The organism is Actinospineispora spinosispora DSM 44797 (assembly GCF_000429025.1).
GTDB classification, from domain to species: Bacteria; Actinomycetota; Actinomycetes; order Mycobacteriales; family Pseudonocardiaceae; genus Pseudonocardia; species Pseudonocardia spinosispora.
The window spans coordinates 56,650-113,838 of record NZ_AUBB01000031.1 but is presented as its reverse complement, the minus strand read 5'-3'; the positions used below and the strand labels follow the sequence as shown (position 1 = coordinate 113,838).

Sequence of the window (57,189 nt, the reverse complement as noted above, 5' to 3'; positions counted from 1 at the left end):
CTCAGGCGGCTCCTTCGGCAACCTCGGCGGCGGGTCCGGCGGCGGATCCATGAGCAACCCCCGAGGAGGTTCCTACGGCAACGCCGGTCGTGCTCCGGCAGGCAACCCCGGCGGCGGGTCCTCGGGCGGCGGATACGGCACGCCAGGCACCGCCGGTTCCTACGGCGCCCCCGGAGCGTCGGGTTCGGCCGGCAGCCCGGGCCAAGCAGGCGGCGCCCCCGGTGGCGGTAGCCCGGGTGGCAGCCCCGGTGGGCGTGGCTCCTGGGGCGGCGGCGACTCCGGCGGTCGGGGATGGGGTGGCGGCAACCGGGGTGGCGGTGGCGGCTGGCACGACTCGCACAGCTCCTACCAGGGCGAATCGACCGCCACCGTGCGCCCGGTCAGCTTCCTGACCAGCGGCCCGTGCACCGCTGCGCGGCAGCAGGCCGACAACGACACCAACAACGCGAAGATGGCCGCCGAACGCGCGAAGGGCGATGCGACCAACGCGAAGACCGCCTACGAGCAGTCGAAGAAGCAGCGCGACGTCAACCTGGTCCAGGGCAAGCTGGCGGTCGACAACGCTCACCAGGCGGTCGTGCAGGCGGAGAACCTGGAACGCCAGTCGCATGCGGACCGGCCGTCCCGGATCGCGGGCCAGGCGGCGGCGGTGGGCTCGCAGCAGGCTCTGGTCGCCGAAGCACAGCGGAAGGTGGACGAGACGACGCTGACCGCCCCGGTCGCCGGGACGATCTCGGTGATCAACGGGGCGGTGGGTGAGTTCGTCAGCTCCGGATCCGGCGCGCAGACCGCATTGGCTCCGGGTACCAACGCGCAGATTCCTGGAGTGGGCGCGGCGGCCACCAGCGACCAGTCGGGTAACTCCTCAGCGGGTTCGCTGTCCGCGACCAGGCCGGGTGCTGGGGCGTTCATGGTGCTCACCGACATCAACTCCTTCCAGGCCGTGGTGCCCTTCGAGGAATCGGATGCGGCGAAGGTTCAGGCGGGTCAGCAGGTTCGGGTGACGTTCGACGCGATCCCCGGGCTCGTCGGGACCGGGACGGTACTCGCCGTGGCCCCCAGGGGCGTCAACGTGTCCGGCGTGACGAACTACCAGGCCACGATCCAGCTGGCCCAGTCCGACCCCCGGATGAAGGAGGGCATGACCGCGCAGACGGCGGTGCTGGCCAACGCCATCGAGAACGTGCTGGTCGTACCCAACGACATGGTGACCAAGCAGGACGGGAACTGGTACGTCACCGTCCCGACCCCGGACGGGAAGACCCAACTCAGGCAGTTCCAACCCGGCATGGTCGGCGATTCCACCACCCAGGTGCTCTCCGGCCTACCCTTCGGCCAGATCATCCTGCCGCCGCCCTCCTGACGTACACATAGCGCGGTGTGACCACAAGGTGCGGGGTGTTCCCCTACCTGCGGTTTTTGGTGAGCAGGTGTGCCTCGATCGCGGCCGCGATGAGTTCGCTGCGCGATTCGGCGCCCATCTCGGCCATCAGTTCGTCCAGCACCGCGAGTTCGTCGGCGGTGGCCTGGATCGACCACAGGACCCGGCGGGACTGCACCTTCGCCTTGCGTCGTGGGGTGCGTCTCGGCGGGAACAGGCTGTTCTCCGCGCGCTCTGTGGTGCGCTGGGCTCGCAGCAGTTCCTGCAGGTCGGTGAAGGTCGCGTCGATCGCGTCGAACGCCACCTCGGCGTTGGTGACACCGTCGCGGTCCCGGCGCTGCCGCGCCGCCAGCTTCGCTTCCGGCAGGACGTAGACCGTCACCTGGTAGCTCTGGCTCTGCGCGATCGCGGCGGGTGCGGGCCGCAGCCGCCGACCGGCGCCCGCGCCTCGGGACGGTGGCGGCGTCTTCGGTCGGGTCGGCGCCTTCTCGGCAGGTTCGACCTGGATGGTCGCCGCGGGGCGCTCGCCGGAGCGTGCCGTCGGCGTCTCCGGCCGGGGGCGGGGCGGCAGCAGCCCGTCCAGGCCGGCGCGGGACGCGGCGGAGGCTCCGAAAGCGCTCGACAGATCGCCGGTCACGAGGCATTCCTGCGCTGGGTACCGGCCGGTTCGGCCGCCGATTCCTCCATGCTGCGCAACACGGTGAGGACCTCGAACGCCAGCTCCCGGTAGTCCGAAGCCACGCTCGCCGCGGTCATCGAGACGCCCGCCTTCGCCCTGGCGCCCCGGCGCAGGAGCTCCCACCAGGCAGGCTGCGACATCGCCTCCACTTCCAGCTCGTGGGCGAGCTTGCCGAGCCGACGCGCGTCCTGCGCGGTGCGTTCGGCGTGCCGGACCATCGTGGTGAACAGCGGGCTGTTCCCGCCGAACGCCTTGGTGATCGAATCGCGGGCCTCGGTGTGGATGGCGGTGGACTTCGTCCCGGTACCGAACAGCACCGCTCCGAGCAGCCCCAGCAGCGGATTGATCTCTTTCGCCTTGGCGAACCGTTCCGCGACCAGGCGCATCCCGACCAGGCCGCCGAGGTCGGTCTTGGTCGGCATGATGACCCATCGGGCGGCGGCCAGCGCGAGGTCGGTGAGGATGAAGTTCTCCGGCGGGCAGTCGATCAGCACGACGTCGTAGTGCTGGGCGACCGGCACCAGCACGTCGGCGAGCGCCAGGAACGGGCTTGGTTCGTTCGAGCCGACGCCCGCACCCATGGTTTTGGAGACCATCAGCGGGGTGAGCGCTTCGAGCCGGGTGCCGCCGCAGACGACGTCGAGGTTCGGGCGGACCCCGCTTGCCACCGGAAGTTGATGTTTGCCGTCCAGCACGATCGCGGAGATCAGCCCGTCGCCCTGGTCGTCGACCGGGCTCTCCCGGATGCCGAGATCATCCGCTAGGTTCGCCTGGCGATTCAGGTCGACCAGCAGCACCCGGTAGTTGGCCGCCGCGAGCTGGCCACCGAGGTTCGCCACGATCGACGTCTTGCCGACGCCGCCTTTGTCATTGGTCACCGCAATGACGCGCCCGAGCGCGGTTTCCCGGTCGAGTGCGCTGGCATGCCTGCCCATCCGCAACTCCTCAATCATCGAGACGGGTCGGTCCGCGCGCGAGCAGCGTTATTCGCACTCGACATATACGACTACGGCAGAGCCGACCGGGGCAGCGTCCCTCATTGACCGGATATTGGCAATCCTCATGGCAGGGTGCCACCATCACTCGCGGTACTCCGATTGTTCGTCACCATGAACGGCTCCTCTGGCAGATACCGCAACTGGTGTGCGCTGACCTATTCGCCCTCGAAACGGCGCGCTGTCGCTCACTGAGGATGACAAACATGAACACGTACCCGTGCCATCGATCGGTCTATCGATCGGTCTATCGGTGATTATCGTATCTGACCTGCAATAACTGTGTTTCCAAATCGGCGGAACACGGCCTCGATCTGCATCGTGGAGTGGTCTCCCAGAGGCGGTGAGCCTCGCTTTCAACGCCGGCTTCGGGCACTCAGAAGGGCACCACCGGCCGGAGCGTGGCGCCGGACTGCACCTGTCCGCGATCTACTCAGCGGTAGCTTCTTCTGGTCCGCAGCCGGCGCCGGGTTCACGTCAGATGGCCACGCGCGGATAAATGAAGGTGAAGCCGGTGACCGCCGCCGACGGCCGTCACCGGTCTCGGGCGGGCGGCTGACCAGGTTGTCGTCGGCGTGGACAGAGCCAGAATCCTACATCTTTCAACCAACTTTATGGTTACTTTAACCAACAGTGCTAATGGTCGAACATGCCTTCTTCAAAAAATTCCTATTGCCCCATGGATGTTTCTCTGGTTGGTGCCCTGCCTCGCGTTCCAGTGCAGTAGAAAGTGACTCATGAACCCTGCCTGCTCACGTGGGAAGCGTGGTCCGAAGCCGCTCGACCCGACCCGAGTGGCGACCACGGTGACGCTCCCGGCCGCTGTCAAGGAGCATGCCTATGCGCTCGCCAAGAGAGACGGCGTTTCGATGACGAACATCATCGAACGAGTGCTCTGTGCGGCGTTCGGCATGCCGGTGCCGTCGTACTGCTTGCCCAAGCCGAATAGCGGCCAGCGAGAACTGCCGTTGGCGAAGGCCTCGTAGCGCACGACGAGACGGCCCCACGGGGCCGCCTCGTCTGATTCGCACCGACTCGGGTTGCCGCCCGAGCGCGGTGCTGATGGCACCGGTTACCAGCCGGGCCGATACCTCTTCCACTACCCGGAAGGAGGCGCGCCACCGGAAGGTGGCGAGTAACGCATGCCCATGGTACCGCCAACGGGCGCCTTGACGCGAGCAGCGACTTTCACTCCGTCCGTCCCGTTTTCCGCAAATCACCATTCCCCCGGCGATCCCGACTTGACGAACCTCGCCGGTTGGTGCCTCCGCTGCTATGCGGCAGGCCAATTCGTCCTGGCGGCGGTGCAGCCATCCGGCACGGTCTGCCGCATCCACGCCGCCGAGAGCCCAGGACCTCAGGCGGACCTGGACCGCGGCGGGGCCGGACCAGGTCCGCGCGGCCGAGCCGATGCCGCCACGGGAACTCGGCGCCGGGAGGCCGCCCGACGCAGGGGCAGGCGGCGCGCCGCCGCGCGCATCGAGGCAGGCCACTACCGGCCGAGCCCGCGACTGGAGCACTCCCTGCCCGTCATCGGCCGGCTCCGTGACCAGGCGACGGCGTTGAGAGTCGTCGAGTTGCTGGTCAAGGCTCAATGCTGGCGATCAGACCGCCGCGCGGCGTGGTCGACGATCCTGCGACACCTGGTGCACTGCATGGACTGGGCACGCGGAACCGGACTGGTGACCGCAGTCACCGCGCGGCGACTCGGCGACGCGGGCAGTCGCTCACCGCGCACGGTGTCGAGGGTCATCGCTTGGGCGGTGGAGGTCGGTCTGATCGTCGTCGCGGAGAAGGGCGCCTCGGCGACGTTCCTCGGTTCCAGCACAGGCCGTACCCCCACCTATGCCTTCTACCTACCGACCGAGCTGGAACTTCCGCCGGTTGCCGGGCTGGCCCACCCCGCGCAACCGGCTCCCTGCCATGATCCGGCCACCTCTGCCGAAGAACTTGGCGACCTCCCTACTGGGCAGCGCCTGGTCAAGCCCTTGACCAGGTGCCGCCCGGCGCGGGTGGCGTCCACACCTTGGCCGCTGTTCGGCGTGCCCCGGTGTGCGGCTGATCGTGGCCGAGCGACACTCCGTCTACTCGAACGGCTCGGCCTCGTCGGATCGAGCGGGGTGGTCCTCTGGCGGGCCAAGGCCATGCTCGCGGGCTGGTGGAATGCCGGCGCCTGTCCGGCGGGACTGCTGCACGCCGTCGATCACCATCCGGACCAGCCGGATCGGCACCGCGGCGACGCGTTTCGGGGCGCCCGCAACCCGCTGCGCGTGCTGGCCCACCGGCTCGAACCGTGGGCGGGGCGCCTCGCGGAGCTGCCCGCCCCCGTACGGGGCGTACCCGGCGACTACCTGATCGCCCGAGGTCACGCAGACTCGCGATCGGCCGTTGAGCCGCGCGCCTCGTGGACACAGTCGAGCAGTCCTTCGCTCCGGGCGACGCTGCGTGCCCGGTTCGCCGAGACCCGGAATACGAGCCCCGGCTGATGGCGGATGATCCTGAGTGGAGCCGAGCAGCAGCCTAGCGAGAGGTCCGGGCCCCCGCGGCTGGATACCTCGTCACCCGACGCCGGGGAACCTCCACAGTTCCTCGGCCGTGCCGGGCTCCCCGCCGTCCCAGCAGCAGGACACCACGAAGAACGGCCCGGTCCGATGAGGGACGCCCCGCGCGGTCAGCTCCTTGGTCCACTCCTCTCTGCCCGCGACGCCGGCCACCGTCCGGATGGTGAACGTCCGCTCGCCCAGCGGACCTCTCTGACAGGTGAAATCCCAATAGTCCTTGCCGGCGTCGTAGTCCTCGAAGCCTGCGCAATCGGCCTGGTCCGCCACCAGCTGCGCGAGCGCACGGCCGGTTCGTACGTCTTGAGGTCTGCTCTGCACCGAGACATCGGCCGAACAGGCGCCGATTCCGAGCATCAGCGTAATCGTCACCACCGCCGTCATGCCCGTGACAAGAGACCGCATGGTGCATCACCTTTCACAGTTGACTCCCCGGTACGACATGTGTCTCAATATCCGGCGGTCGGTTCGACCAGGCACAGGCCAGACTACTACTCGACTGAATATACGACTCGAACTGAATCAGCAGAGTGAACAACGAGGCGCACAGCCCGGCCGGAAACGCGGGTCATTGGTTTCGCTAATCGACCGTGGATCGTATAGTCTGCAGCCGGAATCGATCGCTCGACTGATCTGGGTGCTCGTGCCAATCGGTGTTTCTCAGGTTTCTGGTGGTGGAGGTGTGTTACACAATGGCGCAACGAGTCATGGTTTCCCTCGTTGATGACCTGGACGGCGGACGTGCCGATCGCACAGTCCAGTTCGCGCTGGACGGCAAGAGCTATGAGATCGACCTATCCGACGAGAACGCCGCCAAACTAGGTGAAGCGCTGGCCAGGTATCTGGCGGTCGCCAGGCGGCCCTACAGCGGGCACGGCGCCGACCGAGGCTCGACCACGATCACTGCCGTGGAGCGTGAGCAGAACCGAGCGATCCGAGACTGGGCCCGCAGACGAGGCATGAATATCTCCGCACGTGGACGTATTCCGTCCGGTGTGAGCATGGCCTACCACCGAGACCGCTGACCAACAGCGCTCGCCCCTTCTTCGCCCAGGAGTCAATACCCCGACAGGTGCCTGAACAAAATAACTCCGTGCAGTTTCCTCCTCATCTGTCCTGTTGGTACAAATGAACCACCCAATTCAGTTCCGCGTGTCCTCGTCGAGGAGCTGGGTGGAGGCCTAGTATTCCTGCGCCGTGACAGTTGCCGCTGCCAACGGAAAAGTCAGGGGGCCGATCGATGGGGTTCTTCTCCACGCCGCTTCCACCCTGTGACCTTCATTTCTGGCACTGGCGGCGGCGCTCCGAGCGGCTCGAGCCACTCTGCAAGCACTGGGCCGAGCACGGTCCCGGCATGCCCATCGCCTTCCTTGTGCTGTACGCACTCAAGATCGTCGGGTTCGTCGCGGGCGGTCTGGTGTTCGTCCGGTTGAGCTTCGACACCGCTGCCCTGGCCTCGATCGGCGACTGGTGGACCCAGCCCTCGGTCTTCCAGAAGGTGATCGTCTGGGCGCTGCTGTTCGAGATCCTCGGGCTCGGTAGTGGATTCGGCCCCACGTCGCTGCCCTTCCTGCCGCCGCTGGGTGGGCCGCTGTATTGGCTGCGGCCGGGCACGATCAGGCTTCCGCCATGGCCGGGCCGGGTGCCGTTCACCAGAGGGAGCACCCGGACGCTGGTCGACGTACTGCTCTACCTGGCGGTCCTGCTCGCCGCGGGATGGCTGTTGTGCTCGTCGGCCACCGAGACGGGCGCTCTGGACCCGGCGCGGGTCGGTCCGCTGGCGGTGCTCCTACCGCTGCTCGGACTGCGGGACAAGACCGCCTTCCTGGCCGCCCGCCCCGAGCACTACGGGCTCACCCTGCTGACCTTTCTGCTCCCGCCGACCGACATGATGATCGCGGCACAGTTGCTACTGGTGGTGATGTGGTGGGCCGCCGCGACCTCGAAACTGAGCCGGGCGTTCCCGTTCACCGTCTCGACCTTGCTCAGCAATGCTCCCGTCGTTCCGCGCGCGCTGAGCCGACGGCTGTTCCGCTCATTCCCCGAGGACATGCGCCCGTCGCGGTGGGCCGGTCTCGTCGCCTGGATCGCCAGGATGATCGAGTTCGGCGCGCCGCTGTCGCTGGTGTCCGGCAACCACACGGCTCTCCTGGCCGGGGTCGTCGTGCTGGTCGGCTATCATCTGACCGCGATGGCGCTGATGCCGTTCGGGGCGCCGCTGGAATGGAATCTGGTCATCGTGTTCTCGGTGCTACACCTGTTCTGGGGACATCCTCGGCTCGACCTGGGCAGCGCCGAACAGCCGCTGCTGATCGCGCTGCTGACCATTCCGCTGGTCGTCCTCTTCGGCTGGGGAAACGTGCGCCCTGATCAGGTCTCCTACCTGGCCGCGATGCGCTACTACGCCGGCAACTGGCCGGTTTCGATGTGGGCGCTGCGACCGTCCGCCATCGAGAAGATCGACACGTTCGTGGCCAAACCGACCACCATGCCACATCAACAGCTGCGCCGGCTATACGGTGAACAAATAGCTGAAGTCTTCTCGCACAAGGTGTATACCTTCCGTGCGATGCATCACCATGGCAGGGGAGCCTTCGGGTTGCTGCCGAGAGCCGTCGGTCCGACGCATGAGGATGCGATCGTGATCGACGGAGAACTGATGGCAGGCACGATGCTCGGCTGGAACTTCGGCGACGCGCATCTTGCGGGTGAGCAGTTGGTCGCCGCATTACAAGAACGGTGTGGATTCACCACGGGCGAGGTTCGGGTGGTGGTGCTGGAATCACATCCGATGGGTTCCGCACGCCAGGACTATCGTTTGGTCGATGCTGCGGAAGGGGTATTCGAGCGCGGCTTCATTTCGGTCGATGACATGGTCAACCGACAGCCGTGGGAGATTGAGGATCTACCCACATGGGTGCTCTCTCGGTCGTCCTCGATAAAGATGGACGAGAGTTCGACGTGTCCTGTCCCGCCTGCTGAGAATCTACTCACAAAGCTCGACCATGAATAATCCGGGTCAGCACTCGCGGACAGATTCCTCACGTTATGCTGTGCCATGTGCCACATATTCTGGTGATCGAAGACGACCCCGAACTTCGCCGACGAGTGCTCCGTTTCCTGACGGACGCAGATTTCGCCACCTCGTCCGCTTCCAGTGGTATGGACGGACTGAAGGCCGCTGTCGAGACGCGTCCCGATCTTGTTGTCCTGGACCTGGGACTACCCGATGTCACCGGCCGTGAGGTGTTGCGCATGATTCGCGCGATCAGCCATGTACCGATCATCGTGGCGACCGGAGCCGACGACGAGGGCAGCGTCATCTCGTTGCTCGACGCGGGTGCGGATGACTATCTGGTCAAACCCTACGGTTCCGGGCAACTCGTGGCGCGAATAAACGCTGTACTGCGCCGCGGCCATGAGATCAGCAGACAGGCAAGCGAGCCCAAGATTGTCATCGATCGATTAGAGCTGGACTTCTCGCGGCGCACGGCGCAGCTCGACGGCAAGGTCCTCACGCTGACCCCCAAGGAGTTCGAGCTGCTCTACTACCTCGCGCGGCGGGTCGGAGAAGTCGTCACCAAACGCCAGCTGCTCACCGAGGTGTGGCGGCTGCCCTACAGCCACGCTGACAAGACGGTCGACGTCCACATCTCCTGGTTGCGCCGCAAGCTGGGGGAGAGCGCTCAAACCCCTCGGTACCTGCACACGATTCGCGGGATCGGTCTGCGACTGGTCGACCCCGGCGCCTGAACCGTCATGTATAAGAACTTGATGCTCGCCGTCGTGGCGGCGATGTGTCTGGTCCTGGTCAGCTTCGTCACCCCGCTGATCATCCTGGTGCACCGGGACGCCGAGCGTGAGGCCATGGCCACCGCCACCGAGCGGGCTGCCGCCGTCGCGGCGCTGGCCTGGTCCCTGACCCCCCGATCACTGCCCGCCGAAGCGGTGAGCGGCTACGCGACGACGGTGTTCCGCTCCGACGGGCAGGTTCTCGGGTTCCCCGCCCCGCGTCCGGCGGCGTTGGCCGAGGCCAGCAGACACTGCCTGCTCCAGCTCGACGCGATGGACGACGGATTCGAGGTTCTGCTTCCGGTCGCGGGCCAGACCGGATGCCAGACCGTGGTCCGAGTGTTCGCCGACGAGGGCGCGTTGGCGGGCCAGTCCGGGAAGATCACCCTGCTGGTGGTGACGCTGGCCATGGCGTTCCTGCTCATGGGACTGCTCCTCGCCGAGCGGCTGGCGCGCAGACTGCTGTACTCGCTGAAGGACCTCACCTCGTCGGCGGAGACGATGGCGGCCGGCGATCTGAGCGCCAGGGCGAAGATGGACGGATCCACCGAGGTGCGCCGTGCCGCCGAGCGACTCAACCTGCTCGCCGTGCGGGTCGAGCAGATGCTCGACAAGCAGGCCCAGCACGTCGCCGATCTGGTTCATCGGGTTCGCACCCCACTGACCTCATTGCGGCTGGACATCGACAGCGTGCCGGATCCGGACATCGCGGAGCGGCTCGGCGAGGACCATGACGCGGTGAGCAGGGTGCTCAATGAAGTGATCCGCGCGGCGCGCAGGACGACCGCCGACGGTACGAGCCCCGAGTCGGACCTGGTCGCGGTGGTTGCGGAGCGTGCCGAGTTCTGGACCCCGCTCGCCGAGGAGACCGGCCGGATCATCGTCCGCGACCTGTGCCCGGGACCGGTGCGGGTACGAGCCGGTCAGGCCGCTCTGGCGGCGGCGCTCGATGCGTTGCTCGGCAACATCTTCGCGCATACCCCGCCTGGGGTATCGGTGCGGCTCACGGTCCGTACCCGAGGGCCGGACGGCGTTCTGATCGTGGATGACGCGGGGCCGGGGTTCAAGGACGAGGGCCTGATCCAGCGAGGCCGATCTCAAGGGGCGTCTACCGGTCTCGGCCTGGACATCGTGCGGCAGACGGCCGACGACTCGGGTGGCCGGATGCGGCTCGGGGTTCCGCCGGGCGGCGGCGCCAGGGTCGAACTGATCCTCGGTGGTGCCGCGACCGGGGGCAGTGTGGGGGGAACATCGACAATCGCAGGAACCCGCTCTCGGGCACGTTAGGATCGATTTAACCATCGGCTTAGCCGCCTTTAGTGCTATTTCACTTGTCTCTCTTCTTGATCACGGATACCGTGTGGTATCACTGGACTTCCGCTCGACTCGAGTGGAATATCCGTGATCAAGCGCAGGAAGGCTAATCAACATGATTCGCGATGACATCGGGAATAGGGTCGCGATCGAGGATTCTAGGGATTCGCTCCTCACGGTGGCTGAGATAGCCACCGCGCTGCGCCTGTCGAAGATGACAGTATATCGGATGATTCACAGCGGTGAGTTGCGCGCGATACTGGTCCGCGGCTCCTATCGGGTGCGGGAGAGCTCACTGCGAGAAATCCTCGATTCAGTGACACCGATGAAGGTCAACCAATACCGATGAGCGCTGGAGTTTGTTGAGGCGCTCGCGTTGCCGCATGTTCGTCGGTATTATGCCGCACCCTCGGTGACACCGAATTCTCCTGGTGCGGGCGGCGGCCAGATATCGGATCCCAGGGCGGCGGCTGTTGGCGAGTCCGCTGCGAAGCTGATTGATCTGGTCCAGCTGGGATCACCGACCTCCGGCCGAGACTCCGAACCACTGGCGGGCCAGATCGTTCGCAACCTTGTTGGCTGACTGGGCACCCGAGGCGCCCGCAGACGCACCTTTGGATGAGTGTGCTGATCCGGCGGAATGATCCTTCTTCTCGGGGTGCGCCACCCGCGCCGGTTCAGCTGCGGCCTGGGTGGTGGGAATCGGTGGTGGCGTGGGCGCCACCGCTGACGGAATGGGCCCAGTGGAATCGATGATCAGAGGCGGAGAGTCGTCCGCGCCGCTAACCAGGAAAATCAGGACGAGTGCCACTATGAAGAGCGCTGACAAGCCGATGAGAGCCGCGGGCTTATTTCGGTCCAGGGCCGACTCGGATGCCGCTGCATGCCGAGATGGGATAACGGTGGACCGCAGTCTCTGCTTCACGGTCGCCACCGTTGAGCGCGCCGAGGTCAACTTCTCGTGGACGAACGTCGCGAGATGAAATGGGTGAGCATTTGACTTGTCGCGAGGCCGCCTGGAGGCGGCGGCGAGGGCGTCTTCGGCTTCTTCCTTCAGCAGCTGCTGTATCGGGATGGCGCAGGACGCGCGTCGCCCACGACGTGCTTCAGGCGAAACCGGCGCCCTTTGCTCTGTCGGCATACTGAAACACTATAGAGGGTGCGGATTCAGTGTCCAGGCCGGTGTCGTGGAAACCCCGGGTAATGGGATTCGCCTGAAGTGAAAATAATTGACAATTATAAATGTCGATGAGTTACCGTTGAGTACGGTTTCGTTGCGAAGTTTCAGACCTTCGATCCCCCGCTCGCTACTGGCACGGACCCGAATCCGACCTGTCGACCGATCGTGGGCGATGAACCCGAAGCACGGGGGATTAGGAGCTTGTTAGCCCGCCGTTAGTCGGACTGATGGTGGAGTTCTGGTGCCGGCACGGGTGACCTGACTCGCCGGCTCCTGACCTGGTCTTTTGTCACTGCGGGGATGGTTCCGGACAGAGAGGGCGTACACGACGATGAGCTTGTCCAGCTCCGACCTGGACCGCCGCCACCGCGCGGATCGGCCAGAAGCCTGGGAAACCCCTGTCTGGCTGCTGACCGACAGTCCGGACAGTGCAGTGACCGCTGACGCCGCGCCCACTCGCGCTCCCCGGCCAGCCGAGCGGCAATGGCGCACGATTCCCAGGATCACACCGGAGCCCAGCCGGATCACGGTCCCGGCCGACGAACCGCTCGAGCGCGCCGACGACGGCTCACACTACGGTCGACACCGAGGACCGGAGTCTGCTCGGACCGAGCCGTCCGGTCCGACACCGACGGCGGTTCCCAGTCGACTCCTAGCCGACCGGTTCGAACAGCTGCGCGCCACGGCAGGCCGAAGCGTAGCCGCGATGTCCAGAGCCGACTTCTGGAGTCGGCGAGTATGGGTTCTCGTGGCCATCGGTGCGCTACTGGGCCTGGTCGGGCTATTCGTCGGACTGCTGGGCAGCGCTTCGCAGCCGGCGCAGGCACCGATCCAGGTGACAGGCTCACCGAGCCTGCCCCCCGCCGCGCCACTGCCTGCCCTGTCGTCGCCCGCTCCGTCACCCTCGGTGGTGGCGCCGAAGGCTGATGCCGTCGCGCCTGACACCACAGTTCGGCAAGACCGTCCCGCGCTGGAAGCGAAACCCGAAGCGGAGACGGAACCGGAACCGGAAGTGAAGCCGAGGACTGTGGAACGCCGTACCCAGCGTAGCGACACGACACCCAGCCGGGGGCGTCAGGATTCGCGAGATTACGACCGCGAGCGAGAGATGGCCGAGAACTTCCTCGGCTCCCTCGGCTCGGGTGGATTCCGCAGTTCGAACTGAGCCGACGATCGGCTCGCCAAGTGTCACCGATGATGAACTGTTCGTGCCAGCGGAGAGGTACATGAGTCAAGGTTCAACTAGTCCGTGCGGACTGCCCGGTTGCGAGACGCCCGTCGAGCAGCTGACCGGCGAGCCCCCACGGAAGTACTGTCGGCCGGCCCATCGGACGGAGGCCAGGAAGGCCCGCCTGGCTGTCCGGGTGGCGTCCGACGCCCTCACAGTGCCGTTCGCTCAGGTGCCGCATGCGGAGGTGTCGTATCCCGAAGCGCGGTATGCCGAGGCCGGTACGTGGTCGTCGGCAGCGGGTGGTGTCGCGGTACTGGTGAAACCGAGATCCTGGGAACGCATGCTGGTGGAGCAGCAGTTCGCCCCCGCAGCCGGGCTCGACCTGCACCACCGCCCCGAAGCGGATCCGAGCTACGAGGGTCGCTACGGGGTGGCGGTACTGCCGTCTCCCAGCGAATCGGTGTGGGCGAAACGTCTGGTCCAAGATCTGGATCCGACGTGCCCGGACCTGCAGCGGATCGTCGAGAGCCAGCGTGGCCGGACCGCGCGTCACACTCGGCGCACCGATCAGCGACGACGGCGGATGCTGGCCGCGCTCAGCGCCGCGGGCATCGTGGCCGGTGCCAGTGTCGGCGGATGGCTGACCGAGCGCGGCACGGAGACCTACCAGGCAGCTCCACACAACTCGACGCGCCCCGGCATCGTGACCGACGGCGACTGGGTGAACCGGGCGAAGGTCACGTTGAGCTCGTTGGATGGTCAGCTAGCACGGATCGCCAACGCGCAGCGGGCCTGGGAGCAGTTGCCCGCGTCGCGGCGCCAGGGTGACCCGCCGTCCGAGGTGCGGGAGATGCTACGGCGCAAATCAGAGCTGGAGCAGCAGCGTTCGGCCGTCGTCTCGGCATTGAGCAGCCAGGCGGCCGCAGGGGGCGGCGCACCCGTTCCACTCCCGGATGCCGGTGACCGGACCACGACGGTGACCGATCCGGTGCTGAACCTCGTCCGGCACACCCCGGTGGGCAAGGCCGCCCGGAAGAAGGCGGTGCGTTCCGGCGCCCGCCGCTCGGAGGGCGTCACCTCCTCGCTGGCGAATGTCACCCGCCCGCTCGGACGGGTGACCGACGGGCTCGGCCTCGGCGGATCGTCGCACGGCGCGACTCGGCGTCATCGACACACCGAAGCGCTCGATGACCTGGCCGGGGATCCGACGAGGATCGCGGAGTGGGCCAAGCGGGAGGTCGCCTCGATCGAGCGTGCCCTCGACGTGTCCCGAGGACATTCCTCCCGGCGGCACCGGGCCGACCTCGACCAGCTCCGTGGCGCCGCCGCGTTCGCGGACTTCCTCTGACGACCGAGCGGGGCGGTGACGGGCGGATGACGACGATGACGCAGGAGACCGGAGAGGTGCTCGCCGAGACCAGTTGGAACAACCTGGTCGAGGCGATTCGAAACGCACACACCCGACTGTTGTCGACTGGGCGACCGATCCCGATCCGACTGTTCGCATTCGCCGAAGGCGTCCTGCTCGGACACATCTCACCGGGCCGTCCGGCGCGCGCGAGCAGCGATGTCTTCGCACCGAGCACGGCGCTCGTCCGTTTCGCCTCGGTGGTCGGCGCCGATGAACTGGTCGTGACCTGGGAGGGCCCGTCCTGGACCAGCGCCGACGAACAGACCCTCGGCTATCCGGCATCCGACGATGGCCTCGGGCGCTATCCGGATCGGCGGATCGGGCAACTCAACATCGTGCGTGCCCGGCCGGGTAGCTGGCGGCTGCACCGTTACCGGTATGCGCTGGAAGTGCTGCCCGAACTGTCGGAATGCGCCACCTTCCGCTACACCCCGATCTGGTCGGCCGACACAGTTCCGGTGGACGATGCGCCGCTTGTCCCGCACATTGCGGCACTGGTCGAGGTCGGGTACCGGCCGTGCCAGGGAGGTCCCCAACCGGAACGGGTCGCCAGGGTGACGGCGGAGTTGATGGCCGAGGGATACCGCCTCCACCTCGTCAAACGCTGAGCCGGGTGGCTCGCTTCGCCGGGTGAACTGGTATCGAGAACCGTGGAAAGAACTGTCGCGGTTATGTCTTATTTAGGTCATTCTTAATGGGTGGAGGGTTAGCCTCCCGGCGCTGATTATCCGTCATATCGAGATGAATCGAACGGCTCTCGCCGATATCGAGGAATCTCGCGGTCGTGAGGCGTTGTCGATGGACGAGTTGTGGACCATGCTGTCCGGATCCGCTGTCGCGGTCAGCGGAATTCTGGGACTGGTGCTGGGGTGGCGCCGCCGGGCCGCCGACGTGCTGCCGAGCGCGGTGGTCGTGGGTGTGTTGGCCGCGGTGTTCTGGTGCGCTCTCACCGAGGCGTTCATCCCGGTACACGCGGCGCTCGAGCACGCCATCGATGGCCTGGCCGGGTATCGCCCCTCGGGGTGGCTCGCCTGCGGACTGGCCGGTGGATTCCTGGTCGGGCTCGCGGTCACGGCAGGCTATGAGACCTGGTCGCGGGGCGCCGGGGCCTCCCGTAAGGAGGAGCTCACCAGAGGTGAAGCCGCGCACTGGTCGGTGGGGACGGACCGGTCCGGTGGTGCCAGACACGCACTGTGGTCACCCCGGCGATCGATGCTGGTACTGGCCACCGGGACTGGGCTGTGCGGACTGGGCGCCGGTCTGGCCATCGGCAGTGTCGCGGTGAGCGGCGAGACCGGGCTGGCGATCCTGCTGACCGCCGCGTTCGTACTGCACACCGGTACCGAGGCGTTCGCCGTGACGGCACCGTTGACCGCGTCCGGTCGCCGTCGCTGGGGGCTGCTGGGTTCGATGGGGGTGATCGGCGGGGCACCGGCCGTGCTCGGCACCTTCCTCGGACGACGGTTCACCAACGACACCGACGATGTGCTCGCGCAGAGCATCGGCGTGGCGGTGCTGGCGCTCGCCGTCGGGATCATGCTGCATCTGCTGATCCGCAGGGTCGGTGTGCTCATCGCGCGCGGCAGACCCGGGTTGGTCTACACCGGCATCGGCGCCGGTTTCGTCGTCGCGCTCGTGGGGGATCTGGCGCTGATGGTCGCGGTGGGCACCGCGTGAACCGCCCGGCAATGGCGGTCCTCGCGCTGGTGGGGGTGGTCCTACTAGCTGGTTGCGGCGCGGCGAGGTATCCCGACCCGGTATCGGTGACGGCCGCCGACGGACGCGGGGCGATTCGGCCGCTGCCCACGCCGCAGGCCTGCACCAGCATCGCGACCGACGCCGACGCCATGACCGCCGCACTGGCCAAGGCCGCGCCGGGGGATCGGATCTGTGTGCTCGGCGGTATCGGTCGGCGCCTGGTGCTGCGCAGATCCGGAACGGCGGCGGCTCCGATCTCGGTGCTCGGCGACGGGCACACCTCGGTCAAGGGAATCACCGTGCTGGCCAGTCACATCACGGTCTCCGGGATCAACGCGATCCGCCCATGGGCGCCCGGCATCTCGTTGACCGGCAACGACATCACACTGGAGAACAGCACCTCGATCAGCCCGCGTGGTGAGGACGGCGACGGCATCCGGTTCTTCGGGGATGACATCACCATCCGGCACAACACCATCCGGGACGTGCGCAATCTGCACTTCGCGCACGCCGACTGCATGCAAACCTTCGCCACCGACCCGGCCCACCCGGCCAGCCGGCATGTGGTGATCGAGCACAACCGGTGTGAGCGGATCGCCAACCAGTGCCTGATCGCGGAAGGACCGCACAGCTCGGCCGGCGACGGCTCAGGGATAGGTGTGTCAGCGGACATCCGATTCGCCGATAATTACTGCGAGACACACGCCTACCAGGACACCGAGGTCGACGACGTCCAACACGTCACCATCGTCGGCAACGAGGTCCGAGGCCGCAAACCCAAGGCGTTCTCCTTCCAGAACCACTCCACCGGCGCGGTCGTCGCGGACAACGTCGTCGCTCCGGAGATCGATCACGAGGTGGGGATGGACGGCTCCTCCCAGTACGACTACGACGTCCCGATCATCGGGGGCAAGCCGTGAACCGGAGCCAGGGTGTGGTCGGGCTGGTTCTGGCGCTGCTGGTGGCGGTCGGCCTCAGCGCTGCAGGCTGTGCGGACGACCCGGATCGGCCGCTGCCGGCACCCGAACCAATACTCACCGGCAGCCACCCGTGTACTCCGGGCGAGCTGGGGTCGAGCGACCCGGGGCCGGTGGCGAAGCCCGGTGGCGTGACGTTCAGCTGTGCGCGGCTGACCGTGCCGCTGGATCATCCGGGGCTGCGCGCGCAGCCGCGACACTCCGGTGAGCTGGCGCTGCCGGTCGCGGTGAGCGACAACGTGGGCGCACCGCGCGGGGTTCTGATCCGGCTGACCGGCGGTCCCGGCCAACCGGGTTTGGCACAGGCCGCCGACATCACCGCCACCGAGCTCGCCCCCGAGGTGACCCGCGACTACCGGCTGGTGTTCATCGACCAGCGCGGCACCGGCGTCGGCGCGCTGCGCTGTCCGGAACTGCAGCTCACGTCTGGCGCGAACGATCTGGACCCGCCGAAGGAAGGTGCGGTGCAGGCGTGCGGACAGCGGCTGGGCGGAGTCCGGCGTTTCTACAGCACCGCCGACACCGTCGCCGACCTCGAGGCGCTGCGCCAGGCGCTGCGGGTGCCCAAGCTGAGCGTCGACGGCGTCTCCTACGGGACCTTCGTCGCCGCCCGATACGCGATCACCCATCCCGACCGGGTGGCCCGCCTGGTACTGGATTCGGTCGTGCCGCACGACGGCCCGGAGGCGCTGGAGACGGTGGTACTCGGCGGCACCGCGCGAGTCCTGAACCTGGTGTGTGAACGGACCGCATGTGGCACCGACCCGGTGGCGGATCTGGCCAAGGTAGTGCGCACACGACATGACGGCCCGGAACTCCTCGCCACCATCACCGTGCTGACCAGCGGAAAGCCGGATCTGAACGCGGTGCCTGCCGCACTGCACCGCGCGGCGGCAGGCGACTACGCGGCGCTCGACGCGATCATCGACACGGTACGGCGAAACCAGGCGGTCCGGCCGGAGCAGCTCAGCCTGGGGCTGCACGCGAGCACGCTGTGCCAGGACATGCACGGCCCGTGGGGGGACGCCTCGACCCCGGTCGCGGGCCGGGCCGAGGCGATTCACACCGCGGTGGACGCACTGCCCGATGACGCTTTCCTGCCGTATGACCGGGCTGCGGCCGCCGACAACGGGCGGATGGTGACCTGCCGGCTCTGGCCGAACACTCCCGTCCTGTCCTACCCGGCGGGCATCGTGCTCCCCGCCGGTACCCACAACCTGCCCGCCGTTCCGGTGCTGCTGCTGGCCGGGGACCACGACCTGCTGACCCCGATGGAGTGGGCACAGCGGGAGGCGTCCCGCGCACCGGCTGGACGTCTGGTGGTCATCCCGGGGGCAGGCCACGTCACCCAACGGGCCGCGAACGGCCCACTGGCCCGCGCCGAGGTCGCGCGGTTCCTCACCGAACCCGGAGGGTGATGCGACCATGGAATGGGCTGATTTCGCGCTCGGCGACCCTGCGACACCGCGCACCTAACGTCGACACCGCGCAGTGTGCACACCGCGCGGTGTGAACCTACGGTGCGCGGTGTCGAACACGAAGCCGTACTGCGCAATGGATTATGTCTGCGCTAAGCGAGTCATAAAACTTGCCGTTGATATGGCGTGAATAGTGGTTCGGCATGGTCCCGCTGCGGGACTATGTTGTCCTGAACTCGGCCGTACTATTCGAAGGAGTATCGGTGCTTTATCTGGACGGCTTCGTCGGCCTGGCGGTTTTCTGTCTCTGGCTGTACTGCCTCCTCGATGTGCTGACCACCGACGACGACGCGTGCAGGAATCTGCCGCGGCTCGTCTGGTTGATCTTCGTGGTGCTAGCGCCCTTGGCCGGGTCGATCGTCTGGCTGGTGGCGGGACGCCCCACCGGCGTCGCCCCGCCCACCAAAGCCTTGCCTTATGCGCGCCGCAGCCCTGAGTTCCCCGAGTACGACCGCCCTGGCCGGTTCTCGTCGGAGGACCCGGAGGCGGACGCTGAATTCCTGCGGCGGTGTCGGGAGCGCGCCGAACAGCAGCGACGCCAGGGACGAGGTCAGGACGGCTGAGTCCCGGAGGTCAGCTCCGCGTCCAGGGTGCGGGTGGTGGTCGTCGGGTCCGACCGGGCGCGCAGCTCGGCGTAGCTGACCAGGACCACCGCGGTGCCCACGATGTTGATCGGAATGAGAGTCAGTCCACCCAACAGCGGGCCGAGCCGGTCGACCGGCAGGTAGCTGGTGACCGCCCAGTAGAGCATGAACGCCAGATGCGCGAGCAGTAGCCGCCCGGTGGTCGCCCAGAAGCGATGGCGGATCAGGGCGAAGCATCGACCGAGCGGCCAGAACCTGCGCTCCACCACGATCACACCGACCAGCGAGGCGCCGAAGACGACGTATAGATACAGGAACACACCTACCGCCAGGTACAGCGGATCGGAGCCGCCGATGGCGGTGAGCCACACCAGCAGGAGATATCCCGAGCCCGCGACGCCCAGCCAGAAGGTCAAGGGGAGCGTCCTTCGGATCATGATCCGAACCAGCAGCCGCACACCCGAAGGCTGGCCCGCGGCGACTCGGATCATCAGGACGACTGAGGCCACCACCGCGCACGACGTGATCGCCATGTACAGCACCGAACTTGCGGCGTCGAGCACTCTGGTCGACGGACCGGTCCACGACGGGTCGAGAGACGCGGCGCGCAGCGGCTTGACTACAGCCGTGCACCCGCTGGCGAGCGCCTGCGCGATCAGCTGGACCAGCAGCAGCCGGGCGAGACCGCGACGGCTGGAATTGAGTACCCGTCGGCACCATTGGCCGAAGTCGACCGATACCAGCGGGTCCGAGGGCGGCTTCGATCCGCTATCCGGCGATGCTGGGGATGGCATTTCTCGACGATATCGAGTATTCGAATCACCGAACGGTGGTTACTGAACCTTAGGCATCGCTTAGTCTTCGACTATTCTCCGGTCCCGCACACTAATCGCACGACTCGCGGAAAATCGAGAACGGGGAGTGGTCCGATGACTATTCTGGCAGATGACCGATGTGTCGGCACATCGGGTCCGTGCCTCCGACCGGCAGACGAGACGGTCCCGCTGGACCGTTCTGCCTCGGGTGCGCCGCGCCGCGAGAGCCGGCGGATGCACGTCCGGTTCGTCGTCACCGACCACGACGGGACACCGGTGGCCTCAGGCGTGAGCCCGACTGATGCCGATGAGCTGGGCAGCCTGGCCAACGTCGGTCACATCACGCGCCTGCTGCGTGCGGGCAACGTGGTGCTGCACTCCGGCCAGCGATTGACCGCCTGGATCGACGACACCAGCCCCGCCGCCTGAGCGGACTCAGCCGAAACCGTTTCCACCGTTTCCACCCTGGCCGCCGTTCCCGCCGTTGCCCCCGCCGGAGGGGCCACCGGAATCCGCTCCTGAAGACCCGTTGGCGCTGCCGCCGGGGCCGCCGAATCCACTGCCGCTGCTGTGCATGCCGCCGCCGGTGTTCCCTGAATTGACACCGGGCCGGTCGCCGAATCCGCCGCCCATTTCATCCCCTGAGCCACTGCGCATGCTGCGCGCCAGGTCGCCGAAATCGGAATCGTCGTCGTCGGACTTCTTCGACCGATGATCGTCCTCGTCCTTTGAATTCCGGTCGGAATCCTTGACGTGGTGGTCGGATTTCGGCTTCGAGTCGTCTGACCGGTCGTCTGAGTGGTCCGATGACGGGGCATCGTCCGCCGGGGCGTCATCGATATGGTCTGGTTTCGGCGATGGCCCAGGTGATGGCTTCTCGGGCGATGGCCCGGGTGATGGCTTCTCGCGCGACTCCGGCGGCGGTTCGTTGAACGGCAGCGGCGACGGCGGATCCGCCGGTATCGGTGCGGGCGGTGGGACCGGCGGGGGTTGGGGTGACGGCAACGGTGGGGTCGAGGGAACCGGAGGAATCGCCGGGATCGGCGGCGGGGGAAGGGTCGGTGATGCCGGTGTGGGCGCGGAAAACGCCGGAACCGCGGGCTCCCGTTCCGGGTCCGGCGTCATCGGCGCCCGCACCGGCATCGTCGTGCGACCTGGTGGGGGTTTCATCGTGATGCCCTGGATCACGGCGGAGCGGACCCAGGAGCCCACGTCCCTGGGCTTCACCGAACGCAATGGGCCGTCCGGGGCCATGGTGACCACCAGGCCGCCGATCACGGCGAAGGTCAGCGCGGCGAACGCGGTGGCGGTTCCCCAGCGGCTACCGGATCGACGTCTGCGCAGCAGGTAGACGGCAGTGAGTGACGCCACGACCAGTGCGAGTCCGATCAGGCGGGTGCGGTGCATTCCGATCATGCCCGCGCCGGCCAGCGCCAAGGTGAACAGGGCGATCTCGAGCAGCAGAGCCCTGGTCCGACCGGGGCGTTTCGCCGGTTTCGGTTTCTTCGGCGTCGTGGTCGGGTGTGCGGCGTCGGGCTCGGCCGTCTGCCGGACCGGTGGGCGGGTATCGCCGCGCGGCGTCGGACGCTCGTCGGGTTCCGGTCTGGGCTCCGGGTCGCGGTCCAGCACCGTCGTACCGGCCGACATCCTGCCCGCCGATGCCCTGCTGGCCGGCTTGTCGATCCGTCGCCGACGGGACCTCCCTACATCGATCTTGCTGTGGATTCCACCCACTGGAGCCTCCGTAAGGCCAGGCGCGATCCCGGCGCCGACTGTGACCGTGCGTGGCCCGGTGGTCTCGGACACCGCGAACCGGGGAACGGGTCCGAGACCGCCGGGCTGCTGGGGAGCGGCGGGCCTTGCGTACGAAGCGGGCTCTTCGGCACGCTCGGGCTACCCGTCACTCAACCCATCTTGGGCGGCTCGGGTTGCCGACCCAGGCCTGGCAGGGCGGGGTGCGGATCCCGATGCTGTGCGTGATCGTGGGGTGACGTCGAATGGGCGGTTGTCGCCGGAGTCGCCTTGGTAGCGGCCTTGGGCGCGTGCACGGGCTTAGGTGTCGGCGTGGAGGTCGGTGTGGACGCCAGGGAACTTCGCGCGGGATGCGCCGAGGTATCGCCGGGTAGCTTCTTCATCTGACCGGTGGCGGGGCTGTCGATTCGGACCCGGTCGGGTTTCGCCGCGGTCACCTTCGCCTGGTGTTCCTTGACCTCGCCCGACTGCCCGTCCTGGGAGTGACCCGCACCCTCCGTGCTGTCATCAGTGTCCGAGACGGACGCGTTGCCCGCCTTGCCTCCGGTGCCTGCCTTCGCCCCGCCTGTCGTGCTGTGCCCGTCCGCCTCGCCTGCTTTGCCCGGCTTCGCCTGACCGGCGGTGTCGTGCTCGTCCGCCTTGCCTGCTTTGCCTGCCTTGCCCGGCTCTGCCTGACCAGCGGTGTCGTCGTCGTCCTCGTCCTCGTCGTCGGATCGGCTCTCGGCCCGCTCGGTCCTGGGGTGGCTGTCGGCTACACCGGAGAGCTGCGATTGGGTCGAATCGGAGTCGGATGTGCTGGCCAGCGCGGGGGCCGCCATCAGTACAGCCGCTCCGGTGAGGGCGGCGATCGCGGCCGATACGACAATGGTTCGGTGTGTACGGCTCATCGGGGGTGATCCCGCTCCTTGCGATCGCGTCACGAATCGGCTGGTGTGCGGACGGTCCGATACGAGTGCGCCCGTGCGCAGTTCCTGGCCGCGGTCCGTCTGTACGGTACAGAATCACCAGCGGGCTTAATGGCGGGATAAACGATCGGCAAGTCGGTAATAAAGGCAGTCGGGCGGAAGCGGTTCGGTGGAAGACGGCATGGCCGCTGACCCGTCGAGGGGAGGGCGGATCAGCGGCCACGCCTGTTCTGGAGGGCGGTTACTTACAGACCGACCAGGCCGAGCACCTTGCCGAGCAGGCCGGTCACGGTGCCGAGGACGCCGGAGAGCAGGTCGCCGACCCCGCCCGCCGCCGATGCTCCCTCGGCGAGAACGTGGGTATTGCTACTTGCGTATGTGGCGAGTCCGTGCAGCAGCATGTGTCGCAATCCTTTTCTGTGGTGGACCCGAGGTGGTCCTCGGCCCCATTCCGATGGGGAATCTGAGATCCGATGCCGTCGCGGGATCGCGTCACGTCGATGTCGGCGGAGCGGCCATTCCGATACTGGCCAGGCGCACAGACCGAACTCGGGTGCGAGACGCCATGAGTGGGCATCGGAACCAGCCTCCGCGCCCCGGACTATTCCGGTAAAGCGAGACATCTCGATGCTTTACATTCGAATCTACTGAAGGGTCGGCGATCCTTCAATCCACGTCGACTCGACACTGCTCCACGAATCCGGTACGTGCCACTGGATCTGCTCGCTGACCAGCGGTCCGATCGGATCGCGGCGACGGGCAGTGACCCGCACCGACCCGGGTCTACGCGGTAGTGACGGTGAGGGAACGTGCTCGTCGGTCCCGCCGGGACTTGATTCTCGCCATACAGACGGCGCCGATCAACAAGGAGATCACCGCCACGGTGATGACGAAGATGCTCAGGGAGTAGAGATAGTCTCCGCTTTTCCTGATGGACTCGGTGAACGTGCTGACGTTGTAGCCGCGGTCGGCGGGTGTGGCGACATGATGCTGAGCATCCAGCACCGTCGTGATCTCCCGCACGGCGTCACCCACGGTAGCGCTGTCGGTCGACTTGGCGATGATGCTGTCGACCCGGCCGTCCCGGTCTCCGGTGAGGTAGGCACGGGCGGCGGCCAACGGAACCACGGCCAGGTTGTCGGCCTGGTCGTTGGACTCGAAGACACCGACGACGGTGAAGGCGCTGTTCGCCAGTTGGATCGAGCGCCCGATGACGGTGTGTGGATCGGTGTTGTGACCGAAGAGCAAGCTGACGGTCGTCGGGCCGATGACCACGGCTCGATCGCCGTCGGTGATCTGGCTCGCGCTGAACCAGCGCCCGGCGAGGATGTTGCGCGCAACGAGCTGGGGATAGTCCTCCTCGACACCGACCACGTTGGCCTTCTCCGCTGCCTTGCCCTCGGCGACCGTGATGCTGCCCGTGATCATGGGGGAGACCTCGGCAAGGTGTGGCGCGCGGTGCCTGTCGCGCAGCGCGCTGACGTCCGAGTCGGTGAGGCTCAGCGGCGCGCTCCCACCGAGGCCCGGGATCCTGGTCCGATCAGAGGTGATGTTGATCTGATCGGCCACCTTGGCGGCGCCGTCCCGATACTGTCGGGTCTGCCCGTCGCCGATGACGCCCAGCGCGATGATCGCGGCCGCGATCCCAACGATCCCGAGCGCGGCCCACAACGACCGAGGCCGTCGCCACAGACCGCTCGACCGACTGAGCGCCGCGATGATCGCGTGACCGAACTTGGCCGGGGATTCGGATTTCATCGTCGACTCCATGACTCGGGAACGGATATTCGAACGGCAGAACCTGCGAATTTCCTCTGCGGCTGAAGTCAACGACGGAATGCTCAGGGCCGCGCTATATAGACCATAAGATCAGGTAAAAGTGTCGGCGGGTTCCGCTAAGGTCACGCGATGGCATCCAGTTGGACAAACAACGATGCGATCAGACAGTGGAATATCTCCACCACGCGCAAGGCGATGGAAGCGAGCGCGAAGGACGGAGACTTCGCCAAGCGGCACCTAGTGAACCCTGTCCTACTGCGACTGTTGGGCGACGTGCGCGGCCTGCGGGTTCTGGACGCGGGATGCGGCAACGGATACTTCAGTCGAATGCTTGCCGAGTACGGTGCGCAGGTCGTGGGCGTCGAACCGACGGAGGTCATGTCTGCGTTCGCCCGGGAGAAGGAAACCGAGTCAAGGCAGGGCGTCACCTACGTTCAGGCGGACCTGACCCGGTTGCCGGACTTGGGCGGACTGTTCGACGCAGCCGTATGCAGCATGGTCCTGATGGCGATCCCCGACTGGAAGCCCGCTATGCGCCCCTGCGTGCAGGCACTGCGGCCAGGTGGCCTGTTCGTATTCGCCGTGGTCCACCCTGCCTTCGAGCAGTTGTGGGGCAGCCGGCGGGAACACGGTGAGTACCGGACTCGGCGGTACCTGGCGGAGTACGAGATCGTCGGGCCTTCTGCCTCGGATTTCCACCGGCCGATTTCGGCGTACCTCAATGAACTGGTGTCGCTGGGCTGCAGGCTGCGTGAGTTCGCCGAGCCCGGACTCGACCCTGCGGTAGCCGCGGCGGCACAGCCCGGCATCGCCGGGATCGATGGCTACGTCCACCTGCCGAACTTCCTGATCGTCTCCGCCGAGGTCGCCAGCTGACTGTCTCTCTTCTGCCGTGGTGCCGCAGTGAGCAGGGTGCGGATGGTGGCGCCGTCTGGGCATGGAACGTGTCTCAACATGATCCACGGTGGTGGAAGCCGATTCACTCGAGTCGAGCGAGGGAACGGCGAATTGTTTCGATGACTCGGCCAGGCATACCGTCTGTGTTCAGTGGTGCTCGCCCGGCGATTTGGTTCGGGATGAAGTCCAGCCAGCTCGTGTTCCAGCACAGCAACGCTCGGAGGTCCGCCCTGGCTTCGACCCTGACACCCGATGCTTGCTCGTAGTGGTGCAGGTAGGCGTCAGCGGCGTCGGCGGAGAACAGAACGGCGAGGTTGAGGCGACAGTGGCCGACGTCGGTGCCGCGTGAGCCGCGACCTGCCATGGTCCAGTCCACGACTCCGCTGATTTCGGTGCCGGTCTACAGGATGTTGAAGTGCTGGTAGTCGCCGTGCACGAGTACAGCGTGTTCGGTGCTCAGCTGCGTGCTCGCCGTGACGAGCGCGTCACGTCGTAGCCCGCGATCGTGGATCCATCCGAGGTCGACCTGTGGGTCGAACCAGCCGTCGCTACGCGCGGACAGAGTGCATTCCATCGCATGGATGTCCGCGTGCGAGCGAGCCAGGCGAGCGAGCCAGTGGTCCAGGTCGGGTGGCGCGAGCAGGACCCTCCCCGGCAACTCGGTCATCAGCAGCGCCCGGACCCCGGCCTGCTGACCTGTCGCATCAGACCCGAGCAGCCGCGGCGCGGCGATGCCTTGATCCCGCACGGCGTGGAGTGCCGCGGCCTCGCGTTCGATCAGCCCGTCCGTCCACATTTCGGGGTCTGTCCACCGCCGCAGCACGACGTGGCGCAGTGGACCGGTGCCGGCTCGCACCGTTATCCGATCGACACACGCTGTGATCCCGCCGATGAGTCGCTCGGTCGTCACGACGCTTGCGTCACGACCGCATTGAGCCGCGACCCACGACAGTGCTGAGAACGAGAGAGGCACGTACACCGTCGCATCCCTACCCGGCGACACCGCGCACCGTAGGTTCACACCGCGTGGTGTGCACACTGCGCGGTGTCGACCTACGGTGCGCGGTGTCGAGCACGAAGAGCACGGCCAGGTCTCCCAGGTTGCGGTGCACCTCGGTGGTCCGGGCGTCGCCGAGAAAAGGTTATCCGGCTTCTGGTGGTGGGAGGTAGGGCCGGAAATGGTCGGCGACGTCGGCTGCGATGCAGGCCACGTCCCGGGAGCCGTCGACCTCGATCATCTGGATGCCGAGTTCGTTCGCTGTCCGGACGGCGTCGTCGGCCACCAGACGGTCTCGCTCCAGCCGGTTGCGCTGTGCGCGGTCGGGGTCGCTGACCGGGTGCCCGAGCGTCGTCGCGCGGGGCAGCGTGCGGAGCTGATGCAGGCGGAACTCCGGGGTGGGGACCAGGATCACCATCCGGCGCGGTGAGTTGATGAAGGGAGCGATCAGCTCGGGTCGAAGCCCCCATCCTTCCGCGATGATCGGGCGCCCGGACGCCAGTGCGCGCAGGTCGTCCAGCACCCATTCGAACCGGATCGGGAACCCGGCCAGAGTGTCGGCGGCCATCCGTTCTGGCGTGGTGTCGACCCAGACGGCGTCCGGGTCGGGATCGGCGATCGGCTCGTCCAGTCTCACCCGGCGGGCGATTCGACGGTCCTGATGAGCGCGGGCGTCGTGCCGGTCGTAGTGGTAGGCGGTGACGCCGTATCGGTGGGCGAGTAGCCGAGCGACAGTGGATTTGCCTGCCCATTGGCCTCCGCCGATCCATAACGCGTGACGCACTGTCGTGCTCTCCCAGCCGACTGCGTCGGCCGAACGGTGAGCGCCACCGGTCACGGGTTCACCCGCTCTCCGGTGTCGGGGTCGAACAGGTGCACGGTGTGCGGCTGGTTCAGCCCGACGCGGACCTGCTGTCCGTAGGAGGGGGTCCGTGATCCGGGCGTTCGCACGACGATGCGCTCGGTGGTGGCGCCCAGTCGTGCCCGACCGTAGACGTAGGCGTCCGCGCCCAGCTCCTCGACGAGCTCAACTGTCATCAGCATCCCGGGATCGGTGATGTCGACCAGCCGCAGCGCCTCCGGGCGCACGCCGAGGATGAGCCGGGACCGGTGGCTCGCGCGGGTCAGCGGGACGGTGAGGCCGCCGAGTTCGGCGCCGTACGGGCTGATCGGAACGGTGAGGAGGTTCATCGCCGGTGAGCCGATGAAGCCGGCCACGAATGTGTTGGCCGGCCGGTCGTAGAGAGCGCGTGGTGTATCGCACTGTTGGAGCCTGCCCTCGCGCAGCACGGCGACCCGGTGGCCCATCGTCATGGCTTCGACCTGGTCGTGGGTGACGTAGAGGGTGGTGGTGCTCAGCTTGGTCTGCAGCGCGGTGATGTTCGCCCTGGTCTCGACGCGTAGCTGGGCATCGAGGTTGGACAGTGGCTCGTCCATCAGGAAGACGGCGGGTTCCCGCACGATCGCGCGGCCCATCGCGACGCGCTGGCGTTGTCCGCCGGACAGCGCGGCGGGTCGCCGGTCCAGGTACGGGGTCAGGTCGAGCAGCCGAGCGGCCTCGGCGACCCGCTCGGTGATCTCGGTCCGGGGACGCCGCCTGAGCTTGAGCGCGAACCCCATGTTGTCCGCGACGTTCATGTGTGGGTACAGCGCGTAGGACTGGAACACCATGGCGATGTCGCGGTCTCGTGCCGGGATGTCGGTGACGTCGCGACCGCCGACGCTGATCGTGCCCTCATCCACGTCTTCCAGACCGGCGAGCATGCGCAGCGCGGTGGACTTGCCCGATCCGGACGGTCCGACCAGTACGAGGAACTCGCCGTCGGCGACCTGCAGGTTCAGTGCGTCGACCGCCCGCACGGGTGTACTGCCGGGGAAGACACGTGAGGCGTCCCGGTAGTGGACCTCAGCCATCGGACTTCCCTCGGGTAGGTGGGTCGGGTAGTGGTAGCCAGCCGAGGCGGGTGTGCCAGTGGCCGCCGGCGCGCAGGTGCGCGAGTGCCGCCCGCTGCAGGGATGTCGTCGGGTCCAGCACCCATGGATCGACGGATTCGAGTACCCAGTGCAGGACCGCTTGGTCGCCGTCCGCTTCGCCGGGCAATAATCGGAAGCGCTCGGCGAACCGGAGGATGTTGGAGCCGCGCGGCAGGTATTCGGCCAGCTGCGGGTCCAGCAGCCAGGCGCGACAGTGCGCGATCCGGTAGGAGTCCAGCGGGAAGTGGTGGGCGAAGAACCCGGTCGCGTCGGCGAACGCCCGGTCGCAGTCGCCGGGCAGGAGCGGCCCGGACGCCGGGATGTGCACGCCCAGTGCGTCGGCCTGGGCATCGGCCCGCTCCGGTAGCGCCGCCGCCACCTCGGGCCCGACGAAGTCGCGTTCGAAGACGAGGCGACCGATGCGGTACACGAGCCCTCGGAAGACCGTGACCACCCATTCCGACTCGGATCGGTCCAACCCGCCCTGGCCCCGGATGCGTCGGCACCGGGCGAGGTTGGTGGCCAGCGCGTCGAACGTGGCCCACGAGACCCCCTCCGGGATGCCGCGTTCCCGGTGATAGGCCAGCACGTGCGGCAGCAGCACCAGGCAGACGTGCACATAGAAGTACCGGCCGGCCAGCCCGGTCCCGGACGGCGCGCGACGCAGCCGGGGACTGGTCTCCCGGCTCCCGAGGGTCTCCAGCACGGAGTGGGCGGTCTGTGTCACCAGCGCGTGGAGCAACGGTGCACGGGGCAGTGTCGCGATGAGGTCGTGCCGGTCCTCGCCGAATACACCGAGCTGATCCAGGGCCTCGGCCAGCTCCGGACCGTCTCGTAGCAGCGCGTCATCAGCGGTCACCGCTTCGCCGCCGTGAGTGTGATGCCGTCGACGAAGGTGCGTTGCGCGAACAGGAACACCGCCAGGATCGGAGCGGCGAGCAGCAGGGTGCCCGCCATCTGCAGGTTATACAGCGCACCTCGCTGCAGCTGGGTGAACTGGGACAGTGCGACGCTCAGGGTCCACGCCTCCTCGTTGGCGCCGGAGTAGACCAGCGGCGCGAAGAAGTCGTTCCAGGTGCCGACCAGGTTGAACAACGCGACCGCGACCAGTGCGGGTTTGGCCAGCGGCACGATGATGCGCAGCAGGATGCCGAGTTCGCTCGCGCCGTCGACCCGCGCGGCGTCGATCAGCTCCTGGGGGATGGTGCGCAGGAACTGGCGCAGCAGGAAGATCGAGAAGGCGTCACCGAAGAACGTGGGCACGATGAGCGGCTTGAGCGTGCCGATCCAGCCCAGATTCACGTAGACCGAGTACAGCGAGACGCTGGTGACCGCGGTGGGCAGCATGGTGGTGGCCAGGATGATCAGCATGACGTTCTCCCGGCCCCGCCAGTTCAGCCGGGCCAGTGCGTAGGCGACCGGCAGCGACGAGATCAGTACCCCGATCGTGGACAGTCCGGAGTAGAGCAGCGAGTTGGCCAGGTAGCGCCAGAAGGCAAACAGCCCAATCACCCGGCCGAAATTGCTCCAGTCGATGTGGTGGGGCAGCAGGTTGTTGCCGAGCGCCTCGTCGTCCGGCATCAATGCCATCCCGATGATCAGCAGCAACGGCAGCAGCAGCGCCAGGCAGACCCCGATCAGGACGCAGTGCCGTGCCACGTACAGCAGGGCTCGAGTGTGCCGAGGGTGTGTGGTCATGATCCTCATCCGCCCGCGTAGTAGACCCAGCGCCGCGACACCCGGATGAGTACGAGCGTGACCGCAGACAGCACGACGAACAGGATCCAGGCCAGCGCCGAGGCGTAGCCGAGGTGGAAGTAGGTGTAGGCCTGCTGGTAGAGCCAGGTGCCGTAGAACATGGTCGAGTCGTTGGGTGAGCCGAGTACCGCATCGGCGGACACCGATGTAGCGACCACGTAGGCCTGGGTGAAGTACTGGAAGCCGTCGATGACGCCCTGCAGCAGCGCGAAGTAGAGCACCGGTGAGATCGACGGCAGCGTCACCGACCGGAACGTCCGCCAACCCCGGGCGCCGTCGATCGTGGCCGCCTCGTAGATGTCGCGTGGCACGTCGAGCAGCGCCGCGAACAAGATGATCATCGTGTTGCCGGATGCCCAGAGCAGCAGCAGCCCGAGCCCCGGTTTAGCCCAGTTGGGGTCGGAGAACCACAGCGGCTGCCCCAGACCCAGTGCACCGAGCAGCCGGTTGAGCGGCCCGTCGGCGTTGAGCAGGTAGGTGAACGACAGCCCGGCCGCGACCAGCGGGACGATCGCGGGCAGGTAGAGCAACGCCCGGTACACCCCGAGGCCGTGCCGGACCCGGACCAGCAGCACGCTGATGCCCAGCGCGAACAGGATCTTCGCGGGCACCGCGATGCCGATGATCCACGCGGTGTTGCGCATCGACTGCCAGAACACCGGGTCGCCCGCGAAGATCAGCCGGTAGTTCGCCAGCCCGACCCAGTGCGGCGCGCTGCCCAGGGTGTAGGAGGTGAACGAGAAGTACAGGCTGGCCAGCATCGGGTACCCGATGAACGCGGCGAACCCGAGTAGCCACGGCGACAGGAACGCCAGCACGGTCAGCCGCCTGCGCACCGCGCGCCTCATCGCAGCGTCACCTGGGTGTCGATGTCACTGGCCAGCTGCCGCAATCCGAGGCCGAGCTCCGGGACCTGCCCCGACTCGTATCGTTCGACGAAGGAGCCGAGCAGGTGCAGATCGACCTTGCCCGCCGGGGTCACCTGCTTCCACGCGGAGCGGGGATGGCGCAGGATGCCGACGAATGCCTGGTTGGCCGGTGTGCGGGCGTAGGCGGCGGTCTTCAGCGACTCGTAGGTCGTCGGAATGTTCTGCAGCCGGTCGGCGATCTCGTTCATCGCTCCGGTGTCCAGCGCAAGGTATTTGACTGCGAGCCAGGAGGCGGCCGGGTCCCGCGCGTTCGACGGGAAACTGATCATGGTGCCGCCGATCTGGCCGGAGCCGTAATCGGACTCGTCCAGCGTCGGGAACGGCGCGGTGCCGTAGTCCACCCGGGACTCCTTGTCCAGGTACATGACCCGCCACTCGCCGTCCATGATCATCGCGACCTTGCCGGTCTCGAACGCGTTGCCGGGGGTGTACTCCGAATTCGCGCCGACCTCCGCGGTGAACCGGCGCAGCTTCTCGAAGCCGACCGAGTCGATGTAGTGCTTCTGCCACGCCAGGCCCCGCGCCCAGCGCGGGTCGTCCGCCAGCGCGGAGCGTCCGTCCGGTCGATACCAGGATGCGCCGAACGTCGGACCCCAGGTCATGTGGTTGGTGTGGTAGAAGGTGCTCAACGGTACGAATCCGGCGGTCTCGATCGACCTGTCCGGCCGGTAGGTCGTGAGCTTCTCGGCGTCCGCCTCGAGCTCGGCCAGTGTCCGGGGCGGGCGGGTGATGCCGGCGCGGCGGAACATCGTCTTGTTGTAGAACAGGCCTTCGGCATCGGTCAGCCATGGAAGTACGCACGTCTTGCCTTGATAGCTCGCGGTATTCAGTACCTGCGGCGGAACGACCTTGGACAGGGTGATGCCGTCCTCGGCCGCGAGGCGGCCCAGGTCGGGCATCGCCCCGGTCGAGCAGAACTTGGCCACGTTGTCCGGGCTGGCCAGCACAGCGATGTCCGGCCGGTCGCCGGAGTAGATGCCCTGCAGGACCTGGAAGTCGGACTTGCCCTGGGCCAGCCGCACGGTCAGCCACGGGTGGTCCCGGTGCAGCCGCGCCAACACCCGTTCGACCGACTCGGCTTCCGGGCCGCTGTGGAACGACCACATCGTCAACGTGGTCGGTGGATGCACCTCGCCGGGGCGCAGTGGCACGACCGCGGTCGCGGTGGGGAGCCGAGCGCTGCACCCGGCGAGCGCCGAGAGCAGCACGATCGCCACGGCGGTGACGGTGACATGCCAGCGAACCACTGTTGATTCCGTTCGCGAAGTTGATCCGATTCTTCAGCCTAGCGACGCCCGAGATAAATGAACCTCTCCGCACGTTAAAGAGTGAATTAGCGAATTTGCTGTATATGTTATGCCTATCGGATTCGGACAGGAGAGGCGTGTCACCAGGCCAGGCAGTACGGCTGAAGTGCTAGATCTTCAACAGACAGGCCAGGTTACGTCAAATTATTACTCCCGCTTATCGTGCGATTAAACGTCCTGGCGATCCCATACTGCTGGGTTACGCAGCGAGTGTTGCCCATAGCTCGAGAAAATTGTGAGGCCGAAAGTGCGTCAACGATCGAGATGTGATCTCCTGGTTTCTCAGCGCACGACTCGGTGAAGGTCGCGGACTGAGGGCGCGGCGAGTGCCCCGAGAGTCAGCGCCGCCCAGACGATCGCACCGCCGAGGGCGACGTGGGTTGCACCTAGTGCGGCGGCGATGGGTACGACGGCCAGCTGACCCAGCGGCACCGTCGCGAACGATCCGAGGTTGTCGTAGGAGGCCACCCGGGAGAGGGCGCGCTGGGGCACGTGCTGTTGCAGTGCGGTGTCCCAGGTGATGCCGGTGACCGCCGCGCCCGCTCCGGCCAGCAGCGCCGCGGTAGCGAGCCATGGCGTGGGCAGGCTCAGGCCGAGCGCGAGCAGGGGCAGGGCGAACAGGGCGGCGCCCGCCTGTCCCCAGCGCAGCGGATGGGTAGGGGTGATCCGGTACATGAGCAACCCCATGATGAGCATGCCGACCGCTTGGGCACTGAGTACGACCCCCCACCCGCCGCTGCCGATGCCGCGTTGCGCGATCGAGGGGCCGAGGACCAGCCAGACACCGGCCAGAATGAAGTTGCAGCCCGCGAAAGTAGCGACGATGACGACGACCCATGATCGGGAGCGGAACTGGTCGAAACCCTCGCGCAGGTCATCGGCAAGACTTGTCCGGGCTGCCGGGTCGGTCGGGCCGAGAGCCAATCGAGTCATGCAGAAGGCAGCCACGGCGAAGCTTGCCGCGTCGACGGCGATGGCCCAGCCGCCGCCGAAGACGGCGACGACGAGACCGGCCACGGTCGGCCCCAACACCTTGGTGGCGCTGCGCACGCTCGACATGATCGAGTTCGCCTTGGGCAGTGCGGCCGGCTCGACCAGCTGCGGTAGCACTCCACGCAGCGCGGGAGTGGTGAAGGCGGCACAGGCCCCGTTCGCCGCTTCCAGCGCGGCGATCAGTCCCAGGTGGTAGTGCCCGCTCAGCAGCACACCCGCAACGGTCGCCTGGGTCGCGAAGGCGCCGAGATTGGACGACATCAGGACCGCGTCGCGCGGTACCCGGTCGGCCACCGCGCCACCGAGCAGGAGAAACGTCAGCAGCGTGAGGCTTTGCGTGGCGAGCACGAGGGCCAGGTCCGCGCTGCGTCCGGAGGCGTCGAGCACCGCGAAGGACAGCGCGACGGGCGTCATGGATCCGCCGGCGAGCGAGACCGACTGGCCGACGAACAGCCAGCGGAACCCGCTGTACCGCCACGGCCCGGGACCAGCTCCCTCGCGAGTACCCGGGTCGTCCGGAGGAAGCTGGGCGGCCATCTCCGTATTCAAGTCAATGGGAGCTGAGAATCTGCGGTGTCTATCGTGGATCTTGATGCGCAGATGACCTTCCATCTCCTCCGACATGCCGGTTCATCCAGGCGCTTTCCGAAAGTTGAGCTGGTTTCCTGGCTGCAACAACCCTCGGGCGCTAACGTCAGCAACCCAATGATCATAGGAGTCGCTGCCGATGCAATCATCCGTTCCGTCGCTGTACTACGGCGGATACGTAGACCTCAGTGGGCATCAATTCACCCTTACGGACGGCCCGTTCCCGACCGAGACAGTCACCTTCGCCGGCAATGGACTGGTCCAAGCGGACCAGCACGGTGTACTGATCTGCACCGGGCGGGCGAACGGGAAAGTCTACGTCTCGATCACGGTCCAACCGCGCGCACCCGATCAGATCAACATCAGCAGCTGGGATGAGGTCGTCGAGCTCAGCTGGACCGCGAGCGGCGATTCGATCACACTGCACGGCCCCGCCGGACCGATGACGACTGACCTGACCTGGACGCCATCACCGCCACGCGACTACCGCCTCCGGGTGCACGCAACCGGCCGCGACGACCCGGCGGATTGGGAGGCTTATGAGCTGGTCCTCTGGCCGGCGCCACCCAGCCCTCCAGCCATACACAAACGAACCGACAAGCTCGGCCACCGGTTACGCGGCGAACCCGAGCCATCGATCGTTGAACGCCCGGAGGCCGCATGCGACTGGATACGACACGATTGGCAGCAAGATTCTGGCGCCTGTATCACTGTGGTCACCGGGCGCACGAAGGCCGAGGTGCTCGCCACTCTCGGCGCTCGGGCTGACCGCGCCCGACAGCTTGGCCAACCACGACTTCTTTGACACCGTCGGCGTCGCCACGATCGGCGACGCTGTTCTCGCCATCGAGCCCGGGGGCGCAACGGGGTTCTTCGCGTCAGCGGCGCTGTCCCAGGGAGGCCGGGCAGCCAGCTTCTTCTGGGACGTCAACGCACTGACCGCCCTGGGATTTAGCCGCGACGGCGCCGGCGTGGCCGGTGTCTCGGACTGGAACATCTACGACTTCGCCGATATCACCGATCCGGAGTCGCTGACCGCACTCGAGGGACTGGATTTCGCCGACATCCGACACTGCTACGCTCGCGCATTCCTCGCCATGGAGCGATTCACCGGAGTTGGGTTCAGCCGCGACGATATCGCGCGGATTGAAGAACGGGACGTGTTTTACCCGATCGTCGCCGCGATCAACGGGTAGGCCGCTCGTATTGGTAGCTCCGAGTGACCTGTTGCTCCTAGCGAGCTAGTACTGCAACGGCACTAAGCTTGGATCCACCGCATGAGGGAGTGTCAGGAAACCGACCTGCCCAAGGAGCTTGTCGGAGTCTGCCGGACCTACGGCATCAACCAGCCGAGCGTGGCACTGGGGAGCAGCGAGAATCGCGTGTATAAGATTTCTCCGTAGTGTTACATTGGCGATCAGTCGAATTCCGAAAGGGTGGCGTTGTCGACGCCAGCCTTCCGGATAACGGCCCACCGCGTGTATCACACTACCGGTTTCAATAAAGAAGACATAATCGAGCTGGGCGATCTCATGCACGCTACCGATATTTGTTGCGGCGGCGATGGCTATCCGCCGATTCTAGACCTGTCCAAAGTCTGTTGTTCCGTCTTTGACGTACTTGCGAGGAAGCCACGCGCGGCAAGAGTTGGCCGAGTCGGCCGACAGTGGCCGTCACACACATCCGATGTGCACCACATAAAGGATCATGTCCACCAACGCGCGGCGGGGATGCTTCTCCGGCTGGCCTCCGGTCTTGACCTCCGGCAGGATCGGCGGGATCAGAGCCCACTGCTCGTCGCTGGTGTCCGAGGCGACCAGGCCCCGATCCCCGACACCATTCCGCCGCAGCAGAACAGCGTGGGGCGACGGGTCTCTTACGGATTGGTCAGTTGTCCCGAAGCGATCGCCTCTCGAACAAAACCAACATATTTCTGCATGCTGGAGATTGGTCTCATTGTGATCCTCAGTTCTCGAACCAGCTCGTCGTCATCGAGCAACAGGTGATCGACCCCCTCAAGGAAGCTTCCATCGATCCGTGTCTCAAAGAAGAGCGCAACGGCTTTGCCTCCTCGCAACTCGGAGGTATACCGAAACTCGTCTGTGAACCCGAACGCGGTTGCGGCGAATGTCAAAGCTGCGACCGTCCGCTCTCGACCCCGAAAGGGATTGTCGACGATTGGCGGATAAAATACCACGTCCGGCGCGAGGCTCCGGCCAAGAGCATAGAGGTCATGAGCTTCGACCGCGGTACGAAACGCGTGAATGCTCTTCGGTGCCGCGTCGGCGCAAGCTGGCCGCCCATCAAGGGGTCCGAGGTTTTGCATGGGTGAATCCTCCTTCGACCTACTGAGCGCCGGAGGAGATGAATGCGTCGTGCGTCGGCGTGGCGCGGTTCTCTCCTCCGTGTTGGCTGTCTGGGTCATCTAGTTGAGTCTCATGAACAGACATAGCCTGGCGCAGGCGCGCCAAGTACCAACCTTGCTCGGGGTCAACAAACGGTAAAGATCGTGGAGCGCTTGGCGGTGTCTCAACGCCAGCCGGGATTAACCGGCCGCGTCGCGCGGTGTTGCGAAGCCGACGGAAGTGATCGGGCTGGCGCGCTCCCTTGGTCAGGCGTTGGATGCCGACCGTAGTCGATAGGTGTTGTCGGGCAGCCGTTCGATCTTCGTGGCCATGGCCTGGGCGAGGGCTTGGCCGACACTCATGGGGCGCAGCATGACCGTGACGTGCTCGACGAGGTCGTCACCGTCGAGGCGCAGCAGGAGCAGTCCTTCGGCGTCCCGGGCGGCGATTTGTCCCCGGAAGATGGCCGCGCGCGTCGCGGGCGCCTCGAAGGTGTCTGTGTAGACCAGCTCGGTGAAGTTGGCGCGCAGCACCGGTAGCATTGCGGCGACCGTGGCAGCCCCGGCGAAGGGTAGGTGCAGCACCGGGCTGTGCAACTGGGCGTTGGGGGCCAGAAGACAGGCGTACTCATTGGTGGACCGCCGCAGGATGGCTCGCTGAAACGGGTGAAACGTCACTTAGGCTCCCTGGCTGGTAAATCGAGTCCGGATTGGTGGGCGGGGCAGCGCTGCGGCGCCCCGCGCGGTCAGACTGCCACCGGGGTGCCGCGCCGTCCGGCGAGCACCTGCTCGGCGTAGGCGCGACCTTTTTCGCGGTCACCGAAGGCGAACCCGGCGATATCGGCCAGAGTGTGAATGCGCCCGCCGCCGCCCCACGTGCCATCGGGGACCTCGTTCGGGAAGACCCACACCCGCATTGGGTCACGCGAGTGGGCGCCGGCTTCGGCGTCCAGCACCGCCTCGGTGATGGCCTCGACCATGGTTCGGCGCCGCTCGTCAGTGAACTGGCCCTCGGGCACCGACGGGATGAACCGATACCGCGGCTCAGTCGCGGGAGCCCCGGCCACGAATACTGCCGCCGGCCGGTGCACGAAGATCCAGGCGATGGAGCGCACTGCGGGGTTGGACGGATCGGCGCCTTCGTGGTGGATCAGGATGTCGGTGAGGGTGGCCAGCAGCTTCTCCTCGGCTTCGACGGGCAGTGCGCCCTGTGGGATGAACGCATCGAGCATCGGCATGACACAGACCTCCGGTTCTCGCGGGATATGTTCCGCGACGTGCTGAGTTGTTCAAGTGAACTGACATTGCCACGATGAGTTTCGAATGTCAACCCAGTCACGCTGAGGTATGCACCCGGACCGGTTGCGCTACAGCGCCGAGAACTGCTCCATCCGCCGCACCCTCGACATCGTCGGCGAAAATGGAACCTGCTGATCCTGCGCGAGGCGTCTACGGGATCGCGGCTTCGCTGAGTTCCACCGTGTGCTGGGCTGCGCCAGAAACCGGCTCGCCAGGCGACTGGCGACGCTCGTCGACGAGGGCATCCTCTCGAGAGCCCTACCGCGAGTCGGGGTCAACGACCGCCACCCTGACAATCAGCGCCGTTGCAGTACTAGGCGCAACAGCAGGCCGAGGCCGAGGAACGCGAGCAGGATCGCGACGGCCACGATGAACACCTGTCGTGGGGCTGTGCGGCCGAAAGGCCTACCGAAGCGCGGATTGTTGGCGGCCGCGCCCCAGAAGATCGGAAGGACCACCGTCCCGGTGCCGACCATCGGGATACCGAGGCCGAGCATCCACCCGGCAGGGGCACCGAACACAGCCTTGAACGCGGCGTCGCCCAAGCCGAGCGAGAACGCGCCGAGTACCGACATCCCGATGCCGATCACGGAGCTCAACCCCACCGTGCCGTTCGCGACCCCGACTAGGCACTCACGGGCGAATCCGGACGGATGTTGGCCGGTGAGCGGGTCGATGAGGGTTGCCCGAGCCCCGGCTACCGACAGCAGGACGACGAACGCCAGTTCGAGTCCCCACCGCCACCCGGTGCTGAGCCACCCGGTCAAGTGCCCGTGGATCATCCCGGACACAAGATCGGCCAGTAGGACACCCAGGACGCCGACGAGGAGCACCGTGGCCGTCACCTCGGCCCGGCTCAGCTGACTGATTCGACGCCTCAGCTGATCACCTGGGCGTGGCGTGGTCATGCTCGCTCGTTCGCTCGATAGTGCGGCAGGCTCGCGCCGTGTCGGCGCCGATCAAGCATGCGAATCGTCGCCTATGCACTGATAGACCACGAGCTACCTCGGGACGACGAGGGGAGGCGTCCCCTGTCGCTGTCACTCCATGTAGGAAGGACCAGGCACACCCCACTCCGGATGTTCCGGATTCCAGCCTGTCGACGGCGAAGGAGCTTCTCCTCCACCACCACATGTAGACCCATCAGAAGGGCAACTGCTGCTGCCGGCACGATGAAGTTCGTGGGCCTGGGCAGTGCCCACCCCAAACACTGCGGTGATACCCATGACAGTCGCGACAAGAACGAGTTTCGATCGTGGGCTCACTGGCAACCTCACAGTTTCTCGGATTTCGGACCACATCAACTGCGTGATCCCCGCTATGGGATCGCCAGCGCGATTAATCGCGCGATAATAGAAGGTAATCATTGGACCTGATGATCACGGAGTGTGGCCGGGTGAGCAGTGATGTTCCACGAAACGAACCGAGATCGTGAGCGCCACCCTGCGGATGCCTGCGCCGAACCAGGCTGCTCTCGGTGCGGAAGACGTGCAGTTACCTGGCTGGTAATTGCCCGAGGCTGTGGCCGCCAGCCGACACTGTGCGGCCGCGTAGGCGGCCGCGCAGGGCCAGCGCGTATCGGTTGACCGTGTGGGCAGGGATGAACGCCAGATATGCAGTGAGGATTGTCCAGCTGAAGAAACCTACCTCGATGGAGTACTCGATTGACAGGTGCAGTAGGACGCCCAGGCCGAGTACCCACGGTCTAGTTGATCGATTCCATATCAGTAATCCAAGAGCCAGTTCGACTATCAACGTTCCGTATGTCAGAATCTCGGTGATGGTCACCGAGTGAGTGATGAAGGAGGGGGTAGGAAAGCGGTGCATATCTTCGATCCGGAGAGCGTAGGACACCGCCGTTCCGTTTCGCCACTGCTCACCGCTGATTTTGTGTGCAAACGCCGACAGATAGATGATGCTCAGCTGGATTTGGATCAGGCGTAGCGCCCACGGAGCCCGTCTAGGAGATTCCCAAAAGCGATCAGGATTGGTGCGTAGTCGATCCAATGACAATGCCGCACCAGCCGGGGAGAGCGCGCAGTACAGTGCGAGGATGCGGAGCAGGTCGTCGCCTGAGTTCAGTACCAGAGGGTTGTCGCGGTTGAAAGAGAGAATCCCGAGAAATACGACGACAGCCGCGAGCCTGGTGCGGAACCCGACGGTGAGCGCGATCGCCCCCACGAACGTCATGACGAAGAGTATGGTGATCGCCGGTCTGCCCGGGTATAGGAACAACAGCCCCCATGTGCCGGGATGCATCGGGGTCGGCTTGGGCATGATTCCGTCAGGACCGAACAAGATGAAGAGATCGCGCCACAACGATGCGGTCCATAGCGTTGCGACCAAACCGAATGCGATGCGGAACACGGCAAGAGGCGCCGTCGATTGAGGTTCGAACCAGAAGCGGTTCCATCCCGTGAGAATCCGGGATATGAGGTGGTTCATGCCGGGCTGCCCAGAACCTGGGTGAACAGGTCAGAATTGAGCCATGGTCCCCGTTCAGGTCCGGGTCCGGGAGGAAAGGACCGTGACGTGTAACGCAGGATTGTCACGCGGATCGGCTGTCGCCCCTCGGCCCGCGCCCGGTTCGCCAGGTGTTCGGTGAAGGGTCGCCACAGACTGTTCTTACCGCCCACCGAGAGGTACACGGCGAAGGTGCATCCGTGATAATCCTGGTAGGCCGCAAATCCGGATCGACAGGGGAAATTCCAGAAAGACGACATTCCATCCGCGTAGTCGACGCGGCTTTCGACGTGCACCGCCGTGTCCGCCGGATTTGGTGCGAAGACGTCCCAGCGCTGATCGAGGCCGGTGGCGTAGAGGTACGGAGCGGCGATGCCGCTCAGCCGGCCCTTGATCCCTGATTCGGGGAGGTTCGTCAGAATGACCGCAGTCAGAGTTGGGATTAAAAAAAAGCTGGTCAACACTTTACCGAACGTGGTGCTCTCCACACGCTCTTGCATCCCGTCAACTCCTCGAAATGATCTACGGAAGAGTTGGATTGTCGGCCCGGAACCTCGGGAATCCGGGCCGACGATGAGCGTTACGAGATTATCGTGTCAGCTCGTGGCGAGTCATCTTGTTACGCCCTTCCGAACACGTGCGGGGGGCCGCCGGGCGTATCCGCCGGCGCATCCTCGGGGTGCTGGTTAGGAGAAGAATCTCCTGCCGCGGCTGGGGGTTTGTCCGGCCCTGGAGTACCGTCTGCATAGGGTCCGTATGCTCCTGGCATACGATCCGGGCCGCCACCTTGCCACTCGTTAGTCGGTTGGCCCTCCACGCCCACAGGGGCGCATGCTGGGGAGCCGCCGCAGCCAGACGAACACGGTCGAAGCAATCCTTGCCGAAACGCGCATCGCGCGATTCTCCATTCTGTCACCGCAAGTCGAACTTGAGTATGACGACTTTCGGGGTCTAATGGTCTCGCCCCGTCGGGCTATCTCGAAGGCGCCCTAGACAGCCAAAAGAGGCTGCTGGTAACTCATTCTAACCTGCCCCAGGTTAAGTAGAAGCTATGGGACGTTTAATAAATCCGAGCGGTCATCTTCATTTCAGTTCAATGCATGGATGTATTCGGGAAGTCACGTCCGGTGCCATCAACGGCCGCTGAAAGCAGAGTGGCTACGGGGTCGCGGTCAGGAACTTTGCGACTGCTTGTCGGCCGGCTGGGCCGTTGTCGGCGTTCTGGGTGATGTGGCCGGAGCCGGGGATGACCACGAGGGTGCCGTGGGGGGCGCGGGCGGCTTCCTGTTGGGTCCAGGCCAGCGGGGTGTTCAGGTCGTGGTCGCCTGCCAGCAGCAGTGTCGGTACCGGTGGCAGCATGCGGCCGGCCTGGAACGGTGCCACCTCGGTGGCGGGCCATTGCAGGCAGGTCCGCACCGCGCCGTTGCCGGTGGCGGTGTCGCGGTCGAACGGGAAGAACGCCGTATCGGGCAGTCCGGCGATGGCTCGGGCGGCGAGCGGGCCGCGTTCGCCGATCGGGGTGGTGGCGGTCCACGGCGCGAGCAGGTCTTCGCAGACGCTGGCGGTGTGCAGACCTTGGCTCAAGTGTGCGGCTTCGACCGCGGCGTCTTTGTGTTCGCCGGCGATCAGCGTGTCGAGGGCGGTGTAGTCGCCGCCCGCCGCCGCGTGCAGCACCGCCGCCACGGTGGTCAGTCGGGGCTTTCCGCTGGTCAGGCCAGTGATGAGGTCGAGTAGCTGGGGGCCGTTGTGCCGGGCGTGCACGACCTGTGCAAGGTCGTGTGCAGGGTCGGTGGTGCAGTGCGTTTCCCGGCAGGCCATCGCGAGGACCTGCGCGGCGCGAGGGAACACCGCGATCCCGGTCAGGTCGAGACCGTCGTGCGGAACGACCGAGTCGAGCACCAGCGCGGCGACCCGGTCAGGGTGGGCGAGGGCGTAGCGCTCGGCGAACAGCGAGCCGTAGGAGCTGCCGTCGAGGGTCAGCTTGTCCACGCCCAACGCCACCCGCAGCGCTTCGAGATCGGCCACCGAGTCGGCGGTGGTGTAGAAGCGGCGGGCCTCGCCGAGGGCGTGTGCGCAGGCCTGCACCGATCCGGGCGGCGGCAGCGCGAGGTCGGATGCGCCGAGGGCCTGCTGCAGCTGCGGGCACTGCAGCGCGTTGGGGCCGGTGCCGCGTTGGTTGAGGAACACCACCCGGTATGCCTGCTTGACCGACGGTTCGATCTCGTGCGCGGTGATGTCGGATGCCAGCGCCACCCCTGGCACGCCGGGGCCACCGATCAGCCGGACCAGCACACCGCGTGGCGCGTTGGCGTTGTCCGCCACCGCCACCCGCAGTGCGATGTCCCCGGATTCCACCGGTCCGGAACGCAGCCCTCGGTGGTCCAGTGGCACCCGCAGCGTCGAACAGCTGAAGCTCACCCCGCCGAAATCATTGACCGGAGCCGGTTCGCCGGGCTTGGCGGTGGCGCCGAGCTCGGCCGGATCGCAGGGCACGCTATCGGCGAGCGCGGGCGACTCGACTGTCGCCGTGGCGCACCCGGACAACCCGGCGCAGCCCAGCGCAGCGGCGAGCACGATTCGCAGCACTACGTCTTTCGTCCGTGACGAGACGATCCCGTGGCGATACGTCGGAGCCATCACTGATTCCTCACTGAACCGGGCATCCGCCCCGCATTAGGGGATCAGTATTGAGGAAACAGCGAGGAATGGGCAAATCGACTATTTATCATGGCAAGGTTTCGTGATCTCGTATAACCGAACATCCTCCCTGCCGCGAGTCAATTCGCGAGAGCCTGTCAAGCGTGCGAGGGAAGCGCGCAGAAACATCTCGGCATCTGCCGCATCGCCAGGTCACGCGGCTCGGCCACCTCCCTGTGGTAGCTGCGCAGCTGCGCCAGCCGCAGCTCACCGACCAGGTCGCGGCGCACCCAGTCCGTGCTTCCCCCGGTTGACCCGATTTCCGCATATCGGTTGGTCAGCCGAGGGTCTGTCACGAGTCCGGTGATCGTCGACCACCCGCCGTGGCTTTTGATGAAGGTCGGCCGCACCTCGTCGAATACGTGGTTCCGTAGCCCACCCCAGTCCTGCCTGTGCCAGAAACCCGCCATGGCCGCATCGGTCAGACCGGCCAGGTCGACGATCCGCACCGGGGACACCAATGCAGCCCCGCCGACATCCGGTGCCAGCACCGTCGCCCGCGCGGCCCCGACGATCCGGGCGTATCCGGCGATGTTGTCTCCGGTGTTCGCCGCGACCAGGCACAGCGGCGCGGTTGGTGCGGTCCGGAAAGCGCGCGCGGCGTCGATCAGCGTGCCAGACGACACCGCGGCGGCGGCGACCGCGAGCGCGGCGACCACCGTCCGGCTGGGAACCGCCAGTGTGGGTAGCACCCGTGCGGAGGCGACGGCCGAGGTCAGAGTGGCGAGTGTCCAGACGGGGGTGGCGAATCGGTACTCGCCCATCCAGTCGGCATTGAGCACCGCGAACGCGGCGATCGCGAGGACGAGGGGTACTGACAGCGCGACGAGTCCGGCGCGGCCCGGCCAGGGGCGAGCGAGCGCGAGCGCGACCATGCCGGTGGCGATGAGCACGGCGGGCCACCCGAGGTAGCTCACGAGCTCGACGGGACGGTGCAGGGAGTCGAGGTCCGGCAGGCCCTGCGATTTGGCGAGCGCCGTGTTCGGTAAGAACTCGCCGAACGTGCTGATCCGCCACCCGAGGTAGAGCCCGGTGGGCACTGCGAACGCCACCGTGCTGACCGCCACAGCGGCGGCGGCGCGGGAGAACTGTCCGGCACGCAGCAGAACCAGGACGACGAGCGGATAGACGCCCGCATAGATCACGCCGTCCGGGCGGGTGAGCGAAGCCAGAGCCGCGAACAGTCCGCAGGCCACCGCCGGCCCGAGGCAGTGCAGTCGGCACCCGGCCGCCGCGTGCGCCACGACGGCGGCCAGCCCGGCCACCGCGAACGCCAACAGCCCGTTCTCCAGGCCGCTGAACGTCCAGATCGCAAACGATGGTGTGCAGGCCAACGCGGTACCCGCGCCGATCGTCACCAGCGCGGGCCGCGAGGTCAGTGCACGAGCCGTCAGATGAAAACAGACGAAGACCCCCACAGCGCTCAGTAGTCCCAGTAGCTTCGGGTAGGCGACGACGTCGGGCACACCGAGCCACGAACCGTGGTCGAACAATCCCAGCCAACGCCCGGCTACCAGTAGGCCCAGCCAAGCCGGATTGGAGTAGCCCTCGACCGGATCGGCACCGCGCTGCAGCACCGGTCCCAACCCGCTCGCGATCGAGCGGGCATAGGCGAACGTGATGGCGGCGTCGTCCACGATCCATCGGCCGTAGAGCCAGCCGTGTGCCGCGAGCATGCCGGTGGGTACCGCGACAGCCAGCGTGGCGCCGGACCGGCTCATCGCACTGGATTCAGCAAGCCGGGTCGTACGTCAGAAGCGGCGGAATTCGTGACTGATCACCAGTACGGTGTTCCATTCCGGGGTTTCTCCACGAGTTCGGCGCGCGCCGCCGGACCTCAATCCATAGAGTCAGATGATCTCTGACGGTAGCTCGCCGCTGGTTAATCAAAAGCTATGGAATGATTAATGCTCCAAGCGTTGAGGCAGCGGATGGAATAGCTGAGCCGCCTATTCCTCGTGGCAGAGTTTCGTGATCCTGTATATCCTATGGTGGCCTCCCTTTTGTTCAAGATCCGGGTTCGGTGGATGCGTGAGGGTGGCCGCATGAGCGATGACCAGGAAGTTCGATTCGGGGCGTTCGTGTTCACCAGCCGATACGAGGGCCAGTCCGGTGCGGAGGTGCTGGCATGCGGTGTCGCCTCGGCGGAGGCCGCCGAAGCGGCCGGGTTCGACGACGTCTGGGTGACCGAGCACCACTTCGTCCCGTTCGGGGTCAATCCGTCCGCGTTGACGTTCGCGGGCTACCTGCTCGGCCGTACCAACAGGGTGCGCGTCGGAACGGCGGTGACCATCCTGCCGCTGCATTCGCCGGTTCACGTCGCCGAGCAGGCCGCGCTGCTCGATCATCTGTCGGGCGGGCGATTCGATCTCGGGGTGGGTCGCTCGCAACCGGTGGTGGACTACGAGGTCATCGGCCGCGGAGTCGGCTACTGGCAGCGGGGGCTGCCCGAGGCGTTGGATCTGACCCTGGCGGCCCTGTCCGGGCCGGTGTCGGCCGACTCGGGGCTGTACCGGTTCCGTGAGGTGACCCCGGCGCCCGGTCCCACCGAGGCGGGCCGTACCCCGGTCTATCTCGCCGCGACCTCACCGGCCTCGGTGCGGCTGGCCGCCACCCGGGGTGTGCCCATGCTGATGTTCTTCGACAAGGACGCCGAGGCGAAAGCGGGGATGATCGCCGAGCACGGCCGGCTCGCCGAGTCCGCGGGGCATCCCGGCTCCGGCTATCCGCACGGCATGGCGGTGTTCGCGCACGTCAGTGACCACGCCGACGAGGCGCGGTTGGCGATGCGTCGGACGGCTCAGGAGTACGTCCGCTCGAACAACGAGTACCAGCTGTTGCTGGACGTGCCCCAGCGGATCGACCCTCGGCGCCCGGAGGCGGATCTGGTCGAAGGGCTGACCGAGTCCGTACTGGCCACCCACCCGTTGGGCACCGTACAGAACTGCATCGATCGCCTCGTCGACCAGATCAGGATCTCGGGCTGCCGGCGCGTCCTGTGACAGGTCGAGGTCAGCGGTGACCACGACAGCGTGCTGGCCAACATCAAACGGTTCGGGCAGGAAGTGCTTCCCGAGGTTCGCGGACGGATCACGGTACGTTGATCTCGGGCGATGCCGGGGGGAGGTCACCATGGACGGGGCGAACCGCGTTCGAGCGGGAGTGACCGGGGTGCTCGCCGCGCTGACCGTGGCGGGCCTCGCCGCCTGCGCGGGCGGTGAACCGGCTGGAAACGCGGTGTCCACCGGTCACCCCCGGATCGCGGTGGTGATCAAGGGGGTGGACAACCAGTTCTTCCAGGCTATGCGCGACGGTATCGAGGACAGCGGCGCCGCCTCGGGGACCTCGGTCACCGTGCAGGCCGCCACGGCGATCACCGACACCACCGGTCAGGCCGACAAGCTCAGCGGGCTCGCCGGCCAGGACTACGGCTGCTACCTGGTCAACCCCATCTCCGGTACGAACCTGGTGCAGGGCATCGCCCAGCTCGCGGCGAGCGGCAGGGCGATTGTCAACATCGACAGTCCGGTCGATCCGATCGCCGCGCGGGCGGTCGGTGCGAGGATCGCCACCTACATCGGTACCGACAACGTCGCGGCCGGGGCGATGGCGGCTCGACGGCTCGCCGCGCTGTTGCCGCCATCGGGCGGTGAGGTCGCCGTGGTCGGCGGTATCGCAGGTGATGTGACCAGCGGAAACCGCATCCAGGGTTTCGTCGGGGCGCTCGGCCCCGGTATCCGGGTCGTGCAGACAGCGGCCGCCGACTGGGATCGCCAGCAGGCACTGACCAAGGCGACCGACATCCTGGCGGCCAGCCCGAGAGTGGCCGGATTCTTTGCCGCCAACGACGACATGGGGCTCGGGGTTGCTCGCGCCGTCGCCAATGCCGGTCGAGTCGGTCAGGTTCAGGTGGTCAGCGTGGACGGCAATCCGGACGCGCTGGCGGCGGTGCGGAGCGGCGAGCTGGCCGCGACCGTCGCCCAGTACCCGTACGCGATCGGTGAGATGGGCGTCGACGCCTGCCGCGCCGCAGCATCCGGGGCGAGCCTGCCCACGAAGGTCGACGCTCCGGTCGCGCTGATCACCACAGACGATGTGGATCGTGCCATCGCCGCCGCGCCGAAACCATTCACCGAATACACCAATCCGTTCCCCGCGCTGATCAAGAAATGAACGCCGAGGAGAGCCTCTTAGTGATGTTCCGGATAACGGACCCCTAAATGTGGCAGCGCAATCTATCGGGATTCGAATTCCGCCCGCTAGATTGCCGCGATGCTTTCCCGGATCGGGCGAATCCTCCCGTTGATCGTCGTCATTCTCCTCGCGGTGTGGTGGAGCATCGATCTGACGCTGTTCCAAGGTTTCGTCGAGCTCAAGTACTCCAGCGGTCTCCTCGGTCCGCCGCCCAGCGGCGCCTACTGGGCCAGGGACGTGCGGATCTCGATGATCGTGCTGGCCGCCGCGGCGTTCATCTGGGCCGGCCGAGGAGACCGCCGGATCGCGTGGCGTGCGGTGCTCGGCATCGTCGGCTGGATCGGCCTCGACGTGCTGCTGGACCGGTTCAACGTCTCCGGAATCACCTCGTGCGTGCTGCTCGCCGTCGTGGCGTGCGCGGCGCTGATCATTCTGTGGCGGCTCACCGTGCAGCGGGTCGTCCGGCCGAGTGGCCCGCGACGCGGGCGCGGTCCGATATCCGCCGCACCCACAGGCCCCGGAGTGCTCATCGTGACGGCGACCGTCTCCGCGACACTGGCGGCGGTGGGCAGTCTGGTCAGCTCGCCGGAGACGGCCCTCGGGTCGATGTCCTGCGGCCTGATCGTCGGCGGTCTCGGCACGATCATCGCCATCGGCTGTGCGGTCACCGCCTCCCCGGCTCCCCGACGTCCGATGGGCGTGGTGGTCGTGTCGGCGGTGGTCGAGGCAGCGGTGTTGTTCCAGGCGTGGCGGCGCATCGACGGCACACCGGTCAACGGGATGACGTGGTACTACGAGCTGTTGGTGTACTCGACCAACATCGTCGTCGCGCTGCTGTTCGCCGTCATCACCGGGTATGTCGAGGCGGCCCGGGGATCGCGCGGCTGGTCGTCCAGTGCCGCGATCAGCATCGTCGGCGCCACCGTCGTGTACTGGGGGGCTGTCTCGGCCATGGTGCGGTTGCTCGGTGCGCCCTTCGTGCTACCCGCCCGTGACCTGCTCACGAACCTGGCGGGCAACGTGCCGATCAGCGGCGCGGGCACCAACCTGACGGTGGCGTGGCTGGCGGTCCTCGTCGGCCTGATCGTGGGCCCGGTCATCGCGGCGGCTGCGGCACATTCGACCCACCGGCCCGCCAGCCAGCCGACCTCACGGCGCTGAGCGGCGGGCTGGATTCAGCGGAGACACTAGTGTGCTCACTCGGGCAGTTGGTGTCGCCGTTCCTGTTCCTGCAGGCGCTCATAGTTCGCGGCGTGCCAGCGGGCTTGCTCCTGCGCGGTCAGCGCGTTGTAGTGCGTCCAGGCCTGTACGGCGTGGCGCCGGCCGGTATAGCGGCACCAGAGGCACGACTGTGGCCTGCGCGTTCGGTGGCGGGCACGGTGACGCAGGTACTGCGCGGTGAATGCGGCGACCCAGATCACCGTCACACCGACCCACCACCATCGCACCGGGTCGAAGCCGAGGAGCCCGACCCCGATGAAGGGGATGAACGCGATGGTCAGCGGGTGGCTGGTCACCGGCGACAGGGGCGGCATGGCGGGCGGCGGGACGAGTACGTGCTGGGGATGGACCCAACCGGTTCCCCGCAGGTACTCCCGGTCTTGCTCGGTGAGTTCGTCGGCGACGCAACCGGGGCAGTTCTCGAGGTGAGGCTGGTCAGCCATCGGGCGGTCCGATCTGTACGGTCACTGCTGATTCGACGACATCATGCCGGGCGTGGGCAGGCTGTCAGACCTGTCACGACAACCGTGTCACCCTACAGCGGACCCACGACGACTCCCCGGTCGCAGAGGTGGCTTCCGGGAGGCTCGGGGCTCCCGCGCGGACACACTCGTCCGATTTGCGTCAGTGACCAACATCCGGTCCCGGCGTTGATCAGACAGTGAAGGGATCCGATGAACCGGTTCGGGCGACCGTGTTCGGCAGAGTGCTGAGCGACGGTGGATTCTGGGCCGACTGGGCGGTCGTGATCGGCCTCGCGGTCATGCTGGTGGTCTTCCAGTTCGCAGATCCGACCTATCTGTCCAGCGGCAACATCAGCTCGATACTGGTCGCCTCGGCGATCCTGGTGGTGCTCTCGCTCGGTCAGACGTTCGTCGTGCTCACCGGTGGCATCGACCTGTCGGTGGCGTCGGTGATGACCTTCAGCGCCGTGTTGTTCGGCCTCGGGGTGCGCAACGGCTGGAGCATCGTCGGCTGCGGGCTGCTCGCCGTGCTGGGCGGGGCGTTGTTCGGCGCCGTCAACGGGCTGCTCATCGGCCGGGTCCGGGTCACCGACTTCGTCGTCACGCTGGGTGGCCTCTCGGCGGCCTCCGGGCTGGCGTTGATCGTCGCTGACGGCAAGCCGGTCACCGTCGTCGATGCGGGGCTGTTGAAGCTGGCCGCGGGCGGATTCGGTGGCGTCGGCGGGGCGGTCCTGGTGGCGGGGACGCTCGCGATACTGGCGCATCTGGTGCTGTTCCGCACCCAGTGGGGTACCCACGTGCTTGCGGTGGGTGGGTCGCCGGAGGCCGCCGTCGCCACCGGGATCAGCGTGGCGGCGATCAAGATCGCCGTCTACACCGTGTGCGGAACCCTGGCGGGTTCGGCCTCGATCCTGCTGGTCGCCAGGGTGGGGGCGGCGGAGCCCGCGGCGAACACCTCGTTCCTGCTCAATTCGGTCGCCGCCGTGGTGCTCGGCGGGGCCAGTCTGGCCGGTGGCCGGGGTAACATCGTCGGTCCGGTGCTCGGTGCGCTGCTGCTGACCGCACTGTCCAACGGCCTGACCATGCTCGGTGTGTCACCCTTCTACCAGCCGGTTGCGGTGGGCGTTGTGGTGGTGTTGGCGGCGATCCTGACGAGGTTCCGAACGTGACGATCTTGCTGGAGGCGAGGGACGTCTCGTTGGCGTTCGGTGGCGTTCGCGCGTTGCGGCAGGTCTCGCTGAGCCTGCGTGACGGGGAGATCACCGCGCTGGTAGGGGACAACGGAGCGGGGAAGTCCACCCTGGTGTGCTGCATCAGCGGCATCCACCGCCCGGACCGGGGTGGGTTCGTCTTCGAGGGCCGCGAGGTCACCTTCGAGACGCCCCGACATGCCCGCGAGGCGGGTATCGAGACCGTTCACCAGAATCTGGCCCTGGTCGAGGATCTGACGGTGTGGCAGAACCTGTTCCTGAACCGGGAGATCGTGCGTGGTCGCGGTCCGCTCTCGTTGCTGCGCCGTGGCGTGATGAAACGCAAGGCGGCGGCGATGGTGGCCGGGCTCGCGGTGAACCTTCCGACCGTCAGCTCGCGGGTGCGGCGATTGTCCGGCGGCCAGCGTCAGGCGGTGGCCATCTGCCGAGCCGCCGGGTTCAGCTCCAGGCTGGTGATCATGGATGAGCCGACGGCCGCGCTCGGGGTGCGGGAGACCCGCCGCGTCGAGGAGCTGATCTGCAGGCTGCGCGACGAGGGGCATGCGGTGCTGCTGGTCAGTCACAACTTCGACCAGGTCATGCGGTTGGCCGACCAGGTGTGGGTGATGCGGGCCGGTCACTGCGTGGCGGGCAGGCGGGTCGCCGGGACCAGCGCGGAGGAGATCGTCGCGCTCATCACCGGCGCTCAGGCCGCCTGAACGCCAGGTGCGCCGAGCACCGCGCTCAGTGCTGGTTGACGCCTGGCCGCGGGGGACCCATCGGGTGGGGACCCATGGGATGGGGACCCATGGGGCGGGGACCCGAAGCCTGCTGGTGAGCGTTCGTCTGGATGTGGCCCTGATTGCCCATGGCCGGGGCCGGGCCGCCGGCCTGCGCGTTCGGTGCCTGCGCCGGGCCGCCCTGCTGGTCAGACCCGGGTCCCTGCCTACCGCCGGGCCCGTGCTGACCCCCCTCGTGCTGCCGATGTCCGGATGGACCGTGCTGGCCGTGACCGCAGTCCGGCCCGCCGCAGCCGGACCCACCGCCGTGCCGGCCGTGCTCCGGAGAGGAGTGGGATGCACCCCCGTCGCCGGTTGACGGATGTGCCTCGGCGGGCCCGGCCAGCAGCGCAGCGGCGCCGGTGAGCATGGTCAGCATGGACGCCGCGACAACGGCCCTGCGGGTACGGCTCATCGGGTGGTTCGCTCCTCGAGTTCGCTCGGCTGACCCGCCCACATCACGAACGGCGCGGGCGGTGTGCGCGCACTCCATCAGCGGTGGGATTAACGACGCGCTAAGCCCGGCGTTTTTTTGGCTCTTGCCTGGACTCAGACCTCGTTGCGGGTGCCACCGTCGATGACGAGGTCGGAGCCGTTGATGTTGGATGCCGCCCCGGAGGCGAGGAACACGACGAGCGCCGCGATCTCGGCCGGTTCGGTGATGCGGCCGGTGGACATGGTGAACGCGGCGGGCAGCGCTTCGAGGAATTCCTGGCGGGAGACGCCTGCCATGGTCGCGAGCGCATCGCCGGTGCTACCCGCTTCGGTCCACACCGCAGTGCGTACCGGTCCGGGTGAGATCGTGTTGACCCGGATGCCTCGCGGGCCGAACTCCTCGGCGAGGGCTTTGCCGAGGTTGGCCAGCGCCGCTTTGGCAGCTGAGTAGTCGACCAGCGGGGACGCCGGAATTCGGGCGTTGACCGAGCCGATGTTGATGATGTGACCTCGGCGTTCGAGGATGCTGGGCAGCGCGGCTCTGCTGGCTCGGATCGCGCTCATCAGGGTCAGCTCAAGGGTGTGCCGCCACTGGTCGTCGGTGACGGACAGGAACCCGCCCACGTGCGGCCCGCTCATCCCCGCGACGTTGTTGACCAGCAGGTCGATCCCGCCGAGCTCGGTCAGCGCTGCCTCGATCAGGCGGTCGACTCCCTCGGCGGTTCCGAGATCCACCGGGACGGCGAGCGAGGTGACCTCCGTCAGCTCGGCGCTGATCGTCCGAGCGCCGGCAACCACCTGGTATCCCGCTTCGCGCAGCGCTGCAGCTATGGCCAGCCCGATGCCCTTGCTCGCGCCGGTGACGACCGCGGTCCTGGTCTCTGGCACGACGGTCCCTTTCGACGATGCGGTATACGGTCAGGGAACACCGCCACGGCCGGCCCGGTTGCGGTGCGCGGATCCGTCACCACGGTACGTGCACTCGGCCGATGCGCATTCGGTGATCGGGTGGGGAAGCCGTGCTGGAAAACGTTCCCCGAAATCAGACTCTTAAGAGTTCGATAATTGAGGAATAAATTGCCGGCCGGAGAGTTTCTGTGTCGAATTTCGGAGACGGATCCGTGGGAGGCTCATCGTCGGGGAGGCACGGCGGAGAGACTCTGGCCCCCGACGCCGCTCGTGCCTCCTCGGTACTTCTCGCTCGTGATGTTGTCACCGGCTCGGGAAGACATGGTCGCGTTCGGCGCGTGGGAGGCTGTCATGGACGCTGAGAAGACCCCGGTCAAGAAGAGTCCCACCACTCGGTGGGCCGACTGGGAACTCCGTTTTCGCACTCTCGGCACACACGCTTCCCGCGTGACCCGTCGAAGGCTGGCGGTGGGTTACCTGGTGTGCGTGGCGGTTGAGTCCGCCGTGGCGCTGTGGCGGTCGTTCGCGCTGACACCGGGTCTGGTCGTCTGTGCGGTGCTGATGCTCATGATGGGCAATGCGGTGCAGGACATCGAGGCGGCACTGGACGAGAAGCGGGCCCGCCTGCGCGACGTCTACCGCCGGCGCGCGTATGCAGTGCTCGCCGGCTACGGCACGATCGTCGTTTTCGCCCTCCTCATCGTCATGTCCTACGCGCCCTCGATCGGCCGCGAGGTCGTCACCGTCGTGTTCTGGCCTCAACTCCTGCTGGGCTTCGCGCTACCCACTCTGATCACAAGCTGGTCGTTGCCGGAGCTCGACCTGCTGACCTCGCGGGATACCATCAGGTAACCCTGTGCGGTATACTTCAGGGCATGTCTTGGACGACGATCAAGGTTGACACCGTGGTGCGGGATCGTCTGGCCGGGATCGCGCGGCAGCGGGGCGTCACGATGGGGGAACTGTTGGACACGGCGTCGCTCCGGCTGGCGGACGAACAGCGGTGGGCCCAGATCGAGGATGCCTATCAGCGGATGCAGCGTGAGGATCCGGATGGCTGGCATGACTACCTCGGTGAGCTCGCCTCGGTAACCACCGGAGAGTCCGACGCCACGGCGGCCGAGGAATGGCCGGAGCACAATAAGTGAGGGTCGGCCGCGGAGACATCTGGTCGGTGACGCTGGACCCCATCGTCGCGAACGAGCAGCGCGGGGTTCGCCCCTGCATAGTGGTGTCCGGCGACCGGTTCAATGCGCTGCCGATCCGCCAAGCGATCGTGGTGCCGCTGACCACTCGCGAGCGGGGCTTCCCACATCACATCGCGGTCACCGACGACGGTGGCCTCAACCGACCCAGTTGGGCTATGTGCGAGGCGTTGCGAACCGTGTCGAGTCAACGGTTCGGGCGGCGAATCAGTACCGCTTCCAGGGAGAGCCTGGACGAGATCACCCAGCAACTCTCGTTCTGGTTGTCCGAGCGCGGATGATTGATGGCGTGGTCCGATCGGAGACGATGTCGGCGCGCGCTCACCCCACGTCTGTTGGTGTGAAGGTCACCGGGATTCGCCGGCTGCCGAACGTGGTGCCGCAACTGGGTGTGGGGTGTACCGATTTCCGATCGACGCGGTAGTCCGGGATTCGGGCGAGCAGGCGTTCCAGCACGATGCGCAACTCCAGCTTGGCGAGGGTCGCGCCGATGCAGCGGTGCGAGCCGATGCCGAAGGCCAGATGTGGGTTGCGTCCCCGATCCAGGCGAACGTCGTCCGGATCGGTGAACACCTCAGGGTCCCGGTTGGCCGCCGCCCAGGCCAGGAAGACCTTCTCGCCCTGGGTGATCCGCTGGCCGCCGATCTCGGTGTCCTCCGTGACGAGCCGCGCGAATCCCTGCACCGGCGCCTGGTAGCGGAGCAGCTCCTCGACCGCGCCGGAGATGAGCCGGGGGTCCTGGATCAGTTGTCGCCGCAGCTCGCGGTCCTCGTCGAGGTAGAGCACCATATTGCCGATTGCGGCCACGGTGGTGTCCACCCCGCCGAACAGCACCATCATCATGATGTCGACCATCTCGGCCTCGGTCAGCGGCCTGCCCCGCACCGAGCCCGCCACCAGCAGGCTTGCCAGGTCTCCGTCCGGCTCGGTGACTCGGTGCCGAACGTTGTCGGTCACTCGCTCGCGGAGGCCGGCCAGCGCCACGGCCGCGGCGGCACGCTCACGGCTACCCGATGGATGGGTGGAGAATTCCCGGATCGGGTGCACGACGTCGAGCCACTCGGACTCCGGCCAACCGACCAGACACATGGTCACCGCGCCGGGCACCGGCATCGCCAGATCGACGATCAGCTCGGCCGAGCCGACCGCCGCGAACGCATCGATGGCCGCGTCCACGCACCGCCGGATCGACGGCTCCAACCGACGTACCGCCGCCGAGGTGAACAGCGGATTGATCACCGCCCGGTACGCGGTGGCCAACGGCGGGTCGGACTGCACCGGCAGCAGCCTGCCGGGGTTCTCCTCGGGAATCAGCAGGTCGTCCAGATCGGAGGAGAACACCGCCGTGTCCAACGTCGCGCGGCGGACGTCGCGATAGGCGGACAGCACCCAGAAACCGCCGTCGTACGTGGTCGAGTGCGCAACCGGGCACCGCTGGCGTAGGTCGCGGTACACCCGCCAGGGGTCAGCGGCGAACTCGGCACTGTGGTGGTCGAAGTCGTACCGCACGTCCTGTTCATCCATCGGGGCGCCCTACTCGTGGCCCACCGCGACCGGCGCGTCCCGGTGGCTGCACCAGTCGCTCCACGATCCCGGGTAGAGCTTGGCCCCGGGAATCCCGGCCGATTCCAGTGCGAGGATGACGTGGCACGCTCGGGCGCCCGAGCCGCGGTAGGCGATCACCTCGGATGTGTGATCCACACCGACGCGGTCATACAACCGGCGAAGTCTGTCCGGTGTCAGCAGTGATCCCTGTTCGTCGACATTGGACTCCCAGGGGGTGTTGCGTGCGCCGGGGATGTGACCCGCGACCGGATCCACCGGTTCCTGCTCGCCGCGATACCGCGATGGTGGGCGGGCGTCCAGCAGCACGACGTGCGGGGCGCGCTCGCGAACTTGCGCGTAGTCCACCGCCTGCTCCGGGTGGGCCGCAGCGGCGATGAAGTCCCCCTCGACGGGCGTGGCGATCTGGGTCTCCCGCGGTCCAGGCCACGCCGCCAGGCTGCCGTCGAGGATCGCAGCGCGCTGATGACCGAAGTAGCGCAGTGTCCACCACAGCCGAGCCGCTACGAACCCGCCCTGCTCGTCGTAGACCACGACGGTGCTCGATCCGTTGACGCCCGCGCGGCGCATCGCTTCCTGGAACTGATTTCTGGCCGGTAGAGGATGGCGTCCGCCGCCGCTGCCCGCGCCGGTGATCTCGCGGTCGTGGTCGACATACACCGCGCCGGGAATGTGCCCGCTCCGATAGCCCTCCAGCCCAGGTCTGCCGTCGAGGAACCAACGGATATCGATCACGACCAGGTCGGCATCGTCGAGATGCTCACGCAGCCATCGGCTCGACACCACCGGACCGAACATCAGTCACTCCCTCGGCTCTCTCCCGGGACCCGAACCTACGCTCAGTCAGCCGAGGGCGCCGGCGGCGCGAGGTCGACATGTCGGTTCTGTGTTGGATCTTGTGTGCGGTCTGTTCTTTCGTCGCGATGCGGCTGACCATCCCGTCAGCGGCGCACGACTTGGGATACACGCTCGACGGACGTCCAGGTGGGCGGGCGGCCGTGTACGACCTGACGGAACTGCACCCGGTGGTGCACCACATCACGGTTATCCTGCTGGTCATCGGAGTGGCACAGTGGACGCGGGCGAGCGAGGCCTGCCCCTGCCGCAGAGCCTTCCGCAACGTTGGCCGGACCACGACGGCCACTGCTACTCTTCCGGAGGCCGTGCGACAGAACGAGGAGGTGGTACCCGTGAATGTATCGACGTGGGTGCTCCTCTCCGGGGTTACGGTCGGGCGATAGGTCGTCCGGGAGCGCCGTTTCATGAGCGCTCCTGAAAGGCGACACCTATGGTTCACAACTTGGCTCTCGTGCTCGGTGGTGGCGGCTCGACAGCCAATGCCTGGGAGATCGGTGTTATCGCCGGCCTAGTGGGTGCCGGCTTGGACGTGACTGCGGCCGATCTGATCATCGGGACGTCGGCCGGCTCGACTACCGCGGCGCAAATAAGCGCGGCCCGACCGGCCGAACTGCTCGCCAACATCCTCGCCCAGACCCGACCAAGAACCGGTCCAGTCGAATCCGACCGAGGACGTGGCCCCCAGATCCAGGCAGCGGACCACCTGGAGAGGATGAGGCGAATCATCAGTGCCGCGCAGGACGCGGCCGACTACCGCCGCATGCTCGGTGCGGCGGCGATCGAAATCGATGCGACGTCGGGCAGCTCTGCGCGGCGAGCACAGCGGCGCGCGGCCGTCGCCACTCGGCTGCCTAGCCAAGACTGGCCACAGCAGGCGGTGCGCATCGTGGCTGTTGATGCCCATTCAGGTCACCCGATCGTGTTCGACCGCCATAGCGGGGTCGACCTCGTTGACGCCGTCGCCGCCAGCTGTGCCGGATCCGGTGCTCCGCACAGGATCGGGGACAACCGATACATCGACGGCGGGTTCCGACGCAACGAGAACGCCGATCTGGCGGCCGGATACGCGCGGGTGCTGGTGCTGTCACCGTTCGGCGGCAGATCACTGGTGCCGCCGGAGTGGGGCATGCATCTTGCGGCGCAGGTCGAGGAACTACGCGAGCGCGGCAGTTGGGTCGAAACCATCGTCCCGGATAGCAAATCCCGTAACGTAATGGGTTTCGCGGCCACTGTGATGGATCCGTCGAGGCGTCCGCCCTCCGCCCGGGCCGGTTACGACCAGGGCAGGGCCCTTGCCGAGCACCGCACCGAATTCTGGCGGTGACCCCTACGGTCTGCTTTCCAGCTCGCCCCGGTGTGTCTCGACCGGCAGCAGGTGCACGCCGCGCGGCTGGCACGACGACCTCCGGTCTGCAGCGGTGCACGCGAGACCCGGACGCCGGCCGGCTCGATTCAGCTGAGCCGAGCCAGCCGGCGGCCGAGGCCACCAATGTCTACATAACGATCTCATCCGGACACCCGCCCGGTGATGGAACCGCTACGGGAACGGAACAGTCGGTGGGGGAGCTTCAGCGACGGGGTCCCGCAAGACCCGCCCGGTGATGATTCCTGCACGGGTACCTCATGCGGGACGGGGCGGCCTCGACGATCCGGGTC

General features: G+C 66.8%; 57 protein-coding genes and 1 pseudogene (1 of these 58 only partly in view). 28 read left to right on the top strand and 30 right to left on the bottom strand.

What is annotated here, in order from left to right; translation table 11 throughout:
* Positions 1-1,363, top strand: partial view of an efflux RND transporter periplasmic adaptor subunit gene (locus G406_RS54075; RefSeq protein ID WP_156934916.1) — the 3' portion only. Its footprint begins 611 nt before the window's first position; only the last 1,363 of its 1,974 coding nucleotides appear in the window; its start codon lies off the left edge, out of view; its stop codon occupies positions 1,361-1,363.
* A gap of 43 nt (positions 1,364-1,406) precedes the next feature.
* Here G406_RS54075 and G406_RS0115830 read toward each other — a convergent pair whose 3' ends face one another.
* Together G406_RS0115830 and G406_RS47270 are read right to left on the bottom strand one after the other, a co-directional pair.
* Positions 1,407-2,018, bottom strand: coding sequence for a ribbon-helix-helix domain-containing protein (locus G406_RS0115830; protein WP_028934595.1), 612 nt, complete (start codon positions 2,016-2,018; stop codon positions 1,407-1,409).
* Positions 2,015-2,995 (bottom strand): ParA family protein, encoded by a 981-nt coding sequence (locus G406_RS47270; RefSeq protein ID WP_051342172.1) that lies wholly within the window; start codon positions 2,993-2,995, stop codon positions 2,015-2,017. The genes G406_RS0115830 and G406_RS47270 overlap by 4 nt, the downstream gene beginning before the upstream one ends.
* Positions 2,996-3,849: 854 nt before the next feature.
* Between G406_RS47270 and G406_RS56880 the strand changes: the two genes are divergently transcribed.
* Together G406_RS56880 and G406_RS47265 are read left to right on the top strand one after the other, a co-directional pair.
* Positions 3,850-4,041: a hypothetical protein gene (locus tag G406_RS56880; protein ID WP_156934914.1), complete on the top strand. Its 192-nt coding sequence runs from the start codon at positions 3,850-3,852 to the stop codon at positions 4,039-4,041.
* A gap of 318 nt (positions 4,042-4,359) precedes the next feature.
* Entirely contained in the window at positions 4,360-5,541 is a 1,182-nt protein-coding gene (locus G406_RS47265) for a hypothetical protein (protein WP_156934913.1), read from the top strand.
* Positions 5,542-5,613: 72 nt separating this feature from the next.
* On the opposite strand, the gene G406_RS0115810 is transcribed toward G406_RS47265, so the two are convergent.
* Positions 5,614-6,018 (bottom strand): hypothetical protein, encoded by a 405-nt coding sequence (locus G406_RS0115810; RefSeq protein ID WP_156934912.1) that lies wholly within the window; start codon positions 6,016-6,018, stop codon positions 5,614-5,616.
* A gap of 287 nt (positions 6,019-6,305) precedes the next feature.
* Between G406_RS0115810 and G406_RS0115805 the strand changes: the two genes are divergently transcribed.
* The 12 genes from G406_RS0115805 (at position 6,306) to G406_RS0115755 (ending at position 19,197) form a co-directional block, all read left to right on the top strand.
* Positions 6,306-6,638, top strand: a complete 333-nt coding sequence (locus tag G406_RS0115805) for a histone-like nucleoid-structuring protein Lsr2 (RefSeq protein ID WP_028934593.1) — start codon at positions 6,306-6,308, stop codon at positions 6,636-6,638.
* A gap of 215 nt (positions 6,639-6,853) precedes the next feature.
* Positions 6,854-8,626, top strand: coding sequence for a DUF3556 domain-containing protein (locus tag G406_RS47260; RefSeq protein WP_051342170.1), 1,773 nt, complete (start codon positions 6,854-6,856; stop codon positions 8,624-8,626).
* Between the two features lie 35 nt (positions 8,627-8,661).
* Positions 8,662-9,366 (top strand): response regulator, encoded by a 705-nt coding sequence (locus tag G406_RS0115795; RefSeq protein WP_037076819.1) that lies wholly within the window; start codon positions 8,662-8,664, stop codon positions 9,364-9,366.
* A gap of 21 nt (positions 9,367-9,387) precedes the next feature.
* Positions 9,388-10,692 (top strand): sensor histidine kinase, encoded by a 1,305-nt coding sequence (locus G406_RS47255; protein WP_051342169.1) that lies wholly within the window; start codon positions 9,388-9,390, stop codon positions 10,690-10,692.
* A gap of 142 nt (positions 10,693-10,834) precedes the next feature.
* Complete coding sequence (locus tag G406_RS0115785) at positions 10,835-11,068, top strand: helix-turn-helix domain-containing protein (protein ID WP_037076817.1); 234 nt, start codon at positions 10,835-10,837, stop codon at positions 11,066-11,068.
* Between the two features lie 1,579 nt (positions 11,069-12,647).
* Positions 12,648-13,064 (top strand): hypothetical protein, encoded by a 417-nt coding sequence (locus tag G406_RS56875; protein WP_211241166.1) that lies wholly within the window; start codon positions 12,648-12,650, stop codon positions 13,062-13,064.
* Positions 13,065-13,314: 250 nt separating this feature from the next.
* The gene (locus tag G406_RS0115780) at positions 13,315-14,418 is read left to right on the top strand and encodes a hypothetical protein (protein ID WP_156934910.1); all 1,104 of its coding nucleotides are present in this window, start codon (positions 13,315-13,317) and stop codon (positions 14,416-14,418) included.
* Positions 14,419-14,444: 26 nt separating this feature from the next.
* Positions 14,445-15,089: a hypothetical protein gene (locus G406_RS0115775; protein WP_028934589.1), complete on the top strand. Its 645-nt coding sequence runs from the start codon at positions 14,445-14,447 to the stop codon at positions 15,087-15,089.
* Positions 15,090-15,222: 133 nt separating this feature from the next.
* Entirely contained in the window at positions 15,223-16,158 is a 936-nt protein-coding gene (locus G406_RS54070) for a ZIP family metal transporter (protein ID WP_156934909.1), read from the top strand.
* A complete protein-coding gene (locus G406_RS0115765; protein ID WP_028934588.1) occupies positions 16,155-17,099 on the top strand; it encodes a right-handed parallel beta-helix repeat-containing protein in 945 nt (314 codons plus the stop codon). The genes G406_RS54070 and G406_RS0115765 overlap by 4 nt, the downstream gene beginning before the upstream one ends.
* A complete protein-coding gene (locus tag G406_RS47245) occupies positions 17,096-18,574 on the top strand; it encodes an alpha/beta fold hydrolase (protein ID WP_051342166.1) in 1,479 nt (492 codons plus the stop codon). Before G406_RS0115765 ends, G406_RS47245 begins: the two co-directional genes overlap by 4 nt.
* 263 nt (positions 18,575-18,837) lie before the next feature.
* Positions 18,838-19,197 carry a PLD nuclease N-terminal domain-containing protein gene (locus G406_RS0115755; protein ID WP_028934587.1) on the top strand — a complete coding sequence of 120 codons (360 nt, stop codon included), beginning with the start codon at positions 18,838-18,840 and terminating at the stop codon, positions 19,195-19,197.
* On the opposite strand, the gene G406_RS0115750 is transcribed toward G406_RS0115755, so the two are convergent.
* Positions 19,185-20,012, bottom strand: coding sequence for a hypothetical protein (locus G406_RS0115750; protein WP_028934586.1), 828 nt, complete (start codon positions 20,010-20,012; stop codon positions 19,185-19,187). The two genes, G406_RS0115755 and G406_RS0115750, sit on opposite strands and share 13 nt — an antisense overlap.
* A 135-nt stretch (positions 20,013-20,147) precedes the next feature.
* Here G406_RS0115750 and G406_RS56870 point away from each other — a divergent pair, with 135 nt between their 5' ends.
* Positions 20,148-20,462, top strand: coding sequence for a hypothetical protein (locus G406_RS56870; RefSeq protein ID WP_156934907.1), 315 nt, complete (start codon positions 20,148-20,150; stop codon positions 20,460-20,462).
* Positions 20,463-20,468: 6 nt separating this feature from the next.
* Here the strand turns inward: G406_RS56870 and G406_RS54065 are convergent, their stop codons facing one another.
* From G406_RS54065 to G406_RS0115725, 4 genes are all read right to left on the bottom strand, one after another.
* The gene (locus G406_RS54065) at positions 20,469-21,767 is read right to left on the bottom strand and encodes a hypothetical protein (protein WP_156934906.1); all 1,299 of its coding nucleotides are present in this window, start codon (positions 21,765-21,767) and stop codon (positions 20,469-20,471) included.
* Positions 21,768-21,937: 170 nt separating this feature from the next.
* On the bottom strand, positions 21,938-22,672 hold the full coding sequence (locus G406_RS56865; RefSeq protein ID WP_028934583.1) for a hypothetical protein: 735 nt from the start codon (positions 22,670-22,672) through the stop codon (positions 21,938-21,940).
* Between the two features lie 263 nt (positions 22,673-22,935).
* A complete protein-coding gene (locus G406_RS56860; protein WP_156934905.1) occupies positions 22,936-23,091 on the bottom strand; it encodes a hypothetical protein in 156 nt (51 codons plus the stop codon).
* A gap of 382 nt (positions 23,092-23,473) precedes the next feature.
* Positions 23,474-24,448, bottom strand: coding sequence for an ABC transporter permease (locus G406_RS0115725; RefSeq protein ID WP_169736709.1), 975 nt, complete (start codon positions 24,446-24,448; stop codon positions 23,474-23,476).
* A 150-nt stretch (positions 24,449-24,598) separates the two neighbouring features.
* On the opposite strand from G406_RS0115725, the gene G406_RS0115720 reads away from it, so the two are divergent.
* The gene (locus G406_RS0115720) at positions 24,599-25,345 is read left to right on the top strand and encodes a class I SAM-dependent methyltransferase (protein WP_028934581.1); all 747 of its coding nucleotides are present in this window, start codon (positions 24,599-24,601) and stop codon (positions 25,343-25,345) included.
* Positions 25,346-25,448: 103 nt separating this feature from the next.
* Here G406_RS0115720 and G406_RS59540 read toward each other — a convergent pair.
* The 8 genes and pseudogenes from G406_RS59540 to G406_RS47220 form a co-directional block, all read right to left on the bottom strand.
* A pseudogene (locus tag G406_RS59540) lies at positions 25,449-26,222 on the bottom strand (aminoglycoside phosphotransferase family protein).
* Positions 26,223-26,508: 286 nt separating this feature from the next.
* Entirely contained in the window at positions 26,509-27,201 is a 693-nt protein-coding gene (locus G406_RS0115710) for a hypothetical protein (RefSeq protein ID WP_028934580.1), read from the bottom strand.
* Positions 27,198-28,277 (bottom strand): ABC transporter ATP-binding protein, encoded by a 1,080-nt coding sequence (locus G406_RS0115705; RefSeq protein ID WP_028934579.1) that lies wholly within the window; start codon positions 28,275-28,277, stop codon positions 27,198-27,200. Before G406_RS0115705 ends, G406_RS0115710 begins: the two co-directional genes overlap by 4 nt.
* Positions 28,270-29,196 carry an acyltransferase domain-containing protein gene (locus tag G406_RS47230; RefSeq protein ID WP_051342163.1) on the bottom strand — a complete coding sequence of 309 codons (927 nt, stop codon included), beginning with the start codon at positions 29,194-29,196 and terminating at the stop codon, positions 28,270-28,272. Before G406_RS47230 ends, G406_RS0115705 begins: the two co-directional genes overlap by 8 nt.
* A complete protein-coding gene (locus G406_RS0115695) occupies positions 29,193-30,035 on the bottom strand; it encodes a carbohydrate ABC transporter permease (RefSeq protein ID WP_037076810.1) in 843 nt (280 codons plus the stop codon). Before G406_RS0115695 ends, G406_RS47230 begins: the two co-directional genes overlap by 4 nt.
* A 5-nt stretch (positions 30,036-30,040) precedes the next feature.
* Positions 30,041-30,943, bottom strand: coding sequence for a carbohydrate ABC transporter permease (locus tag G406_RS0115690; RefSeq protein WP_028934577.1), 903 nt, complete (start codon positions 30,941-30,943; stop codon positions 30,041-30,043).
* A complete protein-coding gene (locus G406_RS47225; protein ID WP_051342162.1) occupies positions 30,940-32,271 on the bottom strand; it encodes an extracellular solute-binding protein in 1,332 nt (443 codons plus the stop codon). The genes G406_RS0115690 and G406_RS47225 overlap by 4 nt, the downstream gene beginning before the upstream one ends.
* Before the next feature lie 342 nt (positions 32,272-32,613).
* Positions 32,614-33,861, bottom strand: a complete 1,248-nt coding sequence (locus tag G406_RS47220) for an MFS transporter (protein WP_084216104.1) — start codon at positions 33,859-33,861, stop codon at positions 32,614-32,616.
* A 190-nt stretch (positions 33,862-34,051) separates the two neighbouring features.
* On the opposite strand from G406_RS47220, the gene G406_RS56855 reads away from it, so the two are divergent.
* Positions 34,052-34,717, top strand: a complete 666-nt coding sequence (locus G406_RS56855) for a hypothetical protein (protein WP_156934904.1) — start codon at positions 34,052-34,054, stop codon at positions 34,715-34,717.
* Positions 34,695-35,108, top strand: coding sequence for a hypothetical protein (locus G406_RS54055; protein WP_028934576.1), 414 nt, complete (start codon positions 34,695-34,697; stop codon positions 35,106-35,108). Before G406_RS56855 ends, G406_RS54055 begins: the two co-directional genes overlap by 23 nt.
* A gap of 477 nt (positions 35,109-35,585) precedes the next feature.
* Here the strand turns inward: G406_RS54055 and G406_RS59730 are convergent, their stop codons facing one another.
* From G406_RS59730 to G406_RS47195, 9 genes are all read right to left on the bottom strand, one after another.
* Positions 35,586-35,732: a transposase gene (locus G406_RS59730; RefSeq protein ID WP_425414595.1), complete on the bottom strand. Its 147-nt coding sequence runs from the start codon at positions 35,730-35,732 to the stop codon at positions 35,586-35,588.
* 56 nt (positions 35,733-35,788) lie between these two features.
* Positions 35,789-36,238, bottom strand: coding sequence for a nuclear transport factor 2 family protein (locus tag G406_RS56850; protein WP_156934903.1), 450 nt, complete (start codon positions 36,236-36,238; stop codon positions 35,789-35,791).
* Positions 36,239-36,523: 285 nt separating this feature from the next.
* Entirely contained in the window at positions 36,524-36,934 is a 411-nt protein-coding gene (locus G406_RS47210; RefSeq protein WP_037076808.1) for a hypothetical protein, read from the bottom strand.
* A gap of 68 nt (positions 36,935-37,002) precedes the next feature.
* A complete protein-coding gene (locus tag G406_RS47205) occupies positions 37,003-37,494 on the bottom strand; it encodes a tautomerase family protein (RefSeq protein ID WP_051342161.1) in 492 nt (163 codons plus the stop codon).
* A gap of 357 nt (positions 37,495-37,851) precedes the next feature.
* Positions 37,852-38,463, bottom strand: a complete 612-nt coding sequence (locus tag G406_RS0115655; protein ID WP_156934902.1) for a hypothetical protein — start codon at positions 38,461-38,463, stop codon at positions 37,852-37,854.
* A gap of 586 nt (positions 38,464-39,049) precedes the next feature.
* Positions 39,050-40,000 (bottom strand): HTTM domain-containing protein, encoded by a 951-nt coding sequence (locus G406_RS47200; RefSeq protein ID WP_084216103.1) that lies wholly within the window; start codon positions 39,998-40,000, stop codon positions 39,050-39,052.
* Positions 39,997-40,518, bottom strand: a complete 522-nt coding sequence (locus G406_RS56845) for a hypothetical protein (RefSeq protein WP_156934901.1) — start codon at positions 40,516-40,518, stop codon at positions 39,997-39,999. The genes G406_RS47200 and G406_RS56845 overlap by 4 nt, the downstream gene beginning before the upstream one ends.
* A gap of 658 nt (positions 40,519-41,176) precedes the next feature.
* Positions 41,177-42,655 carry an alpha/beta fold hydrolase gene (locus tag G406_RS0115645; protein ID WP_064742934.1) on the bottom strand — a complete coding sequence of 493 codons (1,479 nt, stop codon included), beginning with the start codon at positions 42,653-42,655 and terminating at the stop codon, positions 41,177-41,179.
* A 158-nt stretch (positions 42,656-42,813) separates the two neighbouring features.
* Complete coding sequence (locus tag G406_RS47195; RefSeq protein ID WP_051342158.1) at positions 42,814-44,436, bottom strand: hypothetical protein; 1,623 nt, start codon at positions 44,434-44,436, stop codon at positions 42,814-42,816.
* A gap of 324 nt (positions 44,437-44,760) precedes the next feature.
* Between G406_RS47195 and G406_RS47190 the strand changes: the two genes are divergently transcribed.
* From G406_RS47190 to G406_RS0115625, 3 genes are all read left to right on the top strand, one after another.
* Positions 44,761-45,717, top strand: a complete 957-nt coding sequence (locus tag G406_RS47190) for an LLM class flavin-dependent oxidoreductase (RefSeq protein ID WP_169736707.1) — start codon at positions 44,761-44,763, stop codon at positions 45,715-45,717.
* A 130-nt stretch (positions 45,718-45,847) separates the two neighbouring features.
* Complete coding sequence (locus G406_RS47185; protein WP_051342156.1) at positions 45,848-46,888, top strand: substrate-binding domain-containing protein; 1,041 nt, start codon at positions 45,848-45,850, stop codon at positions 46,886-46,888.
* Between the two features lie 99 nt (positions 46,889-46,987).
* On the top strand, positions 46,988-48,070 hold the full coding sequence (locus G406_RS0115625; RefSeq protein ID WP_156934900.1) for a hypothetical protein: 1,083 nt from the start codon (positions 46,988-46,990) through the stop codon (positions 48,068-48,070).
* A 35-nt stretch (positions 48,071-48,105) separates the two neighbouring features.
* On the opposite strand, the gene G406_RS0115620 is transcribed toward G406_RS0115625, so the two are convergent.
* Positions 48,106-48,573, bottom strand: a complete 468-nt coding sequence (locus G406_RS0115620) for a hypothetical protein (RefSeq protein ID WP_028934570.1) — start codon at positions 48,571-48,573, stop codon at positions 48,106-48,108.
* A 218-nt stretch (positions 48,574-48,791) separates the two neighbouring features.
* Here G406_RS0115620 and G406_RS0115615 point away from each other — a divergent pair, with 218 nt between their 5' ends.
* Positions 48,792-49,763 (top strand): ABC transporter permease, encoded by a 972-nt coding sequence (locus tag G406_RS0115615; protein WP_028934569.1) that lies wholly within the window; start codon positions 48,792-48,794, stop codon positions 49,761-49,763.
* Complete coding sequence (locus G406_RS0115610) at positions 49,760-50,503, top strand: ATP-binding cassette domain-containing protein (RefSeq protein ID WP_028934568.1); 744 nt, start codon at positions 49,760-49,762, stop codon at positions 50,501-50,503. The genes G406_RS0115615 and G406_RS0115610 overlap by 4 nt, the downstream gene beginning before the upstream one ends.
* 25 nt (positions 50,504-50,528) lie before the next feature.
* Here the strand turns inward: G406_RS0115610 and G406_RS56840 are convergent, their stop codons facing one another.
* Entirely contained in the window at positions 50,529-50,978 is a 450-nt protein-coding gene (locus tag G406_RS56840; protein WP_156934899.1) for a hypothetical protein, read from the bottom strand.
* Between the two features lie 134 nt (positions 50,979-51,112).
* Positions 51,113-51,886: an SDR family NAD(P)-dependent oxidoreductase gene (locus tag G406_RS0115605; protein ID WP_028934567.1), complete on the bottom strand. Its 774-nt coding sequence runs from the start codon at positions 51,884-51,886 to the stop codon at positions 51,113-51,115.
* Positions 51,887-52,354: 468 nt separating this feature from the next.
* Between G406_RS0115605 and G406_RS0115600 the strand changes: the two genes are divergently transcribed.
* The 3 genes from G406_RS0115600 to G406_RS0115590 are packed head-to-tail and all read left to right on the top strand — an operon-like array spanning position 52,355 to position 53,393.
* Positions 52,355-52,759, top strand: a complete 405-nt coding sequence (locus G406_RS0115600; protein WP_156934898.1) for a hypothetical protein — start codon at positions 52,355-52,357, stop codon at positions 52,757-52,759.
* 23 nt (positions 52,760-52,782) lie between these two features.
* Positions 52,783-53,055, top strand: coding sequence for a hypothetical protein (locus G406_RS0115595; RefSeq protein WP_028934565.1), 273 nt, complete (start codon positions 52,783-52,785; stop codon positions 53,053-53,055).
* The gene (locus tag G406_RS0115590; RefSeq protein ID WP_028934564.1) at positions 53,052-53,393 is read left to right on the top strand and encodes a type II toxin-antitoxin system PemK/MazF family toxin; all 342 of its coding nucleotides are present in this window, start codon (positions 53,052-53,054) and stop codon (positions 53,391-53,393) included. Before G406_RS0115595 ends, G406_RS0115590 begins: the two co-directional genes overlap by 4 nt.
* Positions 53,394-53,433: 40 nt before the next feature.
* Here the strand turns inward: G406_RS0115590 and G406_RS47180 are convergent, their stop codons facing one another.
* Complete coding sequence (locus G406_RS47180; protein ID WP_051342155.1) at positions 53,434-54,636, bottom strand: cytochrome P450; 1,203 nt, start codon at positions 54,634-54,636, stop codon at positions 53,434-53,436.
* Between the two features lie 9 nt (positions 54,637-54,645).
* Positions 54,646-55,473: a sulfurtransferase gene (locus G406_RS0115580; RefSeq protein WP_028934563.1), complete on the bottom strand. Its 828-nt coding sequence runs from the start codon at positions 55,471-55,473 to the stop codon at positions 54,646-54,648.
* A gap of 511 nt (positions 55,474-55,984) precedes the next feature.
* Between G406_RS0115580 and G406_RS0115570 the strand changes: the two genes are divergently transcribed.
* Positions 55,985-56,857, top strand: a complete 873-nt coding sequence (locus G406_RS0115570) for a patatin-like phospholipase family protein (RefSeq protein ID WP_245607126.1) — start codon at positions 55,985-55,987, stop codon at positions 56,855-56,857.
* The last annotated feature ends 332 nt before the right edge of the window (positions 56,858-57,189 follow it).

Bases quoted from the DNA above. Each gene is read 5' to 3' on its own strand.
- G406_RS47270 (WP_051342172.1), bottom strand. From the start codon at position 2,995: ATGGGCAGGCATGCCAGCGCACTCGACCGGGAAACCGCGCTCGGGCGC.
- G406_RS0115810 (WP_156934912.1), bottom strand. From the start codon at position 6,018: ATGCGGTCTCTTGTCACGGGCATGACGGCGGTGGTGACGATTACGCTG.
- G406_RS0115805 (WP_028934593.1), top strand. From the start codon at position 6,306: ATGGCGCAACGAGTCATGGTTTCCCTCGTTGATGACCTGGACGGCGGA.
- G406_RS47260 (WP_051342170.1), top strand. From the start codon at position 6,854: ATGGGGTTCTTCTCCACGCCGCTTCCACCCTGTGACCTTCATTTCTGG.
- G406_RS0115795 (WP_037076819.1), top strand. From the start codon at position 8,662: ATGCTGTGCCATGTGCCACATATTCTGGTGATCGAAGACGACCCCGAA.
- G406_RS47255 (WP_051342169.1), top strand. From the start codon at position 9,388: ATGCTCGCCGTCGTGGCGGCGATGTGTCTGGTCCTGGTCAGCTTCGTC.
- G406_RS0115785 (WP_037076817.1), top strand. From the start codon at position 10,835: ATGATTCGCGATGACATCGGGAATAGGGTCGCGATCGAGGATTCTAGG.
- G406_RS0115775 (WP_028934589.1), top strand. From the start codon at position 14,445: ATGACGACGATGACGCAGGAGACCGGAGAGGTGCTCGCCGAGACCAGT.
- G406_RS54070 (WP_156934909.1), top strand. From the start codon at position 15,223: ATGAATCGAACGGCTCTCGCCGATATCGAGGAATCTCGCGGTCGTGAG.
- G406_RS0115750 (WP_028934586.1), bottom strand. From the start codon at position 20,012: ATGCCATCCCCAGCATCGCCGGATAGCGGATCGAAGCCGCCCTCGGAC.
- G406_RS56870 (WP_156934907.1), top strand. From the start codon at position 20,148: ATGACTATTCTGGCAGATGACCGATGTGTCGGCACATCGGGTCCGTGC.
- G406_RS56865 (WP_028934583.1), bottom strand. From the start codon at position 22,672: ATGAGCCGTACACACCGAACCATTGTCGTATCGGCCGCGATCGCCGCC.
- G406_RS56860 (WP_156934905.1), bottom strand. From the start codon at position 23,091: ATGCTGCTGCACGGACTCGCCACATACGCAAGTAGCAATACCCACGTT.
- G406_RS0115725 (WP_169736709.1), bottom strand. From the start codon at position 24,448: ATGAAATCCGAATCCCCGGCCAAGTTCGGTCACGCGATCATCGCGGCG.
- G406_RS0115720 (WP_028934581.1), top strand. From the start codon at position 24,599: ATGGCATCCAGTTGGACAAACAACGATGCGATCAGACAGTGGAATATC.
- G406_RS0115705 (WP_028934579.1), bottom strand. From the start codon at position 28,277: ATGGCTGAGGTCCACTACCGGGACGCCTCACGTGTCTTCCCCGGCAGT.
- G406_RS0115695 (WP_037076810.1), bottom strand. From the start codon at position 30,035: ATGACCACACACCCTCGGCACACTCGAGCCCTGCTGTACGTGGCACGG.
- G406_RS0115690 (WP_028934577.1), bottom strand. From the start codon at position 30,943: ATGAGGCGCGCGGTGCGCAGGCGGCTGACCGTGCTGGCGTTCCTGTCG.
- G406_RS47220 (WP_084216104.1), bottom strand. From the start codon at position 33,861: ATGGCCGCCCAGCTTCCTCCGGACGACCCGGGTACTCGCGAGGGAGCT.
- G406_RS56855 (WP_156934904.1), top strand. From the start codon at position 34,052: ATGCAATCATCCGTTCCGTCGCTGTACTACGGCGGATACGTAGACCTC.
- G406_RS56850 (WP_156934903.1), bottom strand. From the start codon at position 36,238: ATGCAAAACCTCGGACCCCTTGATGGGCGGCCAGCTTGCGCCGACGCG.
- G406_RS47205 (WP_051342161.1), bottom strand. From the start codon at position 37,494: ATGCCGATGCTCGATGCGTTCATCCCACAGGGCGCACTGCCCGTCGAA.
- G406_RS0115655 (WP_156934902.1), bottom strand. From the start codon at position 38,463: ATGACCACGCCACGCCCAGGTGATCAGCTGAGGCGTCGAATCAGTCAG.
- G406_RS47200 (WP_084216103.1), bottom strand. From the start codon at position 40,000: ATGAACCACCTCATATCCCGGATTCTCACGGGATGGAACCGCTTCTGG.
- G406_RS56845 (WP_156934901.1), bottom strand. From the start codon at position 40,518: ATGCAAGAGCGTGTGGAGAGCACCACGTTCGGTAAAGTGTTGACCAGC.
- G406_RS0115645 (WP_064742934.1), bottom strand. From the start codon at position 42,655: ATGGCTCCGACGTATCGCCACGGGATCGTCTCGTCACGGACGAAAGAC.
- G406_RS47195 (WP_051342158.1), bottom strand. From the start codon at position 44,436: ATGAGCCGGTCCGGCGCCACGCTGGCTGTCGCGGTACCCACCGGCATG.
- G406_RS47190 (WP_169736707.1), top strand. From the start codon at position 44,761: ATGAGCGATGACCAGGAAGTTCGATTCGGGGCGTTCGTGTTCACCAGC.
- G406_RS47185 (WP_051342156.1), top strand. From the start codon at position 45,848: ATGGACGGGGCGAACCGCGTTCGAGCGGGAGTGACCGGGGTGCTCGCC.
- G406_RS0115625 (WP_156934900.1), top strand. From the start codon at position 46,988: ATGCTTTCCCGGATCGGGCGAATCCTCCCGTTGATCGTCGTCATTCTC.
- G406_RS0115620 (WP_028934570.1), bottom strand. From the start codon at position 48,573: ATGGCTGACCAGCCTCACCTCGAGAACTGCCCCGGTTGCGTCGCCGAC.
- G406_RS56840 (WP_156934899.1), bottom strand. From the start codon at position 50,978: ATGAGCCGTACCCGCAGGGCCGTTGTCGCGGCGTCCATGCTGACCATG.
- G406_RS0115595 (WP_028934565.1), top strand. From the start codon at position 52,783: ATGTCTTGGACGACGATCAAGGTTGACACCGTGGTGCGGGATCGTCTG.
- G406_RS47180 (WP_051342155.1), bottom strand. From the start codon at position 54,636: ATGGATGAACAGGACGTGCGGTACGACTTCGACCACCACAGTGCCGAG.
- G406_RS0115580 (WP_028934563.1), bottom strand. From the start codon at position 55,473: ATGTTCGGTCCGGTGGTGTCGAGCCGATGGCTGCGTGAGCATCTCGAC.